Below are 57671 nucleotides of genomic sequence, written 5' to 3' on the forward strand. Positions count from 1 at the left end.
TTTAATGGCTCCTAGTCAAGCCGAAGAAACTGCAAAAATGCTTTTATACAAAAATGCGGAAGCTCTATATGATTCAAAAAAGAAAGCTTTAAGTAATATCCGATAAGAAATTTCTGAAAATGGCTGGTTTATGCTTGTTTAGATAAACCAGTCTTCACTAAAATAAAAATTCTCCAAATATTTTTACTAGTTTGCTATAAAAGTTCAATGATACGTATAAGAATCAAAACTAAAAAATTAAACATCTAGGGGGATAATTCATGTATAAAAGGAATCTTGGATTTTTTTTGATAATGTTAATTGTAAGTATTGCTCTTATTGGGTGTGCCGATAATACAGATAACTCCAACCAAGAAGAGGGAAATAATAATGATAATGAGGTTAAAGGAGGACAATTAGATTTTGCATATCATGTTCAACCAGCAACATTAGATCCTCATCTCACTGTAAATGATGCGACTAGGGATATTTCTGCACATATTTTTGAGGCGCTTCTGACGTTAGATACAAGCTTAGAAGTACAGCCAATGCTAGCGGAATCTTATGAATTAAGTGATGATCGAAAAATGATTACTTTCAATTTACGTCAAGGTGTTAAGTTTCATAATGGGGAAGAAATGACAGCTGATGATGTTATCGCATCCATGGAGAGATGGAAAACTTTATCCTCTCAAGCGGAAACATACCTAGAAGAAATGACATTTGAAAAGGAAGATGATTATACAGTAATTGCTCATATTCCAAATCCTACTATACAAGATCTATATATTTTAGCAGACACTGCACAATTTGCAGCAATAATGCCAGAGGAAATAATAGAGAATGCAAGTATTGAAGGCGTGGAAGACATGATTGGAACTGGCCCATATAAGTTCGTAGAATGGAAAACAGATAATTATATTCATGTTGAAAAATTCGATGATTATCAATCTCGTAGTGAAGAACCTAATGGCATGTCTGGACAGAAAAATGCTTATTTGGATGATATATATTTTCATTTAATTACTGATCCCTCTACTAGAATCGCAGGTTTGCAATCGGGTGATTATGACATTGCTAGTGATATTCCACCAGATAGTGCATTGAATTTCTTAAATGATGATAATTTCCAAACTGCTGTAGATTTTAGTTCATTTACACCTATTAACTTCAATAAAAAAGAAGGGGTGTTTAAGGATAAAAAGATTCGCCAAGCTGCTAACGCTGCTATAAATGTTGAAGATTTGCTAGAGGCAGCTTATGTTAATGAAGAATTTTATGAGCTAGACCACGCATTAGTAAAGAAAGAACAAACGGGCTGGTACAGTGATGTAGGTAGTGATGTATACAATACGTATGATCCTGAATTAGCAAAAGAGTTATTAGATGAAGCAGGATATGACGGTGAAGAAGTGGTTATTATTACTTCTCGTGAATATGCAAATTACTATAATATGTCTGTAGTTGTTAAAGAACAATTAGAAGCAGTAGGCATGAAGGTAAAGCTTGATGTAACTGATTGGGCAAGTGTTAGTCAGAAACGTGAAGACCCAGAGAAATTTGATATATTTTTTAATAGATTTATGATTAGGCCTTTACCTACTCAATATTTATTCATGAGTAATGAATGGTTTGGATGGACAGATAGTGAAGAGCTTGAAGAATTATCTGAGAAGATTTTATATGCTGATTCTCTTGAGGAAGCACAAAGCTATACAGATGAACTTCATGAAGTGTATTGGGATTACATTCCAATCCTTAAACCTGGAAATACTGCATTAATTACTACGTATACTAAAAATGTCAAAGGGTTTGATTATATGTCGAATCCTATTTTATGGAATGTGCAACTAGAGGAATAAGTACTGGCAAAACAAGTAACTTTTTCAAATTATATATTTAAGGTTAAGAATAGCGAAGAACAAACGTTTTTCGTTATTCTTGACGTTTACACGAGAAATTTTGTTGTTCGAGGTTCAGCTTTTTAAGTAGTCATATCGTGTATACTTAGGTTGTCTATAAATAAGATGATAATGGTATGTTTATGGCGTTTTACGGGAAGAAACTTTTGGCTAGTGACAACAATACGAGGAGTGCGGTGAATGAAAATATATACAATTGGACTTGTTTGTCCAGATGAAAAAACTAGATTCCATATCACTAATTTTTTGCAAATCGTTTTTAGAGGCTGGCTAAATGTTGAAGGAGTCAGTCTTCAGCATATTGATAACATAAGAAGAATTAATGCCAAAATAGTCTTATTTAGCGCCCCAGAATTAGTCAATCAAGCTAAAGAGTTTGGAATGATTAATCGAGATACAGAAGTAATTATTGCCAAACGCATGGTGCACCACCATTCTTTTGAGCAGCTACTAGAATTATATAAAATAAAGGATGGAACAAATATTTATGTTAGTAATATCAATTATGAAGCTGAGTTATCTTCTATTAAGCTATTAAAAAGCTTGAAGCTAAACCATTTAAATTACATTCCATATCATCAAGCAAATAAAGCCAAAGATAGTGAAGTTCATATATGCGTCACGTTTGGAAACCCAAACGCTCCAACGGATGTAGCAAGAATTCTTGACTTAGGTCCACGTCAAATTGAATATAGTACAATTGTAGAAATTGCACAAAGACTTGGAATTTCTGACTACAATATCCATGCCGCAAACAATTCCGCATACATTAAGTCAATTATGAAATCCTCGGACCTTGGTAATTTTGATGAGTTAATTGAACGAAGTAAATATCTTAATGCTATTTTAGGTTATTCACGAGATGGGATATTATTATTAGATAAGGATTTCAAGATTATTTGCTTGAATGAAGAAGCTGCAACGATTATAGCATCACAACAAAATTATGATATTTATGGAAAAGAACTGTCTAAATTGATTCCTACTATGGAAGTAATACTTTCTGAAAACAATACACAAAAAAATATCCAGTGGAAAAATATAAGAATAAATGGGAAGGTCTACGCTTGTTCAATTGAACATTGGAGAGGAAGAAATGATGAATACTTGTTAATTATTCACAGAAAAAAAGAAGAAATTCAACTAGATGAGAATAATGATAAAGGGTTCTATTCCCGATATGAATTTAGTGATATTATTACCCAAAATCAGAATATGAAAGAACTGAAGGAGTTTGCTTCTGCAGTAGCAAAAGGTAATTATAATATAGTTATTTATGGGGAAACAGGCACTGGTAAAGAATTATTTGCGCATTCTATTCACAATGCATCGCTCAGGAGAGGGCGTCCTTTTATTTTTACCAATGTTACAGCATTACCAGATAGTTTAATTGAGAGTGAACTGTTTGGATATGAAGAAGGGGCGTTTACGGGTGCAAAAAAGGGAGGAAAGCCAGGATTATTTGAGCTTGCTAATGGAGGAACCATATTTTTGGACGAAATTGGTGACCTTTCTCTTTCCTTACAAACAAAATTATTACGAGTAATACAAGAGCGTAGGGTGCAAAGAGTAGGGGGTACCCGGGTTATTTCGCTTGATGTGAGAATCATTGCTGCAACGAATCGTAATTTATTAGAAATGTGTGCAGAAGGTACCTTTCGAAAGGATTTATATTATCGACTTCATGTAGTACCAATACATATTCCGCCACTTCGAGAGCGGAAAGACGATATCCCTTTGCTGATGAATTACTTTTTAAGAGATAATGGTATTGATATAACACTTCTAACACCAAGACTGTTAAATTATTTGCATGAATATGAATGGGCTGGTAACACGAGGGAATTAGAAAACTTTTGTCAGTATATTACTAGCTTAGTAGATGTTTTTGGGGAAGATCCAGGAAAGATTGAGCATAAAGGTTTTGACTTCTTACAAGAACGACTAGAGAGCTTCAAAAGATTATTACCGCAGCCAAGTAATTTGGGAATACTTTATCAGCAGAACCAGGACTATGACCAAGATTTTATTAATATATTACAAATACTGAATCAGGCAGCAAACAACGGGGAAACTATGAGCAGGAATAAAGTGTACGAATCTTTAAAAAGTCATCATCCACTTTCCTTACAGCAAACCAGAGATAGATTACAGAAAATGGCAAACAAAGGACTTGTTGTTTCGGGTAAAACAAAGCAAGGTACCCATATTACAGAAAAAGGGAAAGACTATTTATTTGGGCGAAAATAATGATGGTAAAATAATTTAGTACCCTAGCGAAACATTCTAAGAACTATAAACTTGATTTACTGATGAATTTATCGGAGAATAATTTTAGTAGTGATTTTGGGGGTATACAAGTGAAAAAGATAATAATACTTTTATTTCTAGTATTGGCTGTTTTATTAACTGCTTGTAATAAGAAAAATACGGAAGAGGAATTGAATGGCTTTATTGAAGACTTTAATATAAATGTCCAGGAGACTGATTTTCCAGAAATACAAGAAGAACCTACACAAGAAAAAAAGCAGCAAGATGAACTTTATTGGCAGAGTATATACGAAGTAATTGAAGAAGATAGAGAATTTGAAATCAAAATAAAATATGATCGTAGGGACAGAATAGTAGGTTATAATGTTTCCATTTATGGGGATTCGGATTTCATCCATTTTGAAGATGAGAATATTAAAATGGGAACTATTGTTGCAAAAACATTGGGATTAGACACGGAATTATTTGAAGAAAACGCTCATTATTATGTTGGGAATTTTAACTTTGCTAGTATGGATTCACATGAATATGAAGAGAAGGATTATATTATCCAAATTACGGAAAACTCAGATAACCTAAGTGGTCAAGGTCATTTGATTATGGACTTTACAAAAGTAGAATAAATGCTTGTTATTGCAAATTAGCGAATAGGGTTGTAAAAAACTGATTTTAGTTAAAACTAAGATCAGTTTTTTTATGGAGTAAGAAAGTATAACAAATGCGCAAAATAATGCTTGCTCAAAGCTAGCGTTGTCTAGCTCCGAGCTCCAAAAACTAAGAGCTAACGCGAGCCACCCTACAATAAGTCAACATCGGTTCGTGACCTCACCGTGTTTCCTATATCTCGGTTGTGCCACTCCAATCTCTACATTTTTACGACGCACAGGATGTGCTAGTGCAGGACGTTGTGCTCGTGACGTCGCGTTCTTAGCCTGTAAGGGCGCTCTGCGCTTTTCGCTCTGTTTTCTTTTAAAAAATAAAACGTTTTAGTTGTATTTTCCTTATGCATATTTCTAGCAAATTTAGTAAAGGCTAACGGATAGTTCGATGTGGAAGAGGAGTATGGATATGAATCGTGAGACTATGCCAATTGTTCACTATATATTATTAGCAATGACAGCTATCGGTTTAAAAACGCATGTAACGATTCTGCCGCCATTGTTGCAGAATGTGGGGCGTGATGCTTGGATATCAGTTGTTATTGCGACTATCCTTATCATACCGTGGGGATTAATACTAATATATATTCACCAAGAATCTTATCCAAATGCGTTCCATCAATGGTTAAGAGAGACGAGATCGAATTTTATTTTTCATGCATTTCGTATAGTATTTCTCATTATTCTTTTGCTATTAGCTGCATTTACAATGCGTGAGACAATTCAATGGGTGAATTCTACTTTCTTGCCAGGCACACCAATCTTTATATTGATAATCATATACATCACACTTTGTATTTATTTGGCATCAACAAACTTAGAAACGATTATTATTGCAAATGCGATTGTTCTTTTTGCGGTAATTATTTTAGGCTTTTTTGTAGCATTTACGAATATGCAAGTGAAGGACTATACTCTGTTACGCCCTTTTTTCGAACATGGATTTGGACCAGTAATTAAAGGTGCAATTTATCCCGCATCAGGTGTAATAGAAATACTATTGTTTCTATTTATTCAGCATAAATTTAAAGCAAAAGTTCGTTTTTTTCATTATCTAATAGTTGTCGGAATATTAATGGGGCTTACCTTAGGGCCTTTAGTTGGATCAATAACAGAATTTGGCCCTGATGAAGCTGCAAATCAATTATATCCTGCATATGAGGAGTGGCGTTTAGCAAAAATCGGGCGCTTCATTGAACATCTTGATTTCTTTTCTATTTATCAATGGTTAACAGGAGCGTTTATTCGAGTAGGCTTGTTTCTATATATCATCACTATTCTGCTTGAATGGGATGGAAAAAGGAAGCGTATTTGGGGATTTTTGGCACCTAGCTTTTTACTCATTACTTCTCTTGTTTTTCTCATTGAAGAGAAGGCGTTTATATATCTGAAAGGGATGTATGTACTCAGTATTACATTTATTACCTTATTCATTATTTCCTTAATACTTGCCGTGTTTGCATTTATGACAAAGATGGCTTCAAGGAGGAAAAAGGCATGAACCAAAAACGAGGAACATCTGCAGAGCAATCAAGTGAATTAGAGACTTATGGTGCCGAAAAAGCTCAGCAAGAATGGTCTCGAGAAACACTTCAAGGGTTATTTGAAAAATCAGCAGATGTTATTTTTCAAGACTTTACTTTTGGAGAACAAAAGGTCTTATTTATCACTTGTGATGCAATGATTGACCAACAGATGCTTCATAGTGTTGTAGTAGAACGAATCAGTAAATTTATAGAGCAAATGAAAAATGATGATTGGGATAAAACAGATATTTTAGAGCAACTACATGTCCCAGGTTTAAAAGAAATATTAAATAAGCAACAATTAATCACAAGCGTGTATGAGGGTAGCGTGATTCTTTGGATGGAGGGGAAACAATCACTTTTTTCTGCCAATATTGCCCATAAGCCAAATCGTACCCCGGAAGAGACAAAAACAGAAATTACTGTGAAAGGCCCAAGAGATAATTTTATCGAGGATCTTGCAACGAATGTTGCTTTAATTCGTAAGCGATTACCTACTAATTCATTATGTGTGGAGAAATATCAGTTGGGGAGACGGACAAAAACTGAGGTATCTATAATGTATTTTGATGATATGGCTAATCCAAAAACTATCAATACGATTAGAGAAAAAATAGAAGCAATAGATGTTGATATTATTTTTAGCACCTCACTGCTTATGGAACATATTGATAAAACCTCGCGACTTTTTCCAAGACATGATTATACAGGAAGACCAGATTATGTTGTACAATCACTTGCTCGCGGAAGAATTGTTATTTTAATGGATGGTGTTTCTTATGCAGTTATTACGCCAGTAAATTTATTCCTATTATTTAAAACATCTGAGGATAATGAGTATCCAGTTATTTATGGTTCATTTGAAAGACTGCTTCGTTTGTCAGGTGTATTAATCGGTACATTATTTCCAGCTTTTTGGTTAGCACTTATGACATTCCACCAAGATCAGCTCCCTTTATTTTTATTAGCGACTATTGTTCAATCCAGTTTAGGTTTACCATTCCCAGCGTTGTTAGAAATGTTGTTAATGTTGCTTATGTTTGAGCTGTTTCGTGAGGCTGGTTTACGATTGCCAGAATCAATCGGTGGGACATTGAGTGTTGTAGGTGGATTAATTATTGGTGATGCGGCGATCCGTGCCGGGATCACAAGTCCAGCGATGATTGTTGTTATTGCCATTTCAACTATTGCTACCTTTACATTAGTTAACCAATCCTTAGTAACAGCAGTAAGTGTTGTCCGTTTCGGCTCCATTTTATTAACAGGTCTTTTAGGCTTATTTGGTTTTTTCATGTCCTTTTATTTCTTACTTGTTTATTTAGCAGGGTTCCGGATTTTTGGTGCTCCTTATTTAGAAGTAGCAGAACAAATAAATTGGACAAATATAAAGAAAACATTTTTACGCCCTTTACAGAAGGATTTTTACAAACGACCAGAGGAATTGCGGTCAGCAGATAAAATTCGGGCAAATAACACTCAGCAAAAAGAGGAAGGCCAATGAATAAACGAATTTTTATGTTACTTTTATTTGTAGGATTCTTATTTGGATGTGTGGATAAAAAAGAACCAGAACGAATGTTTTATGTGCATGGACTAGGTGTTGATTATCAAGATGGTGAACATATTGTATATGCACAAATAATTAATTTTGCTAATGTGGCAAAATCAGAACAACCACGAACAGATATTGAACAGTCTGAAGTTATGCAAGGTAGAGGAAAAACGATGGTTGATGCAATATATAACTTTTATCGATCTGTAGATGAGTATGTGTATTGGGGAAATTTAACATTTATCGTTTTCTCAGAAGAAGTACTAAAAAACGGGAAGATGAATATGGTTCTTGAGGCAATCACCAGATTTATTGAGACAAGATATCAGGTTTGGGTATACAGCACAAAAGAACCAGTTGAAGAAGTTTTATTAGTTACACCAATTAATTATTCTTCCATTATCTTATCTAAATTGAGTGATCCAGAAAACTCTTTTGAAGTAGATGCATATGTTCACCCAGTGAATATTCGGGAATTATTTATTGGTTTAAATGAACCAGGCCATGAGTTGCCTATTCCAGCAGTTGGTATCTGGGACAATAGACAAAATAGTAAAGGAACGAAAAAAGCAGTTGCATATGACGGAGTAGGGATTATTACAACTACAGGATTTAAAGGAACGATTACAGATGGATCGTTAGAGGGATTCAAATGGATGCATGGGAACACAACAATAGGTGAAGTCACCTTTTTATATGATACTGAGGATAAAGATACACCGACAGAAATATTAATTAATAAAGTTCGGGTAAAAACAAAGCCTAAAGTAGACGAAGGAGAAATTAAGTTTGATGTACAGGTAAAAGTCACTGCTACAGTAAACTCCATTTCTACTAATGCAGATGTAGATGAATTAAAAAAGCGAATTGAAGAAGAAATAAGACGTGAGATTCTAGTCACATACCATGCGGCTTTAGAAATTAATGCTGATATTTTCGGTTTTTCTGAACAAGCATATCGGAAAAGTTTTAAAGATTGGAAAAGAGTGGAGGAAGAGGGTAGAATCCCGTTGACGGAGGACACGTTGGATACAGTTGACGTAAAAGTAACGAAGCTTGTAGGTGGGAAAAAGTTCTTAAACCCATCCATTAAGAAATAATAAAGCGGACATACCGCTATTAGATATGGTCTGAAATCGTTTTATGAAGTAGAGAAGCAAATTTACTCTCATCTTCTTTAGTAAACGGTTTTGGACCTTTTGTGCGTTGTCCACTTTGACGTGCTTTTGCAGACAGATAACGTTGTTGCAAGAGCTGGTCTATATTGCCTTGATTATATCTAAACCCTTTATGATGTAGAACAATACAATTCTTAGCTAGAGCAAGGGAAGCAAGGCCAAAATCCTGTGTGATGATAATATCATTTGGCTGGACCAACTGCATAATTCGGAAATCAGCTGCATCTGCACCTTGGTCTACATAAATTGTTTCTACACCAGCTGCTTCTTTTTCGTGTGAAAAATGAGCATAGCTCTTCACAAGCACAACTGGGATTTTATATTCGCTTGCAATTGTAATAATTGTATTTTTTACAGGACAAGCATCAGCATCAATAAAAATCTTCATGTTTTTTCACCTTTTATCGAGTTAAGTTGCTTGAAATGATACTGTTATCTAGTGTTTTTGTCAAATTGTGGATAGCTGACTTTATATTTATTTACCTATTGCAAGGTGGTGAATTTTTGTATATACTACATTACAACACTAATGCGCCGAACTACTCTTTGGAGAAAGGGGGATTTTCAGTTGATCTTAGATACGGATAGTACAAAACCGATTTATATACAAATTGCGGAATGGATAGAAACAGAAATTATGAGAGGAAATTTAAAGGAGAATGAAAAAGTGTATTCCCAATATAAACTAGCAGAGATGTTTAATATTAATCCAGCAACTGCGGCAAAAGGGTTAAACTTATTAGCCGAGGAAAAGGTGCTTTATGATAAACGTGGTCTTGGAAAGTTTGTCGCCGATGATGCGATTACGTACATAAAGGAAAAGAGAAAAAGCGAGACATTAACAGGCTTAATTCAAGAGCTGGTAATAGAAGCTAATTATTTAAATATTAGTGAAGAAGAATTGATCGATATGGTTAGGATGATGAAAAGAGAAATGGGGGAGAAAGGAAAATGAGTGTGATCGAATGCAAAAATCTAACAAAAGTATACAAGGATTTTCGTGCATTAGATGAATTGAACTGTACGATAAATGAAAAGACAATTACCGGTTTGATAGGGCGTAATGGTGCAGGAAAGACGACGTTATTAAAAATTCTAGCAGGCTATTTGTCAGAAACCAGTGGAGAAGTACATGTTTTTTCAGAACGGCCATATAATAATTTGTTTGTTTCGGCAAATAGTATTTTAATTGATGATCAAGTTAAATTTTCCAATTCATTAACCTTGATGCAAATATTAGAAGAAGCTGAACGTTTTTATGAGCATTGGGACATGGAATTTGCGAAGCGATTATGTAATTACTTTTCTTTTCCAAAGAACCAACATCATCAATTTTTATCAAAAGGAAGAAAAAGCACATTTAATGCAATTATTGGTCTAGCATCTCGTTGCGAGCTTACGATGTTTGATGAGCCTATAACGGGAATGGATGCAGCGGTTCGTAAAGATTTTTATCGAGCATTATTAAAGGACTATTTAGAACATCCGCGTACGATTATACTTTCTAGTCACCATTTAGATGAAATTGAAGATTTGTTAGAGGATGTTTTACTAATCAAAAATGGGCAAGCATTTTTGCATCTACCAGTTGAAGACTTAAAAGAATACGCAGTAGGTCTAACAGGAAGAACGGAAGTTGTACAGCAATGGATGTATGACAAAGAAGTATTATATAAAAACCAGATTAGCCCAGATTACACATATGTAGTTGTGAAAAATAACTTTCCGATAGAGAAAGCTAAGCAATTAGGGATTGAAGTTTCCTCGGTAAGCCCTTCTGATGTGTGTATCTATCTGACGAATGAAACGAAGGGAGGAATTGATGATGTCTTTAGTAAAAACTAGCTTAATGGAAAATACATCTAAACAATATAAATATAAACTGCGATCTTTTATCTGGGTGCTTTCTTCCATGATGGTAATTCAATTAATTGGTATGGCTTTTTCATTTGGTTCAACGATGTCAACAGGGGGAGGAAATGGCATATACAGCATTAATGTAAGCTATTTTTCATCCAATGCAGTTATTATTTTTACTATTTTATGGGTATTTCTTATCTCCTTGCAAATCACATCCGTTACTTATCGAGAAAATGAGTTTATGTTTGTAAGAAATAAAACAAGTAATGTATTTTCTGATGTTCTTTTTCTAATGACAGCAAGCATAATTGGAACAGCTACGGCATTATTAAGTGAATATTTAGTTGCTAATATTCGTTATTATATTTTCGGTATGGTGAATCTGTTTGGTGAAGGGGTTACACCTACTTTGTTAGAAATTATTTATGGAGTAATTGCATTAGCATTAATACTATTTGCATTTAGCATGTTAGGTTATTTAATTGGGGTGCTTGTACAAATAAGTAAACTATTTATCCCAATTATTCCAGCAGTCATTATTGGCTCTATTTATTTAAGTGAACAAATGAACACCTATGGCGATAATCTTATGATTAAGTTGTTTCAGTTTTATTTCCTAGAATCTAATTTTCTCTTATTTGTACTAAAATTTATTGTGTCAGCATTGGCATTTATGTTTATTGCTTTAGGGTTATCGCAACGATTGGAGGTAAGGGAATAATGGGTATTCCAGCTATTTTACTGATTATAATTCTTATCGTAGGTGTTCTAATTGCTCGAGTTACATTACGAAATAAATTTGTTTTTGGAAAACAAATAAAAATATTATTTTGTAGTTATGTCGTAGTACTACTTATTTCTTTGATCGTCTCTCTTATCTTACCTAAACAAGTAGGAACATTACCTAAACCGATAGAAACAGATGGTATCCCTACTCTTTATACCTTTTTAGATGAAGAGGATCAGTGGGATATGGAAGGTTTGGAAAAATATAAGTTTGATGAAGCGGAATTTCCTTTTAATGAGGAAGAGCTGCATCTGTATGCTGATGGTTTTACTTATGTGATAGAAGAGCGTCAGGATACGGAAAATAAGCTTGATATTGCTCACTACCGTACATCAACATTTGTGAATGGGATTGATATTAGTCAAGAGATACCAGAGTTAATTTATGAAGTAAATGATCAAGGTTTATATATAAATCTTGATGAACAAGTTGATCTTGAAATTCGTCAGCAACCTTTCCCGTATCGACTATTTTCTGAGAAGCATTCCAATAATGAAAGCTATATGGATGTTCATTTTGGAGATGAGTTGTTCTATATTACGGTGCCTGAGCATGTAACGGTGATTTATGAAGAATATATGAATGTGTATTTCAATGAACAATAAAAGAGAAGAAAAGGATTCTTTTGAAAACTTGTGATGCAGGAATTTTCTGTTATCACAAGTTTTTTAGTTGAAAGGGTTGATGAAATCATTCATTGTGGATATACATACTAAAAAAGGATGTTTAAAAAGAAATAAGGAGGAATGATTGATGAATAAGGGAAATGCAATTCAACCTGGAGATATGATTGGAGTTGTTGCTCCAGCAAGTCCTGTGAAGGAAGAGGAAGTGTTAAAGGCAAAAGAAGCATTAGAAGCAGCAGGATACAAAGTGTTGCTAGGAGAAACATGTTTTACTACATATGGTGGCTATTTAGCTGGTGATGCGAAAATGCGTGCTCAGGAAATTCATGAGATGTTTATGAATGATGAAGTTGATGCCATTCTTTGTTTGCGTGGTGGGTACGGAACACCTCAATTATTAAATTTACTAGATTATGAAGTGATTGCGAGTAACCCTAAGTTATTTATTGGTTATAGTGATATTACAGCCCTGCATATTGCTTTTCGACAATATGCCAATCTTGCTACGGTTCATGGTCCAATGGCATCAGCATTTCCAACATTAGATTCCTATTCTCGAGAATGTTTATTGCATGTGATGACAACAACAGATCCTTTAGGCGAGATTAAAAATCCGCCACAAGAAGAAATTAAAGTGCTTGTAGAAGGAACAGCAACTGGAGAAATAGTTGGTGGAAATCTATCACTCATTGCAAATACATTAGGCACCCCTTATGAAATTGATACAAAGGATAAAATACTTTTTTTAGAAGATGTCCGTGAAGCTCCTTATAACGTAGATCGGATGTTGACACAACTTGCCTTAGCAGGGAAATTTTCAGAAGCAGCTGGTATTGTTTTAGGAACTTGGGAGGAATGCGTACCTAAGGATGAGGAGAAAAGCTTTTCGGTAGAAGATTTATTTAGGGAAATTATTGCACCGTTTGCTAAACCAACGATTTACAATTTACAGATAGGTCATAGTGATATTAATATAGCAATTCCATTTGGAGTTAAAGCTAATTTAGATGCAACAAATCAAAAATTAACGATCGTAGAAAATGTTGCAAAATAAGAAAATAGCAGTATCTTTTTTAAAAATCAGATACTGCTGTTCTCTTTTATTGCAGTGTAACTGGCTGACGTTGCCTGAGTAGATATAAAAATACGCTAATAATTACAAATACCCCACCAATGAGTTGCCAAGCTGTGAGCTTCTCACCAAGGAGAATTACTGCCAATATACTAGCACCAACTGGTTCACCTAACACACTCATAGATACTGTTGTGGTATTGATATAATTTAATAGCCAATTGAAAATGACATGTGCAACGGTTGGAAAAATAGCTAAAAGTAGGAAAATACCCCATTCTCTAGTGTTATAATGAAATAATGGCACACTTGTTAAGACATTATAAATAATTAAAAATAGCGCAGCAAAAGAAAAAACAGAAAAGCTATAAATCCAATGCGAAACATTTCTAACGATACTTTGTCCAATTAATAAATAACCAACCACTGCTACGACACTTAAAAAAGAAAGAATATCTCCAATAATAGCTTGTTTGCTAATTGCTAAATCTCCCCAGCCAATCATTACCGCTCCAATAATAGCGATACTAATGAACAGAAGAGAAGTTTTAGAAGTCCGCTCCTTATATAAAATAAATCCACCTATAAGAGCAACCACTGGCTGTAAGGTTAATATGATTGTCGAGCTAGCAACGGTTGTTAGCTTTAAAGAACCAAACCATAAGCCGAAGTGTAAGGCAAGAAAAAGTCCAGAAAAACATAGAAGTAGCCAATCTCTCATCACTAACTTTTTAAATTCCTTACGGTATATCCAGACAAATGGCAGTATTAAAATACTAGCAAACACCATACGATACATGCTAATAATGGTTGCTGGAGCATGAGACCATTTTACAAAGATAGCGGAAAAGGAAATACATATAATAGCGATAATAATAGGAAGCGCAATAGGCTTTTTCTTTTGTTCTATTTTGATCACCTTTTCTAGTGAGATAAGAAAGCATAAAAATTGCGCAAATGAGTGCTTATTCAGAGCTAGCGTTGTCTAGCACCGAGCGCCAAAAACTATGAGCTAACGCGAGCCACCCTACAATAAAGAAGACTTGACGATTGACAAGCCGTCAGGCACAGACAGAGTCATAGTCGCACTTTCATCGACTAAGTTCGATCACTTCACGTTTTTAGCCTGGCGCGACTTGCGCTTTTCGTTCATACTTTTTAAGCTTGTTTCGCCAACATTGTTTTTCGAGTAATTGAATAAACTGCGGTTGCTAATGCAATAAGTACAATCAATCCACCGATAGAAGCATTATGAACAACAGAAGATTGATCAATAACAAAGCCGCCAATAAAGGAGCCAAAAGCAATACCAAAATGTAAAGCGGAATTACATAAGCTTTGCTGAATAGCAGCTGTTTCTGGTGCAGCTTCAATTAAATAGCTTTGAATAGTTGGAGTGATCGTCCAGCTCAGCATTCCCCAGATAATGACAACCAGTAAGAAAACTGGAAGTGAGAATATCGTATAAGGAATGGTTAGCATTGCTAAAGCAAAACAAGTAATCACAGTTAGCATAATAGGACGAGAGCCATAACGATCTGTAAGCGTTCCTCCAATTCCTCCCCCAGAAATAGCAGCAATTCCATAAATGAAGTAAACAACACTCACCATAGTAGGACTTAAACTCATCGTTGTTTTTAAGAAAGGAGTAAAATAAGCGTAAAGTGTCGTACCTCCTGCTAAAAATAAAAACATAGTAAGATGCGCAAATAAAATTTTATTATTTTTAAGCGTTGCCAGCTGAGCTTTCAATGGAATGGAAGGTGCTGGTTTGATTTTTTCCATTGCAAAGAAGCTAATAATAATTAAGAAAAATGTTAAAACAGCAATAAATATAAAGGTCGCTCTCCAGCCAAAAGCATTACTAATCAATAAACCAATTGGTACCCCAAGCACAATAGATCCACTGATTCCCATGACAACAAGCCCAATAGCTCGACCAACATATTCTCTTTTCACAATGTTTGAAGCGATTGTTATACAAAGAACAGTTAATAATGAACCACTAGCAGCCGAAATAATTCGCGATAACATGAGAAGTGTAAAGGAAGTACTAGTAATCGCAATAATATTTCCGATCAAGAAAACAACTAAAGAAATTAAAGCTAATTTTTTTCTTTCTATATGTGAAGTGGCCACTAGCAGAATTGGTGCAGCTATAGCAAAGGTTAATGAGAAAATAGAAATAAGTAGTCCAGTTTTGCTTAAGCTGATCTGTAAATCGGTAGCAATTAAATCTAAAATTCCACCAATAATTAATTCAACCATTCCAACAATGAATGATATGGCAGTAAATAAGTAAACGCGTTTATCCATAAGAGGTGTTCCCTTCTTAAGTAGTTAATGTTCTAATGAATACTCATACACTAGCATGCTATCAAATTTATGTATAGAGGTGCAAGAAACAGATTCCGACTCTCAAAATAAAGGTCTATGTAGTAGATACACAAATAGTAATGTTCATCTATTGCTTGAGAACCTTTAGAGTTAAACAGGATATTTAGGTTTTATATCGAATTTAAAAAGTGGATACATTGCACTTCTGGATCATCATAATTGTCATTTTTTAGACAGAAAAAACATAGAATTTACTTGGTGGCTCATACTATATACAAGTATTTAGCACTTTTTTTTGATATACTAATTTTAAGTGGCACTTTCAAGGAGGAAAAAAGGTTGACTAGTGGGTTATCGTTAAAAAAAGATGCAATGCACATGCTGAAGAAGACAAGTAGAACATTTTATATACCGATCAGTTTATTAGGATCTACATTAAAAAATACCGTTGGATCTGCTTATTTATGCATGCGTGCAGTAGATGAGATTGAGGATCATGAAGAAATAGATTCGAAAGTAAAACAAGATTTGCTTTATGCGACAAGCGATTTATTGAAAAATGAATTTGATGAAGCAGCTTATTGTAAATTATTACAACCTTATAAATCCATCTTACCAGAAGTAACCTTGCGTTTAGGAGACTGGCTGAAAGTTTGCCCAGAAGGAATTGTAGACAAGGTGAAGGAATCTACAAGTACTATGGCTGCTGGAATGGCTGATTGGGCTGGAAAGAACTGGCAGATAGAAACGAAAGAAGATTTGGATGATTATACTTATTATGTGGCAGGTTTAGTTGGTGTCATGCTTTCTGATATTTGGGAATGGCATGATGGTACGACAACAGACCGCGAGCTAGCAATTGGTTATGGAAGAGGATTGCAAGCAGTAAATATATTACGTAACCAAGAGGAAGATTTAGAAGAACGTGGTGTTGGTTTCTTCCCTAAAGGCTGGAGTCGTGATGATATGTTTCATTATGCAGAAAATAATTTAAATGCGGCAGAACAATATATAAAAGATATAAAAGGCAGACGTACACTGTTATTCTGTAAGATTCCGCTTTCCCTTGCTGTTAAGACTTTAGACGCAATGCGAGTAGGTAAGGAAAAGATGAGTCGAGATGAAGTAAATGCTGCAGTTGATGAAATAATAAATAAATAGATTGACGTACAAAAGAGAATCAAAACTTTGCAAGCTTGAAGTGTAGATTCTCTTTTTTTCTTAAAATACATAAATAGATGAGGTTGGTAACGATGTCTATTATTGATAAATTAAAGTTATCGAAATATAAAAATTTGGTTGTTATAAATGAGCCTAAAGATTACCAAGTTTTCAAAGACTATTCCACTACTTTAGATGGATTGCATGATGCCATCTTTGTTTTTGTAGAAACATTAGAAGAAATGGTTGATCTTACACAAGAAATAATCCACCAGCAAAAGCTAGCTGAAAACGGGTATCTGTTTTTCGCATATCCCAAAAAAGGAAATAAACGATATCCTACTTTTATTCATCGTGATGAAATATTTCCAGCTATGAATGTAAACGAGGAAGGATTTGTTGGTAAAAGCGATTATAAATTTTCGCGTATGGTAAGTATGGATGAAGTATTTACGGTCATTGGTATAAAAAAAGATACAAAAAAACCAAAGAAGTCAACAGCAGCTAGCCAGCGAGTCGAGGACTATGTGAATAAAGTGGATGATATTAAAGCAATATTAGCAACACATCCAGAAGAACTCTCCTTTTATAAATCACTTACGCCAGGTTATCAAAAAGACTGGGCGCGTTATATATACTCTGCAAAACAAGAAGCTACACAGCAAAAGCGAATAAAGCAAATGATTGATATATTAGCACAAAAGTATAAGTCGATTTCACTATATCAACAGAAAAAATAACAACATGGGGAGAGTGAATCTTAATGAAGAAAAAGTCTCGTTGGAAAAAGATTGTTATTATTATTGCTATTTTCATCATAGGTATAGTTAGTTTTATTTTGTGGTTTGAAAGACACCAAGAGGTAATGGGAGTGAATTATGTAGTAGAAGATTTTATCAAGGATAATTTTGAAGGTATTGAACATGTTGAAATTAATGAACAGGATCATCCGCTGATATTACCAGACGTCTTTATCATTACTGGGTATGTAAATAATGATAAAGATATGTCCTTTGATTTAGAGGTTGAAAATAAAAAATATTTGGGTCCAATCTTATCTGTTAATACCTCGGAAAATTTTCCTGAAATGAAGGAAGAATGTAAAGTAGAGTTTTGTCAGTAAAAATTATATACATAGGCAATAAAAAATAGTGAAGGATATTGGATATATATTCCAGTAAACTTCACTATTTTTAAATCATGTAGGGTTTATGAGATTCTACATTGTTTCTAACTATTTAAAAGTACCTCTTGCATGTGAGTTCTGACGATATCCAGGTTGTTCCCTTTCTTCCATCTCACGAATTTTGTAATTCCTTCTCTTGCGGTACATGAAACCATTAACAAGGAACAGAATAATAATGAGGATGGTCATAATACCAATAAACTCCATATTGGTACCACCTTTACAGCGAGATTTTCCGTTCTTAGTTCTATATAATAATAATCTACTGAAGAATATTGCGTTTGCAAACTTTACATTATTCTTACAATTTAATATTGCCACGTTACGCCTGACGTGCTAATATATATCTTTCACAACATATTAAAACTATGAATATGACGATAGGAGTTATCTGCATGGATAGTAGACAACGATATCAAATACTTTTTAATACAATAAATCAATATAATTCTGGAGAGAAAGGGATTACAAGGATTGCTTATTCTAATGATGAGCAAACATGTACACATAACTTTATTCATTTATGTAGTACGGAAAATCTGAGTATTCGTTTAGATGAATGTGGGAATGTCATTGCGCGTAGAGAAGGGAAAATTCCTGGATTACCTCCTGTGATGATTGGTTCACATTTAGATACGGTTTATCAAGGTGGAAAATACGACGGGGTTGTAGGTGTTACTGCAGCGCTGGAAGTTATTAGACGCTTGAATGAAAAAGAAATTGAAACAGATCATCCGATTGAAATTATCTCCTTTGCTTGTGAAGAATCCTCTCGCTTTGGTGTGTCTACAGTAGGAAGTAAAGCAATGGCAGGAATGATTGATAAGGAAAAATACCGTAATTTAACAGATCGCGATGGAGTGACAATGGAAAGAGCGTTCACTCTTTGTGCATTGGACTTCGATGTAGTTGATGAAGCAAGTCGTGTTGATGAAGATATTAAGGCGTTCTTTGAACTGCATGTGGAGCAGGGACCTATTCTAATTAATGATGACTTGAAAATTGGTATTGTTACAGGAATTGCAGCACCTGCACGCTATGCGATTAAAGTGGAAGGAACGGCTTCCCATTCAGGTACAACGCCAATGAGTATGCGTAAAGATGCTTTCTTAGGTGCTTCTGAAATTGCTTTACAACTAGAGGAAAAAGCAAAAGAAGAGAAAGAGCATGGAACAGTGGCAACAGTAGGTGTTGTAGATATTGAAGCAGGAGCAATGAATGTTGTGCCAGGAACTGTAGATATGAAGGTAGATATTCGCTCTACTTCTGTTGAATCAAGACAACGTGTGGTTAATGCATTATATGAAATGGTAAGTCAAATTGAATCAAAACGTAATTTGCATATTACAATAGAGGAAATTAGTGGAGAAGAGCCTGTTCTTTTATCAGAGGAAATTAATCAGACATTAGAAGAAATTTGTCGTGAAAAGCAACTGCCTTATACTTTCATGCCGAGTGGGGCTGGACATGATGCGATGAATATGACTCGTTTATGTCCAACTGCATTAATTTTCATACCATCTGTTGATGGGCTAAGTCACCATCCTGATGAGTATACAGAGTTAGATGATATTATGAATGGGATTGACGTATTAGAAGAAGCAATTATTCGTTTTGCAAGCTCAGACCATCCTATAGAGGGATTAGTAGAAGCGTAATTATTGCTAGGAGAGAATATGTATGAAGACCTTGGAAGATGTTCTCACAAAAATAAAAGATGAGCGGCAGCGTGAGGTAATGACAGAAGTACTTTCTTGGGTAAGAGAGACATATCAACAGCTTGTCCCTGCTGTAAAATGGAGCGAGCGAGCCGATGTTCACAAATAACGGTACATTTATCATTGGCTTTAATGCCGCTAAAAAACATTTTGCAGTTGCTCCAGAACCAGCAACAATAAAACATTTCATGGATGAGATAGTGGCTAATGAATACTCATATACCACAAGTTTAGTACGTTTTCCTTGGGATCAGCCTGTTAATTATCATCTAATAAGTCAATTCATTGAATTTAATATAAAAGATAAAGCGACAAACAAAACCTTTTGGAGATATAGTAAATAATCTATTAAATTAAAAATTACTAGAGAAGGAGATGTCAATTTCGACATCTCCTTCTATTTGTTGTTACAATAGTATATGTTAAAAGAGGAAAGTATTAGGAGTGTAAATCATTGAATAAAAAAGACATCGCAAATTTTCGCAAACAATTAAAAATAAATAATGATTTATTGCGAATAAAAGAACTTTATTATGTTTACGTTATGAAAGAATCGAAAGAGGTTTATCATCATCAAAGTGTTCCTTTTGAAATGCTGGAGAAGGAACAACAGGAGTTATTTATCGCGAATTATAAAAAATTATTATCTGGCCATATCGATGAAAAATTATTTGCTTTAAAATTCAAGCGGGAAGAAGAAAATAGCCAGCAATTACTTCATCAAGGATTGAATAGTAAAACAACGGAAGAATGGACAGAATATATGCTTGAGCTTGTTGAGAAAATATTAGCAGGAAAGCAGTTCGAAATGGATACAGTTATTACCTTTATTCGTGGGGATTATATGAAGCCGGTAAAACCTACAAGTGAAGAATATGAAGAAAGTGACCGAGATCAGGTCTACTCTAATTCCTTTATCCTATGTAGTATTAATAAGACACAGGAGCCGAAAAAAGAATTATTATTTGATTATATTGAGAAGGAATTTAAATACAATATTATTGTAGATCCAATTATTAATTTAAAGGCACCATTATCAGGTTTTCTTTATCCATGTTTTATGGATAACGCAGCAGATGTAAATCATGTGCTTTATGGAACAGGGAAAAAATATGAGCTAGATTATCATTTTATTGAGGAAGTATTGAATGTAGAGGAGGCTACAACGGCAGAAGATGATAAAATTGTTTTTGAAGAAGTAGTAAAACATGTGACAGATGATCCGTTAAATACAACTACATTATCGAGTATGTATGAAGAAATTTATCGAGTGGTAGAAGAAAATGAAGAAGAGGAACAGGAAGCAAGATTAGATTATCGAGATGTTGAAAAGGTGTTAAAAAATAGTGGAATTACAAATATAGATGTGGAGGCTGTAGAAACTGCCTTTAAAACAGTTGTGGATGACTCCAGATATGAATTGAAAGCATCAAATGTCGTTCCAAAAGCGACCAGCAAATCGATAAAAATAAAAACGAAAGTTGCAGATTTATCGATTAGTCCTCAAGAATTAAACCATGTACGTCAAGTAGAGTTTGGTGGTAAGTTATATTTGATGATTGAGCTTGAAGAAAATACTACTATAGAAGGTTTTGAAATGGCTCCAGAATCATTATTCCGTAAAGGGGAGAATGAGTTGGATCATTAAATAAAGCAAATGGTATATTATTATGAGAATTAAATAATTTAAAGTTCCAGTGAAGAAGGGATTCGAACATGAGTGAAACAAAGAAATATGAATATTTAGCTGATAATCCAAATGTCAAAGTACTACCAATTATGCTCTCATTAATCATTGGAGCCTTTTTTGCGATATTAAATGAAACACTACTTAATATTGCTTTAACAACTTTAATGCATGAATTTGATGTTCCTATGACAACGGTTCAGTGGATGGCTACAGGATTTATGCTGGTTATGGGGATTGTTATTCCCGGTTCTGCACTGTTATTACAATGGTTTACAACCCGACAGTTATTTATAGGAACCATGATTGTCTTTACAGTTGGAACAACGATATGTGCATTAGCACCAACATTTTCTATTTTAATTGTTGGGCGCTTGTTACAGGCTTTTGGAACAGGAATGCTTGTACCAATTATATTCAATACATTTTTATTAATCTTTCCACCTCAACGCCGTGGAGCAGTGATGGGAATTGTAGGGCTTGTTATGATGTTTGCTCCTGCAATTGGACCAACATTATCAGGAGTGATTGTTGAATATTTAGGTTGGAGATATTTGTTTATTTCTGTTATTCCATTTGCTCTCTTTTCTATTGCTTTTGCATGGAAATATTTAAGAAATGTTGGAGAAGTCACGAAGCCGCGCATTGATATTATTTCACTTGTGTTTTCAACAATTGGATTCGGTGGAATTGTGTATGGATTTAGTATGGCAGGAGATCCAGAGATCGGATTTTCACATGCATCTGCTTTTGTACCACTTATTGCAGGAGTAGTAGCTATTGTTTTCTTCTGCTTGCGTCAATTTAAACTGGATGAACCAGTATTAGATTTACGTGTGTTTAAATATCCAATGTACACATTAGGAGTAGGGATGTTTGTTATTATTATTATGGCAATGTTTGCATCGGAAATTATACTTCCCTTTTTCATGCAAGGTCCGTTAGCATTGTCAGCAGCTGCAGCAGGATTAGTATTATTACCAGGAAGTATTTTAAATGGTATACTTGCACCGTTTATGGGACATTTATTTGATAAATATGGACCGAAAGTATTAATGATTCCATCTTCAATTGTATTAAGTGTTACTATTTTCATGCTGACGAGATTGAATATGGATACACCGATATGGATGATTGTAGTTATTTATATATTGCTGATGATCTCCATTTCTGCTATGATGATGCCTGCAGAAACAAATGGATTAAACCAATTGCCGAAGAAATTATATCCACATGGGACAGCTGTTATGACTACTTTACAGCCTGTAGCTGGAGCAATTGGAGTATCTGTATTTGTCAGTATCATGAATGCAAGACAAACACATATTTTAAGCCAAGCAGAAAATCCTTTAGATGAACAAACGATAAATCTTGCAATGACATCCGGTTTAAAGCTTGTTTATATCATTGCTCTGATAATGTCACTTTTCACAGTTATTATGGCTTTCTTTGTTTACCGAGCAACACCCCCGCAGGAAGAAATGCCAGCTACTGAGGGTGAAGTCGAGTAGAAATAGCTAAATTTACAAAGCAATCCCCTTTATCTATAAAAATGATAAAGGGGATTTTTGATGAATGAATCTCAGTAATTTCTAATGTTTGTCTAAGTTTGCTTTAAGAAAAAGCGGGTAGAGTAGTAGTTAGAAATTAAGATATGGAGGAATAATCATGAAAAAAATTACTGCAATATTAATAGGAATGCTTTTATTCGTTAGTGCTTGTGGTGCTGGTGCAGATGGTCGGGAACAAGAAGAGACATTAGCACCTTCAAACACGGAGAAAGAAAATATGGATTCAGAAGAAAGTGAAGTAGCAGAGAATCTAGAAGAAAAAGAAGAGGATACCACTCAACTTCCAGAATACAGTACTTTAACGGAGCAGGTAGCCATCGAAGACTTTCAATTACGTATTGTAGAAGATAATCAAGGAAAAAGAGTAATGCTAATTGAAGATGACCAAGGTCAAGAAAAGTATAAATCTATTTTTACAAAGAAAAATAATCGTTTGAAAATCATTGAATTTAATAAGGGACAAATTTTTAACGAAGTAATTTAATGCAGACTTCAGACTAGGATAAGGATTTGGATAGAATAGAGAAACATTCTTTTCGTTCGAATTTTTTCCTAGTTTTATTTTGTGAAATTAGCTAAAGTCCGTCATGACCTTGCATCAGAAATTGCTCAAGATAAAATTGATAATTGGTACATTTGGTTAAATACAATGGGAAATTATTATTCTTTAGAAGTATTTGCAGGACTTGGTGAAATGTATGTGGCGGATGAACGGTTTACCAAAAATATTGATCAATTTGGTGAAGGGCTCTCATTGTTCAAGAAAGAGGCAATGGCTATTTATGTTAAAAACCAAATTAGATAAAAGCTCCTTTCCCTTTTTGAACAAAGAGTGGCAATTTACAGCTTTTTAGATGTTTTTTGAGTAAAATGGCTTATAATGTAAAGGAAAGGGGGAGGATCGAACGTGAAACAAATGTATCAAAATATATTAGTAGCAGTGGACGGATCTGAAGAATCGGAATATGCATTACAAAGAGCAATAGAACTAGCCAAAAAACATGAATCAGTAATTCATCTCATCCATGTCCTAGAGAATTATAGGTATCCTGGTGATACTGGTTCGTTGCGCAAAGAGAAAGAAACATTCGGAAAACAATTATTGCAAAAGCTTCAAAAGCAAGCAGAAGAGCAAGGAGCAAAGAAGGTAGAAACAATTTTTGACTTTGGACACCCTCGTTCTATCATTTCTAAAAAGTATGCAAAACAAGTAGAAGCAGATTTGATTGTTTGTGGAGCTACAGGAGCAAATGCAGTACAAAGATTAATTGGTAGTGTATCGGAATATATTGTTCGAACAGCTAGATGTGATGTGTTAATTGCTCGTATGCCAGAAGATAAGGTATTATGAGAAACAATTCATAACTAAATAGCTTCATGTGGCTAATGATGAAGCTATTTAGTTGATTGGGCTATTATATTTTTATACTAATTTTACTTATTTTAAGGTGATTTCATCTAAACGAACAAACTCAAAACCTTGTTCAAGTAGCTTAGGGACAGCGTTGATAACACCTTCTGCTGTTCCGCTTTGTGGTTGATTCATATGAAGTAAGGCAATGGATCCAGCTTCTGCTTGAAGGAGCGCGTTTTCCACTTGAGTACTTGTAAATGTGGCGCCTGCATCTCCTAAGATATCATAATTGACAACTTGATAACCTAATGCATTTGCTAATTCCACGGCAACTTCATCATAGTAGGCAGTGCCTGAACGGAAATATTTCATTTCTTTACCAATTAACTCTCTTACTGTTTCATGGTTCCCCATAATTTCTTCATATGCTGCTTCAGCGCTTGTTGTGGCGGGAATGCCCCAAGCTTCCCCACCATTTACAGATAAAGGTAAATGATCTGTACCATGATTTTCAATTTGGAATAAGGGTTCCTCTGCTAATGTTAGAAAAAGTGCTTCATTTGCTAAAATCCATTGTTCATTTACAAATAAAGTAGCAGGAATTTTCTCTTCTATTAAAAATGAGATAAGCTCTTCATCGTATTGGCTACCATTTGGTCCGCCACAGGCGTCAAAGGTTAGAGCAATCTGTTGCTTATTTGTTTGAAAACGATGTTTAACTCCAGTAACATTTTCACCCCATTCGCTCGTGTTACGTTGGAAATCTTCTATTTGTATAGTTGTTTCTGGTGGATTAGGAAGCTGTTTTATAACATGTTCAGTTTTCTTTAGAGTTGCAAACTTCGCTTCATTAAGAGTTTCGTTGTTACAACCGATTAGAACAAGCAAAAAAATAGAGATAATTAAAAGCTTTTTTGGCATTGGAGTCACTCCTTTGTATAATAAAGGAAAAGGATATTATTTATGATATTAACAGGTAATGATTTTTTCAGCCAGTGAACACACCATCTACATAGATAATTAAACGACTTGTAAGGAGGAAAAATAGACGTGCAAGTAATCATTTCTCATGTAAATACAGATTTCGATGCATTAGCTTCTATGATTGCAGCGAAAAAGCTTTATCCAGAAGCACAAATTGTTATTACAGATAAACAAAATGATGCAGTTACTCAATTTTTAAATATATATCGTGATACTTTGCCAATGATGCAAGATCGTTTGGTTGATTGGGATCAGGTAGAAGAGCTTATTATTGTTGATGTAGCAGCCTTGGAAAGAACAGGTGATTACAGTAAACAGCTGAATCGTGAAAATTTGACGATTACTATATACGATCATCACCCCAGTAAAGATGGCGATATTACTCCAGAGCATGGAAGAATAGAGCCCTTGGGAGCTGCGGTGACATTATTAATTGAAGAAATTCGTAAGCAGCAAATTCCTATTTCTTCTTTTGAAGCAACTATTTTTGGCTTGGGGATTTATACAGATACAGGTTCGTTTACTTATGCCGGAACGACTGCTAGGGATTTACAGGCAGCAAGCTATTTAATGGAACAAGGGATGAACTTAGAAATTATTCAACGCTTTGCTGATCAAATGCTATTGCCAGAGCAACAAGAATTATTCAATCAATTATTTTTAAATACTACAGAATATAAAGTGGATGGTTTAAACATTCTTGTTGCCGCCCATGAGCAGCAGAAGTTCCAAGGTGGCTTATCAACACTAACTAGGAAATTATTAGAAATGACAGATGCAGATGCCGTCTTAGTAGTTGTTGAAATGCAGAAACGAGTATATATCATTGGACGTGCCAGCTCGAATCGAATTAATTTCTTACCTTTATTGAAGCTATGGAAGGGTGGGGGACATGAGCAGGCAGGATCTGCAACAATTAAAAATGGGATAATGGCTGAAGTACTCCCAGCTGTTGTAGAGAATATGGAGATTATTTTGAAGCCGGCTATTACAGCTAGAGATATTATGACAACACCAGTAAAAACATTAGGGCCCAAAATGACGATTGAAGCAGCTGGAAAACTAATGTATCGCTATGGTCATTCTGGTTTTCCAATTGTGGAGGATGGTAAGCTATTAGGAATTATTTCTCGTCGAGATCTTGATAAAGCCAACCATCATGGTTTAGGTCATGCACCTGTAAAAGGTTATATGAGTTCGAAAATTGTAACCATTCATCCAGAAACATCGATTGAGGAAATACAAAAAATAATGATTGAACATAATGTTGGACGCTTGCCAGTAGTAGAGAATGGGAAGCTAATAGGAATTCTATCTCGGACAAATATTATTGAAGTTCTACATCATAAAAATATAGAAACAAATGCAGTGAAAACGGAAAAATATGAGCACCAATTAGCTAAAAGAATGGAAGAGCAATTACCACAGGATATTTATGCCCTACTTCAAAAGATTAGTAAAACAGCATCTGATGGAAACCTTTCTGTATATTTAATTGGTGGAATTGTGCGTGATATTATCCTAGGTAAACCTAATGATGATGTAGATATTGTTGTAGAAGGTGACGGCATTGCTTTTGCACAGCAATTAAAAGAAGGATATGGCGGCGATGTATTAGTACATGAGAGCTTTGGTACAGCTACATGGGAGCATCCTTCTGGAGTGAAAATTGATGTGACTTCCTCACGTTTAGAATATTATGAGCGTCCAGCTGCATTGCCAGATGTTGAAAAATCAACGTTAAGAGAAGATTTAGAACGAAGAGATTTTACAATTAATGCGATGGCTATTTATTTGACAGGAGAAAAATTTGGCGAGATTGTTGATCCTTATTTAGGAGCAAGGGATATAAAGCAAAAGACTATTAAAGTCTTGCATAATTTAAGCTTTGTTGAAGATCCAACACGTATTTTTAGGGCAGTTCGATTTGAAACACGCTTTGGATTTAAAATGGATAATCAAACAGAAAGTTTAGCAGTACAAGCAATGCCAGGAATTAAGGAATTATCTGCGAATCGAATTTTGTACGAAATGGAGAAGATGTTTAATGAAATAGCTCCAGAGCGTACGATTCAGCGTTTATTTGAATTAGGTTTTTGGCAGCAATATGACATTAGTAAGCAAGCAGCAGCAAGCAGTTGTATACATGTAAAGCGCTTAAAAAGTATATATGAAACACACTCAAATCTTGGAGATAAAAATCATTGGTTTTCTTATTTTCTTATTCCCTTTTATAAAGCAGGCCAGTTGAAACAGGCAAAACAGTTTGCATTAACAAAGAAGGAAGGGAAATTACTTCAAGAAATTACAGAGCTAACGTCATATGTAGAGTGGAGAAATAGTAGCACGATTGCCGAGCTACATCAACAATTAAAAATATATTCGAATGATGCTATTCTATTTATGCTAGCAGATGAGACACAAGATTTTCAGCAATTTGTTCTTTCCTATTTGGAAAAGGCACAGAACCTCCCAGTATATTTAACAGGAGCAGACCTTATTAAAAAAGGCTTGAAGCCGAGTGCTGCTTTTTCAAAGATTCTTTTTGATCTAGAAGTAGCAATACTGAATAATGAAGTGGCCTCAAAAGAGATGGCTGAACAATGGCTGGAAGAATATTTGGTATAGAAAAGCTTGGAGGAAATTTTTCCTCCAAGCTCTTTTAGTTATTTGCTTCTATAAACTTTCCTGCTAGAATATCACCAACAACCCCATTTTTCATAATTGTTGTTCCATTAACAATGGTTGCAACAGGAGCAGCGTTTAATTGAAATCCGTCATAAGCAGTTACTTTACTCTTACTATGTAATTTCTCACGCTCAATGGTTGCTTGTTTATCCATATCCACAATGGTGAAGTCAGCATCTGCTCCAACTTGAAGAGCGCCCTTCTGTGGATAAACACCAAATTGCTTCGCTGGATTTTCAGAAAGCAAAGCTGCTACATGCTGTAAGGTAATTTTCTCTTCGGCAGCAGCATGAATCATTAATGGTGCCAGGGTCTCTACACCACACATGCCTGAAGGTGTGTTCCATAAATCACCATCTTTTTCTTCTGGAGTATGTGGTGCATGGTCTGAGCAAACGATTGATATGGTACCATCAAGTATGCCTTTCCATAATGCATCCTGATCTTCTTGACGCTTAATTAACGGATATACTTTCATAGATGTACCGACTTTATCAAAGTCCTCATTCGTTAAAAATAAGTAATGTGGACATGTTTCTCCAGTAATAGGATAGCCTTCTGCTTGAGCTTGGCGAATAAGCTCGACCCCTTCAGCAGTACTAATATGAAGTACATGTAATCTTGCACCAGTAGCTTTTGCGAATTCGATTCCTGTTTGAATCGTAGTTGATTCGGCAATGTTTGGACGTGATTGTAGGACCGTCTCATAGTCAGCTTTGCCAGTACGCTTCATTTTCTTCGTTAAATAATTGATTAGGTCACTGTTTTCTGCATGGATGGATATTGTTTTGCCAGTCTTTGCTACTTCTTCAAAAATTTGATATACTTCTCCATCATTACATGGTGGAATAACATTTTCCATTCCATCCTCGTAATTATAAATAAGTGCAAAGGTATTTTTATCAATCGCATAACCCCAGAAATATTTATAGCCAATAACACCTAATTCATCTAATTCCTTAAGGTTTTCCATATTTAAATCACCTAAGCAAATGCCCCAAACACCAAAATTAACATGTGCCTTACTTTGGAAATTTTTCACTTGTTTATGGAAGTTTTCTTTATTATTAATTGGTGGATTTGAATTTGGCATTTCAAAAATCGTAGTAATTCCGCCAGCCGCTGCAGCGCGAGTAGAATGGAAGAAATCTTCTTTATGTGTTGCGCCACCATCACGGGAGTGGACATGTGTATCTATTAATCCAGGTAAAACATATAATCCGGAAGCATCTGTGATTTCTTTTGCTTCTCCATTAAATGCTTCTTTAGAAATACGAGAGATTTTCCCGTCTTTAATGTAAATGTTTGCTTGATAGATTTCATTAGGTGTAACAATCTCACCATTTAAAATGACATGGTCCCAAGTCAATGCTAACACTCCTTATCTATTGCTTATTTGTACGATCCATTGTTTCTTTAGTATAATTTTTTTGATTGGGCAAATCTAAGTCTTTATGTACTTAAAGTAAGTCTAAAGAGACTTTTTAATTCGTTTTTTGTTTTGATAATATTAATTCAATGAAATTTCTTAAAATTAAAAAGACGACAGTTTACACTTCTCAAAAGATATTAATAATTGCCCAATCTATCATATGGTCGTCTAAGTTTTCATTGGGAAATGTTAATAGAAGAAAGGTGTGAACATTTATGAAACAAGATATTTTTAATAAGCACTTTTTTAAAGAGATTTTAGATCATGCCACTTATGAAGTGTTTGTTACAGATTCTGATGGAGTAGTTTTGTATATCAACAATCTTTGCCAAGAGTTTTATGGAGTGGGTCCTGAAGAAATCATTGGAAAAAACGTAAGAGATCTCGAAGACGATTTATTTTATCCTTCTGCAACTTTACAAGTATTAAAATCGCATCAACATATTGAACTCATGCAAAAAACTGCAAAAGGAAAAAGGCTGTTTGTACAAGCAAAGCCGATATTTGCAGAAAATGGCGATCTCCTCCAGGTGATTAATTATACAAGAGAGCTTATTAATACGATGAAGCTTACAAAACAAATTAATTTACTTGAAGGACAGCTGAAGGAAAAGAGTAAGCCGCAACAAGATCCAAGCTTTTATAAATTGATTGCAAAAAATGAAGTAATGAAAAACACAGTTGAATTAATGATGCGCTCAGCACGTACAGAAAAGCCAATTTTAATTCGTGGAGAAACAGGGGTAGGGAAGAGTTTAATGGCTCAACGAATTCATTATTTAAGTCACCGTAACCGTAGTCCATTTCGACAAATTAATTGCGCGAATTATTCAGAGACAGTCTTAGATAATGGAGAAGAGCTAGTTCAATTAATGAATGGTGGTACGCTCTATCTAGATAACATCGATGAAATGACAATGGAAATGCAATCCAAACTTCTGCATTTCATTGAAAACAAACGAAACATCCCATTAGATGGCGGGCAAATCAACGCAGATATCCGCTTTGTATCCTCGACAAAGAAGGATCTTTTAGCTCTAGTTCGTGAAGGAAAGTTTCGCGAAGATCTCTACTACCGTTTAAATATTATACCCATAGAAATACCACCCTTACGTCAGCGCCAAGAGGATATCTACCCCTTAACAATGGAGTTTTTATCAAAGTTCAATGAAGAATATAGTCGTTCTGTAAGTATTTCTGCTTATGTAAGAAATGCATTTTATGAATATGAATGGCCTGGAAATATTCGTGAATTAGAAAATCTAATTGAAAGACTTGTGATTGTGACAGAGGGGTCTGAAGTAAAGTTAAGTCAATTACCATCTAGTGTGAAATTAGGCTCTATCTCAAAGGCAAAAACATTGCCAGAGAAAATGGCGCAGCTAGAGCAATCATTAATATTAGAAGCATACGATATTTACCACTCTAGCTATAAAGTGGCAGAAAGTTTAGGAATTAGCCAATCAGCAGCAACAAGAAAAATAAAAAAATACGTTAAATGGAACGAAAAAACACATTTTGAGGAATAAAAATAACTTATTTACTTATAGTGTGTGTTCAAAAAGGTCATTTTTGTTGGACTTTTCGAACATCCTCTTATATGAACATACGATTAATCTTAATATTAGTCAGGAATCATATCCGACTAATGGAAAATATGCCATTTTTACAAGGAGGAATTAGCTTGAATGTTGATACGTTAATTATCAATGCAGATTTATTTACGATGCAAGGAGAAGGGGTAGGCTATGTTGACTGTGGTGCAGTAGCGATTGATAAAGGAAGAATTATCGAAGTTGGATCAACAGAAGCATTACAAAAAGAGTTTAATGCCGAAGAAACGATTGATGCGACAAATATGATGGTTTTACCAGGTTTTGTCGATGCACATATGCATACATACTGGGCGATTCTACGCGGTGTGGCACAGGATACACATAACTGGATGCTAAGAGGAGTAGAGCCGTTTCGACCATATTTAACCGATGAAAATATGACTGCTGGAGCAAAAATGAATGTTTTGGAAGGATTAGCTACTGGAACAACTACATTTTGTGATTACACATTCCCGGCATTAGATTCGGCGAAATTCTTCCATGAAATTGGTGTTAGAGCTTGTGTTACTGGATTTGTTCGTGAAGTTCCAAAGGTATTAGATAAATTAGAAGTTGGTGAGCTATATCCTTTTGATCCTAGCTTTGGAGAATATACATTAAACCGAAATCTAGAGCTTATTGAAAAGTGGCATGGTAAAGATAATAACCGAATTCAAGCATTACTTGGACCTCAGGGGCCAGACTTTATGAGTGCTGAATTTATGAAAAAGGTTAAGAATCTAGCAACAGAAAAAGATGTAAAAATACATATGCATGTAGCACAATCCACTCGTGAAACAGAACAGATTCTGAAGCGATATAATAAGCGTTCGATTGCTTTACTTGATGAATTAGGATTCTTAGATGAATCATTAATTGCTGTCCATTTGACAGATGCAACAGAAGAAGAAGTGAAATTACTTGTAGATCGTAATGTCTCCATGGTTGTTTGTTCTGGTTCTATTGGAGTTATTGCAGGTAGAGTACCACCAGCCTATTCCTTTATTAAAGCAGGTGGAAATGTTGGTTTAGGTTCTGACCAAGCATCTGGTAATAACTGTAACCAAGTAATTAATGAAATGAAGTTAACAGCATTATTTAATAAAGTGAAATATACGGATCCTGAAGTAATCCCTGCTTGGAAGGCTTTAAGAATGGGAACGATTGAAGGTGCTCGTGCAGTAGGACTTGGGGATGAAGTTGGATCACTAGAAAGAGGTAAGAAAGCAGATATTATCTTTGTTGATCTAGGTACAAGAACGATGCAGCCTGTGATTAAAAAACCAATGCGAAATCATGTACCGAATCTAGTATATTCAGCTAGAGGAGACGAGATTAGAAGAGTCATGGTAGATGGAAAAACATTATTCTTAAATGATGAGTATTTAACGGTGAATGAAGCGGAAATCATGAGTGATGCCCAAAAGTTTGCTACAGAATTAACAGACCAAGTTCGAGAAGAAGATTTTAAGAATACTAAGAGCTATGAACTAATGCAAAATGGAAAATTATAAATAGACCTTTGATGTTACTAAAACATCTATCAAGGTTCTCTACTATAGGCGAGAGCGATCCCTTGTTCTAAGTAAGAGCATAGAACTGACAATCTATCTATCAAAAATTCTTTGATGGATATGATAGAAGGAAAAAATGATAATAGTCTAAGAAATAACGGAGGGAAAAGATATATGAGTATGAATCAGAAAGGTTTTGAAATTTTTGCTAATACGTTTTCAGTGGCGGGGATTTGTGAGAAAACAGGAGCTGTAGGAGCAATTGTTACTACAAGTGCACCTGCAGTAGGGGCCCGTGTACCAAAATGCAAAAAAGGTAAAGGTGTAGTTTTATCACAGAACATGACAGATCCAAGATTAGCAAGTGCTGGAATGGCGATGTTAGATCTCGGATATGATGCAGAGTCAGCTGTTAATGCGATGAAAGCGGTAACACCATATCCGGAGTATCGTCAGCTTGCTGCAGTAGATATGTCAGGTAAATCTTCTGCTTATACAGGAGAGAAAGCATTTGGACCTTATCAAGGGCAATTTTGTGGTGAGTATGTAGCTTCTATTGGAAACTATTTATGTACTCCAGAAATTCCCGAAGCAATGGGTAAACATTTTCTAGAAAAGGCAGATTTACCACTTGCAGAGCGCCTTATCTCTTCTATTGAGGTAGGTTTTGAACTAGGTGGAGAAATCGGCCCAGAACATTCTATCGCATTAGTTGTTTACACAGATTACGAGTTCCCATTAATTGATCTAAGAGCAGATTATTGTGATGATCCTTTAGCAGAGTTAAAGAGATTATGGGGAGTTTGGAAAGAGGAAGCAAAAATATATGAAACAAATGCAGTAGAACCACCTAAACGTTACAAAGAAAGAGAAGAATACTACGAATCTTTACACGCAATGCGTAAGGAGAAAGAATAAATATTCCAATCTCCATTTTTAATGATGTTAGATAGTATCCAGAAAGCCTAATTAGGGGTTTTCTGGATAGCTTATCATAAATCTTTTTTATAAAAAGAAAGGGGAGGACATAATGAAAAAGCAATATTTATTATTGTTAGCTACTATTTTTGCCTTGTTTTTAATAGTAGCAGGTTGTAGCTCTGAATCAGAGGATGATAAAGATTCAACGACTGATGATTCAGGAGAAACAGCTGAAAATGAGGATGAGCAAGAAGAAGCAAAGGGAGGAGAATTACGAGTTGCATTATCTGCCCAACCTGCTAACCTCGATCAACCTATGTCAACAAATACATCAACTAGAGATGTATCTCGACTGATTTTTGAGACCCTACTTACTACTAACTCCAAATTCGAACCAGTACCAATGCTTGCAGAATCATATGATATCAGTGAGGATGGATTAGTTTATACATTCAAATTAAGAGAGGGCATTAAATTCCATAATGGAGAAGAAATGGATTCTGAAGATGTAGTTGCTTCAATGGAACGGTGGTTAGAGGTATCTACCATCACAGGTTCTATTTTTGAAAACTCAAAATTTGAAGCAACAGATAAATATGTAGTGGAATTAACATTGCAACGGCCTTATGGGCTAGCAGCTGAAACATTAGCTTCTACAAAAATGGCCCCTGCAATTATGCCAAAAGAAATAATTGAAAATGTATCTGATGCAGGTGTAACAGAATATATCGGTACAGGTCCATTTAAGATGGAAGAATGGAGAACAGATCAATATATTCATTTAACAAAATTTGAAGATTATCAGGCTTTAGATGAAGAGCCAGACGGTTTGGCAGGGAAGAAGGAAGCGCTAGTAGATGATATTTACTTCGAATTTGTTTCGGATGCAGCAACACGTTTAGCAGGATTACAAACAGGAGAATATGATGTTGGTTATGCATTTCCATTTGATAATTATGAAATGCTAGATGCTGATGAAGAAACAGAGTCTATATTAGAAGGAGCTGGAGAGCTTGTCCTAATTTATAACAAATCAGAAGGTTTAGCCTCTAATTTTAAAATGAGACAAGCAATTAATGCAGCTTTAGATATTGAAAAGATTTTACTAACGGCATTTACGAATGAAGATTTATATGTAATGAGTTCAAGCTATATGAATCGTTATATTGAGAAATGGGTTAGCGAAGCTGGATCAGAATTCTGGAATATTAATGATCCGGAATTAGCGAAAGAATTGCTAGAAGAAGCGGGATATGATGGGGAAGAGTTTATCCTAATGACAACAAGAGATTATCCGCATATTTATAATGCGGCAGTAGTTGTTCAAGAGCAATTATCAAACATTGGAATGAATGTAAGTTTAGAAGTGTATGATTGGCCGACATTAGCGGATAAACAAAATAAGCCAGGGGAGTGGGATGCATTTGTTAATGGATTAACACCTGTAACTACCCCTCCTCAGTTAAACCATATTAATCCAACCTATTCACGCGGGGTTCAAAGTGATGAAATTCTAGATATGATGAAACAGTTAGAAGAAGCACCAACTTTCGAAGAATCGAGAGAAATTTGGGATGAAATACAGGGATACGCTTGGGAGCATCATTTACCTGTTACCAACTTTGGTGGTTATCATTCCCTTTATGGGGCTAGAACAAATGTATCTGGATTCCATACATTCCATGGCGGAGTATTTTGGAATGTATCTGTTGATAAGTAACTCGTTTTTTAATAAAATAAAATGATTTTAATAGCAAGCAAGGGATTTCTGTATCCTTGCTTGTTCTCCTTAAATCATATATGTAATTCTTTACAAACAAGATAAAACACAAAGAGAGTGGGAAAAATTTTGAAAATGAAATCAAAGTTTTTACAAGTATTGATGTTGTTATTAGTTCTTACCTTAGTTGCATGTAACTCTGATTCTTCTAAAAATGAAGAATCAAATACAGAAAATGAAAATGTTGATTTAGACGGTGAAATTAGAATCGCGTGGAATGGTCAGCCTCCAGTGCTCGATCCACATATTAGTATTTCTGATATTATTGCAAACACAATGCGTCATGTATATGATACTTTATTGACAATCGACTCTGAGTATAATGTGAAACCATCCTTAGCAGACTCTTGGGAGGTTAGTGAGGACGGTAAAACATATACCTTTAAATTAAGAGAAGGTGTAACATTCCATAATGGGAAGGAATTAACCTCTGAAGATGCTGTAGCTTCAATGAACCGCTGGAAGGATTCATTGGGAAGTAGAGGAGTATTTGCAGATGCAATTTTTGAAGAAGTTGATAAATATACGCTAGAATTACGTTTACCTGAACCATTATCAGTTGCATTAACTGTTTTAGCCTATTCTAATGGTGGATTTGCTGCGATTATGCCTAAGGAAGTTATTGAAAATGCACCAGAAGAAGGTATCAATGAGCATATTGGTACAGGACCCTTCCAATTTGTAGAATGGAAACAAGATCAATATATTCATTTAACAAGATATGATGATTATGTGCCAAGAGAAGAACCTGCAGATGGTTTATTTGGTAAGAAAGAAGCTTTAGTGAAGGATCTTCGTTACTTCTTTGTTCCAGATGCTTCTACACGTGAAGCTGGTATTCTATCTGGAGAATATGATTTTGCTCATGCTATTCCATATGATAGTGCAGAAAGATTGGAAGAATCTGATGGTGTTGTTAACTATACATATCCAGGAGCATTCCTAAGCCTTCATTTCAATAAAAAGCAAGGAATTTTCCAGGAGAAAGAAGCTCGTCAAGGAGTAGCAAAAATGCTTGAGTTAGAAAGTATTTTAAAAGCAGGATATGTTGATCCTAAATACTATATTCTAAATCATAATACGATGATGGAATATCAACATACACAATGGTATAGTGATGCTGGTAAAGACAAGTATAATATTAATGATCCAGAACAAGGTGTGGAGCTATTAAAAGAAGCGGGTTACGATGGAGAGGAATTAACTCTATTAACCACTCGTGATTATGATGACCAATATTATGGTGCAGTTGTAATCAAGGAACAATTAGAACAAGCAGGTGTTAAAGTCAATTTGGAAATCTATGATTGGCCAACACTACTTGGAAAAGTTTATGAAGAAGATGCCTATGACATGTTCTTAATGGCAAATTCCATTGTTGCCGAACCATCCTCAAGCCCATACTTTAATCCAGATTATTCTGGTTGGCCAAATGATCCAGAAATGGACGAGCTAAGAATGGAATTTAGAGGAAAGATGACAAAAGAAGAAGCAATGCCAGTTTATGATGAATTACAAGAATGGCTCTATGATTATGTACCTGCAGTAAAAATTGGTGATTATAACCGTGTATCTTCAGCACGAGATACGATAGAGAATTTCCAGTATTTAGATGGTGTTATTTTCTGGAATGTAACAAAGAGTGAATAGAAAGCATATGAAAGAGGCATCGCAGGGAAATTTGACATTTTCCTGTGATGCTTCTTTGTTATATATTTATATTACAGTAGCCCTTCCTTAACCATTTTTAAAATATCACTATCCGCTTTTAAAATATCGTCTGTCGATAATTTAACAACTTTCTCAGCAGCGGCTTGAGCCTCTGTTAGTGCCGTTTTCTCACAAACAGTTAGAACTTCTCGATCATTCATAATGATTTTCCCATCAATCATCACAAGATCTACTTCACTACCATTCGCAGAGTAAACGAGGTTTGGTACAATATTTCGAATCGGATAATTTAAGACTGGGAAAAATGCCGGTGTATCTAAATTTACTAAAATAATATCTGCTTTCTTTCCATCCTCTAGTGAACCAATTTCATTTTCCATTCCTAATACTTTAGCAGATTCAATTGTTGCCATTCGTAGTGCCTGTGTTGCATTAAAAATTCTTGGATCTTGATATTTCACTTTGTTTAAAATGGCAGCAAACTTCATTTCATTAAACATATTATTACAGTTGTTTCCAGCGGCTTGATCTGAGCCAAGGCAAGCTGTACCACCAGCATCAATAAATGTTTGCACTGGAGTTACAATACCATCAATAATCCCAATACTTCCAGCACAGTAAGTCATTTTCGCTCCACTTTTTGCGATTTTTATCGTTTCTTCTTCTGTAGCTTCTGTTAGGTGGACTGCAATTAATCGTTCATTTAACATACCCAGCTCTTCTAAAAATGGAATGGAGCGTTTTTGATAACGTTTTTCCATTTGTAATGTTTCCCTATCACCTTGAGCTACGTGCATATGTATTAATGTATCTAATTTCTCTGCTTGGTTTTGGACCTCCTTTAGCAGTTCGATGCTTAGCATATCTGGACCTTGAGGACCCAGCATTACATTAATACGACCATCATCTTTCAGGTGCCATTCATGATAAAGTTTTAAAGCTCTTTCATATTTTTCCTGACCGAGTGCAGGATCAAATGTATACAGATCAGTAACAGGATTATCACCTAGATTATTTGGTAGCTCATTCACTGTTTCAGCTACTTTTGCTCGGGCACCGATTTTCGAATAGTTTTCAACAAGCTCATTCATGTGGAGATCATAATCACCAAAAGTTGTTGTACCAGCCTTAATTCCTTCAATGATATTTACTAAAGACCCTTTTTTCGTTTCTTTCACATCGATGTGCTTTTTAAATGGCCATAAACCCTTTTGCATCCAGTGTGACATATCTTGTGCAACACCTCTGAACATAGCGAGTCCAGTGTGGATATGAGCATCAATAAGCCCAGGCATTATTAATTTATTGCCAGCATCAATAAGTGTCTCTGCCTGATAAGCTGCAAGTATTTCATCTTTTATGCCGACTTTAATAATTTTATTTCCCTGTACTGCGACTGCGCCATTCTGAACGTATCCAACACCTTTTCCTTTCATTGTTAACATATGATTACTACTAATGATGTAATCTACCTTCAATGTTTTCTACCCCTTTATCATTTAATTGGCTATATAATTTTATCTTTCTTAATTATCGCACAAATTGGTTTTGATTTGCAGTGTTTGTTAGACTTCTGTTTTTTAATAGAATAAAAGATTAAGAATTAATATAAAAATAAAATTGGCTGGTTTAAGCCCAGTACAATACTGAACTCAAACCAGCCAAATAGCTCCATCATAAACCTCTAATACTATGCTTTTTTAGTGGCTTTCTGTAGGTTAAACGTATTATCAATAAATATTACTCTTTCTTCTCAAAATTCCTTTGTACTTTCTCTAAAGTGTTTTTGGCAAATTCACGACCACCAAGGCCAAATGAAACTGCAAAAGCAACCATTAAACCACCAAGAATGAGTAAGAAAGCTTTATTTACAATACTTGTTGCGAAATGAAGCTGATCTAACGTCATAAAGATCGCAAATGCAATAATTACACTTTTGATTAAAATAGCGGAAAGCGGACTATTTGTATTATTTTTAATCCAATTGCCAACTAAGTTTGCTAGGAATAATCCGACACCTAAAATTAATAATGCGCTTAGTAAGAATGGTAGATATTGAATAACCGCATGACCAATCGTGTTCAATACTTCTAAATTAATAATATGTAGTGCTTCCACCGTAAAGAATAAAACAATGAAGATTTGTACAAGTGTACCTAGGGCTTTTGCTAAATCAAATTTAGGTTCAGTAGTATTTCCAAAACCTAAAGATTTAAAGATTTGGCTAATCCCTACACCCTGTAATAGATTTGTTAGTAAGTTACCCAAGAATTTCCCGATGTAATAACCAACAACGATTAATACAGTAGCAACAAAAATATTTGGAATTGCTGTTAGGACATCACTTAAAACAGATTGAATTGGATTTGAGATACTAGCAATATTCAATGCTTCTAATCCAATAGTAACGAAAGGAATTAAAACAAAAATATAAATAATATTAGACAGCACAGTAGATAAAGTAGTTTGTGCTTTTTGTTCTTCTCCTACTTGATTAGGGTTTACTTTCCTAAATAATTTATCAAGTTTTACCGTATTGAAAAATTGCTTAAACAGCTCTTTTACTAACTTGGCAACAAACACACCAATGATAATAATAATAGCTGCAGCTAGGATGTTCGGAATATAATTTAGAAATTGACTCATCATATTCGAGATTGGGGCTGACACTTCTGTCATATTTAATGCATTAAATACGGAAGGTAAGAAGAGGACAAAAACTAAAATATAAACCAGCTTTCCTATTTGATTTAATAAGTTCTCTGCTTCTGGCTCGTCTTTAAATAAATTGGTTTTAGTTAATGCTTTCCCAACACCAATTTTAACAAATGCTTTTTGAATAATAGCCTTAGCAACTACAGCAATACCCCAGGCTAGTAACAACAATAAGATTGCTTTAATAACATTGGGCAGCTCCATTAATAAGCTGTCAAACATACTTTCGAAACTAAATGTTAAATCATCAAACATTTTATTTCCTCCTTATTTTTTTATTTAGTAACTAACACTACTATTAAACGACAAATTTTTCAATTCAAATCATTCTAAATATTTCCTTTTATGGATAATTCGACAAAAAACTCCAATGATTGAGGGTTAGCAAGAGACCCTTTGTTGACTGCTTTTTCGATAGATGCACCCATCAAGATTTTTTTCACAGGTATTTCCAATTTTTTTCCATTTAGAGTCATGGGTATTTCCTTCACTTCATAAATTTCAGAAGGAACATGACGTGATGAATATTCTGTCCGGATAGTGTTTTTGATTTTTTCTTTCATATCGATTGTTAATTTCGTTCCCTCTTGCATAACGACGAATAAGGGGACAAATGATCCACCGTTTTCAGTGGGAAGATCGACAATCAGGCTATCCTTGATTTCTGGAATAAGGTCAACAGCACGATAAATTTCACTTGTTCCAATACGGACTCCGCCACGATTGATAGTGGCATCGGAGCGGCCATAAATGACACATGTATGGCGATTAGTGATTTTTAGATAGTCGCCATGTGACCAAACACCTGGACATTGTGTGAAATAACTATCAAGTAAGCGAACGCTGTCTGGATCATTCCAAAAATAAATCGGCATACATGGTATTGGCTCTGTAATGACAAGCTCGCCAATCGCATCCGTCTGTGGTTCATTTTCATCGGAAAAACTTTCGATCTTAGCTCCAAGCCCGCGGCATTGTAATTCACCAGCATAGACTGGTAGGGTAGGAGACCCAAGAATAAATGCGGTACAAACATCCGTTCCACCACTAATGGAAGCAAGCCAAAGATCCTTCTTGATATGCTTATAACACCAAGCAAATCCTTCAGGAGGAAGTGGAGAACCTGTTGAACTAATGCATTTTAATGCCTGAAGGTCATATTTTTCCTTAGGGTGACTTTCGTCTTTCATACAGTTCATTAAAAAGCCGGCACTTGTACCAAAGGTGGTCATCTTTGTCTTTTCTGCGAATTCCCATAGGAAATCAGGTTTTGGATATGTTGGGTTTCCATCGTATAAAATAATGGTAGATTTTGTAAGAAGTGCTCCAACTAGGAAATTCCACATCATCCAGCCTGTTGTTGTATACCAGAAAAATCTGTCTCCCTTTTTTAGATCCATATGAAATGTATTTGCTTTAAAATGCTCTAATAAAATCCCCCCTTGACTATGGACAATTGGTTTTGGCTTTCCAGTTGTTCCAGAAGAGAATAAAATCCATAAAGGAGCATTAAAGGGAACATGATGATAAGTTAATTGTTCGACAGATTTTTCTTTTAAAACCTCTTCCCATAGGATTCCGTTTTTAAACATATTTTTATTTACTTGTTTATTTAAATAAGGAATAGCAATTGTTGCTTCAAGTGAAGGTAAGGCTGCTTGGATATCCTGAATGACTTGAGCGCGATCAAAGGGCTTCCCACCATAGATATACCCATCTACAGTAATCATTATTTTTGGTTGAATTTGTTGAAAACGTTCGATCACACTTTGTTTACCAAATTCAGGCGGTGCACTTGACCAGATTGCACCAACACTTGCTGTTGCTAAAAATGCGACAACTGCTTCATAAATATTTGGTAAATATGCAGCAACACGATCTCCCTCTTTTACTCCTAATTGATGGAAGGTTTGTTGCATGGCAATCGTATCTTGATAAAGCTGTCCCCATGTTACCTCTGTTGTTTCTTTAGTTTCAGATGCATGAATTATTGCAATATCGTCCCAATCAGCATCTTGAAAGATATGCTCGGTATAATTTAATGTAGCCTCTGGAAACCATTTCGCATCAGGCATTTTTCGTGTAGTTAAGATAGTTTCGTAAGGATGTTTTGCTTGAATGTTAAAATATTGCCAAATAGACTCCCAAAAAGCTTCGATGTCTGAAGTAGACCATTTCCACAGGGAATGATAATCATTAAAGTTAAGTTGTTTATGTTCATGAAGCCAATTCATATAAGGCTTAAGATTAGCTTGTTGTATCCATTGCTGATTTGGCTCCCATAATAATGTTCCTTCTTTTATTTGAACCATATTTATCCCTCCAGAAAATGATAGATTAATCTTTATTATAGGAAAGCGTATTTTTCATGTAAAGCTGATGTTTGTTATAATGATAGAAAAGACTGAAAATTATTGCAAAGGGGTTAAGCTGATGCTGGAGGAATTAACGAGGAAGTTCACTACTTTTGCAGAAAAGGAGTGTAAGGGAACAAGTGATTTATATGAACGGTTAGCTTTAGAGGTGGCAGAGGATGTAGAGTTATTAAAACTAAGCGCTCATGCGCAAGCATCTCAGCCTGTTCCTAATATGTTATTTGGTGCTGTACACCATTTATTATTGCAAGGTACAAAGCATGAATTAGCTGAATATTATCCCAGTATAACTGAAGCACCACATAGTGCTTCCAGTGCATTTTATGAATTTCAAGATTTTTGTAAGAAATACAGACATGAAATAATAGAAATATTAGCAACAAAAAGTGTCCAAACAAATGAAGTGGGTCGATGTGCATATTTATATCCAATCTTCTCTTTTATTTTTGAGCAGGTTCAAACACCGCTTGCATGTATAGAAATTGGAACAAGTGCAGGCTTGCAGTTACTATGGGATCAATACCGTTATGATTATGGAACTGGATCTTATTTTGGAAATAAAACGTCTGATGTGACGATTTCAGCAGAAATAAAAGCAGCGAAATTGCCTGCTTTATATGAACAGATTCCAGTCGAAGAGCGGATTGGGATTGATTTAAATATTAATGATTTAACAGTAGAAGAAGATTTGCAGTGGTTACTTGCTTTAATTTGGCCAGAACATCATAGCAGGAGAAATATATTCCAGCATGCTGCTAAGTATGTTCAAAAAGCTTCTCTGACATTAGTCGAAGGAGATGGGGTAGATTTATTACCAGAGCTAGCTGAACGTATAGCAGAAAATGCAACAATTTGCGTTTTTCATACACATGTAGCAAATCAAATCCCTGAAGAGAAGAAACATATGTTAATGGAGAGGGTTTGGGAAATTGGTCTGAGCCGTAATATTTTTCATATTTATAATAATATGTGGGATCGGGACTTGCATGTTGATGCTATTATTGACGGGGAATTAAGCGAGCAGCTTGCTTGTAAAACAGATGGTCATGGGCGTTGGTTTACTTGGGAAAAGAAACAAAATGGATAGAGCGAGGCATAAGCCTGTCTATCCATTTTACCTGTGTTCTTATTTATCAAGATGTTTAATATATTCTTTCATATATGCTGGCATGTCTGCTGGGCTACGACTGGAAATGAAATTATCATCTACACAGCACAGTTGATTCACCCAATTCGCACCAGCATTTTTCATATCATCTTTAATGGCGGGGGTACTAGTAACGGTTCTTCCTTTAAGCACATCAGCTGACACAAGCACCCAGCCGGCGTGGCAAATAGAACCAATTGTTTTCCCTGCTGCATCTAGCTTTTGTACAAGCTCTTTTACCTCAGGATAACGTCTTAATTTATCAGGTGCCCAACCACCTGGAATTAAAATACCATCATAATCTTCTGCTTTTACATCAGCATAGCCATAATCTGTTTTAGCAACTACACCATACTGGCCAGTGTATTCTTTACCAGCTTCTTCGCCAACAATATGGACAGTTACTTCATCTTCTTGAAGTCGATAAATCGGATACCATAGCTCTAAATCATTATAATTATTGTCTACAATCGTAATTACTTTTTTGTCTTTTAAGCTCATTCTATCTATCTCCTCCTATGATTTTATAGTGCATGTTCAAAAAGGTTATTTTGTTGGACTTTTTGAACAACCTCTATAATAAAGATTATAACGATTGTACCAAAAAAGGCTTTAGACCTGTAATTAAAACGCTTAGATGTCTTAAGAGGGGATGGGAATTCTAGTTAATAGTATGCTAAGTAGTGATTAAATTAGAGAATATTCTGGTCTTAATTTTTCTAATTCTGTTCGTTGCGCTGGAAAATAAAAAAAGGTAGTATAAAAGAAAAGTTTTAAATGTGATGGATAAATAAATTGGAGGTAATAAAATGACAGATAAAATTCGTATTGGAATTGTTGGTTATGGGAATCTAGGAAAAGGTGCGGAACACGCAATTAAACAACAAGCAGATATGGAATTAGTGGCAGTATTCTCTCGTAGAGATCCATCATCTGTCGGTGTTAAGGATCCGAATGTGAAGGTGTTACCTCTTGATGAAGCTGAGAAATATCAGGATGAAATTGATGTAATGATATTATGTGGTGGTTCGGCAACTGATTTACCAGAACAAACACCGATGCTTGCAAAGCTGTTTAATACAGTAGATAGCTATGATACACATGCGAAAATTCCGGAATTCTTTGCTTCTGTGGATGAAGCTGCTAAGCCTAATGGAAAAACAAGTATTATTTCTGTTGGATGGGATCCAGGCGTATTTTCTATCAATCGTGTGATGGCTGAGGCAATTCTAGCAGATGGTGGAACATATACTTTCTGGGGTAAAGGTTTAAGCCAAGGTCATTCTGATGCGATCCGTCGTGTTGATGGGGTAAAAGCAGGTGTTCAGTATACCATTCCTTCTGAGACAGCAGTAGACAGAGTTAGAAATGGTGAGAATCCAGAATTATCAACTGGAGACCGTCATACACGTGAATGCTTTGTTGTTGCCGAGGAAGGTGCAGATCAGGAAAAAATTGAACAAGAAATCAAGACAATGCCAAATTATTTCGATGAGTATGACACAACGGTTCATTTTATTACAGAAGAAGAGCTAGCACGTGATCATGCTGAGATGCCACATGGTGGATTTGTTATTCGTAGTGGAAATACTGGTGAAGGAAATAATCAGATTTTCGAACTCCGCTTACAATTAAGCAGTAATCCAGAGTTCACATCTAGTGTACTTGTTGCTTATGCACGAGCAGCATATCGATTAAATAAAGAGGGTCAAACAGGAGCGAAGACAGTGTTCGATATCGCACCGAATTATATTTCACCAAAATCACCAGCAGATTTACGTCGTGATTATTTATAAAAGGTGGCAATTGAAATGGAAGCTGCTGTTTTATTAGAAAAAATAGATGAACAACAAAATATTTATCAGTTAACATTCAATCGCCCGTATCAGCTTCATGCGATAGACAGTGAGATTTTAAAGGAATTACAAAATCATTTACAAACATTAGCTGAAAAAGAAGTTCAGGCATTAATTATTTCAAGCAATACAGAAAAAGCTTTTTGTGCAGGAATTAATGTGAAGCATATACAAGCATTTTCCAATGAAGCGGCAGCAGATTTTTTTAGTGAACTGGCAACAACATTAGAAATATTAGCAGAGACGCATTTCCCGACAATTGCTTGTATATCTGGATATGCTTTTGGAGCAGGTGCAGATATTGCTCTAGCTTGCGATTTACGAATCGCAGCACCATCTGCTAGCTTTCGTTTCCCAGGTCCACAATTTGGACTTGTACTAGGGACAGAGCGATTAGTAAATGAAATTGGTGCAGCAAAAGCCAGAGAACTTGTATTAACGAATAAACGAATTTTCGTAGAGGAAGCAAAAGAAATAGGCCTAGTTCATGATATTCTTTCAGAAGAATTACTGGCTTCTAGCTTAAAAATAGCTCGTGATTTGAACAATGTACCTAAGCATACTTACCAGATGTTAAAAGAAGTTTGTAGTCAACAATCAGGAGAAAAGTCGGCTGCGAGCTTAGCTAGGGATTCGGTTTTAATAGGAGATTTTCAACAAAGATTCACTAAATATTTGGATCAGATGAAACAGAAAAAATAAGGTGTAATGAGGTGAAAGTTTTGTCTAGTGAAATGATGAGTCCAGCATTAGAAAAATTTGTCCAAGGGATTGAGCAAATTATTCAAGCGGAAACAGATGAGCATATCATTACGAAACAGGTTGCAACACTGACGGAAAGCTTTCTACAGGATAAATCAGCTATTCCCGAAAATATGAAGCAACCGAACCCAAATAAATATACTTTATATCCATTATATATTGATCCCGAAAATCGATTTTCTATCGCTTCTGCCGTATGGGATGTAGGGCAAGCAACTCCAATTCATGATCATCAGACCTGGGGAGTTATTGGAATTGTTCAAGGAGCAGAGAATGAAGTACATTTTTCCATTCCAGCTGTAGGTAAGCAACCAGAGCAATTGGAGAAACGAGTACTTAAAACAGGGGATGTTGCCATCTGTTGTACGACAGATCAGGATATTCACCAAGTTTCCTGCGCATCATCTGTTCCTTGTGTAGGTCTTCATGTGTATGGTGCTAATATAGGGGAAATTAAAAGGTATATGTATGATGCAAAAACAGGTGAACGAAAAGAAGCTGTTACTGCATGGGATCCAATACCTCAATAAAAAATGGCTAGGATTAGACATTAGTTTGTCTTCTCCTGGCCGTTTTTTCTATTATTCTGTTGATTTTGTCGCACCCAGCATCTGACTCCAAATCGAGCCTTTTGCAGCTTCTCCACCTTTAATTCGCTCTAAAGCCATTCTTATTTGGAGGCGTACTTCAAATTCGGGATCATTTATTGCTTCTTCAAGAGCTGGAACTGCGGATTCATCGCCTACTTCATATAAATACATAGCTGCGCGCCAACGAACAATTCTGTTTTCATCTTTCAATGTTTCAATCATTTCAGGCATTGCTTCAGGAAAACCAAGGTCTGATAAACAATCACCAGCAGTACGTCTTACATTTGCTGCTTTATCTTTTAATGCTTTATATAGATAAGGTAGAACTTCCTTTTCTTCAATCATTCCTAAATATGCTGTTGCCAATCGGCGAATAGAAGACTTTGTGTCATCTAAAGCTTTATTTAACACTGGGATATCTGCAAGTGTTGGATCACCTAATCGATCTAATGCAGCATATCGAACACGCCAATCGGGATCTTCTAAGGTTTGTAAAGTGACTTGTTGTTTTTCCTCGACTACATCTTTTTCAGCAAGTGCATGTTCAACTAATTTTTCTAACCGTTCTTCATCATAGCTGGCTTTTAGTTCTTCTAATACTTCTATACCAATTTCATCTAATGTTCCGTAACGTACACTTTGCTCTACCCATTTTCGTTCAAAGATGATATTGGTTGTTGGGGTTGTCGCACGTAAAACTGCGTCTGCAAATGCTGGAGGTAAACCAACTCGCTTCTCTGTTTCCCCATCTTCTAATTTAATTTGCATAGGTATTTGACGGAACATTTGCAGGAATACACGGACTTCTCCAAAAGCATTATCATTTTCTTCTATAATATTTGTAGGTTGTTGATCAATATCGGCATCTTTAGTAACGCCGAGTGTTTCTTGAACAGCAGGCAAAATAGCCTCCCAAGCTGTTTTTGGATTTCGAGCAATAGTGATGAAGTCAACTACTCTATAAATAGAGATGATTCCATCAATTTGCAAAAGATTTTTCGCGTAGTCTGGTGCATTTGTTAAATCATCTGTTCTTTTATATTGAAAATAGCTACCATCTGCTAGCATTTCATTAACATTTATTTTCATTGAATGTGGACTTGGGGTTGGTTCAATAGATACAATTTTCATAAGAAAAACCTCCTCCGAATATCTCTTAGCGTACTGTTATTATCTTAACAAAGATATCAATAACGTTCCAACGCCGAAAATATTAGAGGAGATTTTATTTTTTTATTAAATATAAGTTTTCAATAATATGGTGAAATAAGAATATATACGAGCACACCGGTTAAACTAACATATAACCAAATAGGCATCGTCCATCTTGAAACCTTTCGATGCTTTACAACACTATTCTTTAAACCTAAAACAAGGGAGAATAATGCTAGAACCACAACTACTGGTGCCAAAGTAATATGTGTGATTAATACAAAATAATAAATAGAACGTATTATTCCTTCACCGCCAAAAGAAGTGCTTGCAGCTAAGGAGTGATAGGTTAGATAAGAAATAAGGAATAAAGCTGTTGAAATAAATGCTGCAAAAATAAAATTTCGATGTGTTTTAATATTTTTCTTCAGAATAAAATAAAGAGCGGCTAATAAAAATACAAATGTAAAAGAGTTGAGTATTGCATTTAGCCTAGGTAATAATGTTAAATCAAATGGAATGTTATGATCTTGTTCTGGAAGAAAAAATAAAACAGCTACAATCACATTTACTAATATTGCTGTAAAAATAATAAGTGGTGTAAAGTTTTTATCTTTAAATGCTTTTTTGTTTGTCATAGTTCTCCTCACTTTAATTAAAGAATTTCATACCTTACTAAGTATAACAATACTTTTAGTTTTAAAGAAATTTTCAAGTGGTTTTTTGAAAAGTTGTCGAAAAGATTAGAAATGTAGATTCTTTGAAAACCGATAACTAGACAATGTAAGCGAATACAAGTTAAAACCTTGTTATACCAGGAAGAAAGTTAAAAATAACTGTTGACGTTGTTATAAAAACAATGTATGATAGTTAGCAATATAAAGAAAATAAGTCATCAATGATTTTTAACTATTGAATTTTCTAAAAAATTTCACAATATATAATTCGATGACGGGAGCAAAGGAATAAGGTTTTTGTATTTACAGAGATCTAGGGTTGCTGGAAGCCTAGAAATACAGCTTATTCTGACATCGTCCCTGAGTGCTGGGTTGAACGGATTTTCCTAATAGGCTCAGTCAGGTGCTATATGGCACCTGTTATCAAAGGTTGCTATACATTTAGGATAGCAACACAAGGTAGTGTTTCGTAAGGAATACTACAAAACTGGGTGGTACCGTGAAAAGTTAGGCTCTTTTCACCCCTAAAATCTGTAAGTATGCATATTTTGCATAGATATTAGGGGTAGAAAAGAGCCTATTTTTATTTTAACAAAGAATTATTGTCAAAAATCATGAAGGAGGAACGAAAAGTGAATATGGAGGTAGTTAGTGAGATGAACGACACAAAGAAGTCGATGACAGGTGCTGATTTATTAATTCAATCACTTGTCGATAATGATGTGGATACAATTTTTGGATATCCAGGTGGCGCTGTACTACCAATTTATGATGCAATTTATCGCAGCGAAGCCGAATTTCAACATATACTCTCACGTCACGAGCAAGGTTCTATATTTGCAGCTGAAGGCTATGCACGTGTGACTGGGAGACCAGGGGTAGTCTTAGCTACTTCAGGTCCAGGGGCTACAAACCTAATTACTGGAATTACAGACGCGATGATCGATTCTCTTCCGTTAGTTATATTCACAGGGCAGGTAGCAAGTCAAGTCATTGGAACTGATGCTTTTCAGGAATCCGATGTGATGGGCATAACAACACCAATTACAAAATATAACTATCAGATAGATGATATAAGACATTTACCACGTGTCGTAAAAGAAGCATTTCATATTGCTACAACTGGAAGACCAGGTCCAGTATTAATTGATGTTCCGAAGAATATTTCGGAGGAGATTTCTTTTAAAGAAGCATTTGGTACTGATTTTTATTTACAAGGGTATCAGCCGACTACGAAGCCAAATCCATTACAAATTAAAAAATTGGCTAAAGCACTTGGTAAGGCGAAAAAGCCTGTTATTTTAGCAGGTGCTGGAGTCCAGTTTGCTAATGCAAGTGCAGAGTTGAAGGAATTTGCTGAGAAGTTCCAGTTACCAGTAGCAAATACGCTTTTAGGTTTAGGAACATTCCCAGGAACAAATGGTTTATCTGTTGGTATGGCTGGGATGCATGGGACATATGCAGCGAATATTGCAATTCATGAAAGTGATTTATTGATTAACATTGGAGCGCGCTTTGATGACCGCTTAACTGGGAATTTAAAACATTTTGCTCCAAATGCAAAAGTAGCTCATATTGATATTGATCCTGCTGAAATTGGCAAAAATGTTTCGACAGAAATTCCGATTGTAGCAGATGCGAAAAAAGCATTAGAAGCGCTTCTGAAAATAAATATTGAGCAGCCAGAACATAAAGAATGGTTGGAACGTGTTCAAAAGAATAAGCAAGAGTTCCCGCTTTGGTATGATCGTTCTGAAGATTTAATTTCTCCACAGTGGTTATTAGAGCAAGTTTATAAGTTAACTAAAGGAGAAGCTATTGTAACTACGGATGTTGGTCAGCATCAAATGTGGGCAGCACAGTATTACACATTAGATCAGCCTAATAGATGGGTCACATCTGGTGGATTAGGATCAATGGGCTTTGGGTTCCCAGCAGCAATAGGGGCTCAGATTGCTTCACCGAAGGATATGGTTATTTCCATTGTAGGAGATGGAGGATTCCAGATGAACCTTCAAGAGCTTGCTGTAGTCAAGAAGCATAACCTTCCAGTAAAAGTAATTATTGTGAATAATGAAGCACTAGGAATGGTAAGACAATGGCAGCATAGCTTCTATGAAGATAGATATTCAGAATCTATTCTAGATCAAAATCCAGATTTCGTTAAATTAGCAGAAAGCTACGGTGTTCGTGGTGAGCGAGTAACGAAGGAAGAAGATGTTGTAAAAGTATTAGAAGATGTCTTTGCTTACGATGGTCCAGCAGTTGTTGACTGCCGTGTTATCAAGCTAGAAAATGTTTACCCAATGGTTGCTCCAGGTAAAGGATCTCATGAAATGTTAGGGGTGACGAGATGAAAAGAATTATAACTGCTACTGTACAAAATAGAAGTGGAGTTTTAAATCGAATTACAGGAATGCTTCAACGTAGACAATTTAACATCGAAAGTATTTCTGTAGGGAAGTCAGAAGTCCCAGGGATTTCCAAAATGACATTAGTTGTTGAAGTAAGTGATCAGCTTAAAGTAGAACAGCTTACGAAACAATTAAATAAACAAATTGATGTGATTAAAGTAACTGATATTACAGATAAAGCAATGGTTGCTCGTGAATTAGCATTAATTAAAGTATCGAGTAATCCGCAATTAAGTGCTGAAATTCAAGGTATTATTACACCGTTTCGAGCGATTGTAATTGATATCAGCAAGGATAGCATTACTATCCAGGTTACAGGTAAACCAGGGAAGATTGATGCATTAATTACACTGCTTCGCCCATATGGTATTAAAGAAATCGCGAAAACAGGACTCACTGCATTTTTGAGAGGACATCAACCAGAAGTTGCAGAACTTGATTCTTTTACAGTGTAAATTTTATATTCGTATATAAGGAAGAACTTACAATATAAGTTTCTCTAACCTGCAGAAAAGCAGGTTGGGGAAACGATATAATAGTCATAACATTGCGAGTTTTTCTGAAAATATAATTAAGAACAAACTATAAAAATAATAAGCAAAGCAGAAGAGGAGAATTTTAAAATGGCAAAAGTTTTATATGAAAATGATATTCAAGTAGAAGGATTAAGAGGGAAGAAAATCGCGATTATTGGATATGGTTCACAAGGTCATGCACATGCATTGAATTTACGTGATAGTGGTTTTGATGTAGTAATTGGTTTAAGAAAAGGTAAATCAAGTGAAAAAGCAGAAGAGGATGGCTTTACTGTTCTAGAAGTTGCAGAAGCAGTTAGTCAAGCGGATGTAGTAATGGTACTACTTCCAGATGAAACACAAGCAAAAGTATACAAAGATAGCATTGAGCCAAACTTAAAAGAAGGAGCATCACTAGCATTTGCTCATGGATTCAATATCCACTACAGCCAAATTGTTCCACCATCAAATGTTGATGTATTCCTAGTTGCACCAAAAGGCCCTGGTCATTTAGTAAGAAGAACGTATGAAGATGGTGCTGGTGTTCCTGGACTTTACGGAATCCAGCAAGATGTAACTGGAAGAGCTCGTGAAATTGCATTAGCATATTCAGCTGGAATTGGAGCTGCACGTGCTGGAGTTATTGAAACAACTTTCCAAGAAGAAACAGAAACAGATTTATTTGGTGAGCAAGCAGTATTATGTGGAGGTTTAACAAGTCTAGTTAAAGCAGGATTTGAAACATTAACAGAAGCTGGTTACCAACCAGAAGTTGCTTATTTCGAGTGTCTACATGAAATCAAATTAATCGTTGACCTTATGTATGAGGGCGGCTTAGAAAACATGCGTTATTCTATCTCTGATACAGCTAAGTGGGGAGATTTTGTATCTGGACCACGTGTTATTACAGAAGATACTAAAGCACGCATGAAGGAAGTATTAAAAGATGTTCAAACTGGTGAATTCGCAAAAGAATGGATTCTAGAAAACCAAGCAAACAGACCACGCTTTAATGCAATTGATGCTAGAGAGAATCAACATCCACTTGAAGTTGTTGGTCGTGAGCTTCGTGAGTTAATGCCGTTTGTTAAAAACCCTTTAAAATAAAACAGTAGGGTTTCCTGTTTGAGAGACTGTTAGATTAGAGGGAGATTAAAACTCCCTCTAACCCATTAAAGGAGTAAGTGAATAGAAAAGAATGAAGCGCTTTGGAGTAAAGGTAAATATAGAGTATAACTAAAATCATTTCATTATAGATACAATTCCTAGTGGATAAAGTGACTGCTAATATTTTTCCGATGTTAAAGGAAAAGATATTGCATACAATGTCCTTATGGAAAGATGAATGATAGTTGTACTTATTTTCTTCCAAAGTGCTTATCTATTCATTAAAGGATTTTAAACATAGTAGATATTAAGTAAGTTGGACATAAAAGGAGAAAATTGTATGCAAAAAGAAATTGTACTCCTTCCAGGCGACGGAATTGGTAGAGAGATAATGAATTCAGCAAAGGTAGTCTTAGATAAAGTGGCTACTCTTTATAATCATCAGTTTACTTTTCACTCACATGCTATCGGTGGAGCTGCTTTAGATGAGCATGGTGTACCTCTTCCAGAAGAGGCCGTGCAAGCATGTAAGACAGCAGATGGTATTTTACTAGGAGCTGTTGGTGGTAAAAAATGGGAAAGTCTCCCGCCGCATTTAAGACCAGAAAAAGGTTTATTAGAGATTAGAAGTACATTAGGATTGTTTGCAAATTTACGACCAATTAAAGGTTTCTCTTCTTTACTCCATGCTTCTCCTTTGAAAGAAGAAGTCATAAAAGGAAGCGACATTTTAATCGTTCGTGAATTAACAGGTGGTCTGTACTTTGGAAAACCGAGTGAGCGTCGTGAAGACGGAGACGCTGCTATAGATACACTGTATTATCATCGCAGTGAGATTGAAAGAGTAGTAGATCATGCATTTAAAAGCGCAATGATTCGTGATAAGCATCTTACTTCTGTAGATAAAGCAAATGTGCTTGAATCAAGTCGACTATGGAGAGAAATAGTGGAAGAGAAGAGCAAAGAATATCCAGAAGTAACTGTAGAGCATGTGCTAGTAGATGCAGCAGCAATGAAGCTGATTACAAATCCAAATAGCTTTGATGTAATGGTAACAGAAAATTTATTTGGTGATATTTTAAGTGATGAAGCATCTGTATTAACTGGATCCATTGGTTTATTACCTTCTGCTAGTTTAAATGAAGATGGTGTTGGCTTATATGAACCAATCCATGGTTCTGCCCCTGATATCGCAGGTAAGGGAATTGCTAATCCGTTAGGTATGATTCTTTCTGCAGCATTAATGCTACGTCATTCCTTTGAATTAGAGGAAGAAGCAAAAGCAATAGAAGATGCTGTACAAGAAGCATTAGAACAAGGATATCATACAGCAGATCTTCATATACAAAATGATGGTAAACAAGTAGGTACAGAAGAAATGACACAGGTGGTTTTAAATATTTTATCCAAGAAATAACGAGATTTAGGGATAGATGGAGGTGTATCGAATGACAAAAGCAAAGACAATTATTGAAAAAATTTGGGAGAAGCATGTTGTTCATCGAGAAGCAGGTAAACCAGATTTATTATATATTGATTTACATTTAATCCATGAAGTTACTTCACCACAAGCTTTTGAAGGATTACGTTTAAATAATCGTAAGGTACGTCGCCCAGATTTAACTTACGCAACCATGGATCATAATGTTCCTACGAAAAACCGTGAAGTAATTGAAGATGATATTGCAAGAATTCAATTAGAAGTATTGCAGAAAAACTGTGAGGAACATGGTATTGAACTATCGGATATGTTCCACCCCGATCAAGGGATTGTTCACGTAATTGGACCAGAGCTTGGTTTAACACAGCCTGGTAAAACAATTGTTTGTGGAGATAGCCATACATCGACACATGGAGCCTTTGGAGCATTGGCGTTTGGGATTGGTACAAGTGAAGTTGAGCATGTATTTGCAACACAGACATTATGGCAACAACGCCCGAAAACTTTAAAAGTGCAAGTAGATGGAAAGCTAGGACCAGGAGTAACTGCAAAAGACTTAATTTTAGCTATTATCGCTAAGTATGGAGTTAAAGTGGGTACTGGGTATGTTATGGAATATACTGGAGAAGCTATTCGTGACTTCACAATGGAAGAACGAATGACAGTATGTAATATGTCTATTGAAGCAGGAGCTCGTGCTGGTTTAATTAGTCCAGATGAGAAGACAGTGGAATTTTTACGTGGTAGAAGAGAGGTTCCAAAAGGTGAGGCATTTGATCAACTTGCTGAGGAATGGTTAGCTTTAGCTACAGATGAAGATGCGACATATGATCATACAATTACTATTGATGCAACAGAGGTTGAACCACAAGTTACTTGGGGTACAAACCCAGGAATGGGGGCGCCAGTTAGTGGTTCTACGCCAAGCTTAGATTCGGTTGAAAATAAAGAAGGTCTTAGCCGTGCATTAGAGTATATGGGATTAAAAGAAAATCAACCAATTACTTCTATTGAAATTGACCATGTATTTATCGGATCTTGCACAAATTCTCGCTTAAGTGATTTAAAGAAAGCGGCAGAGATTGTAAGAGGTAAGAAAGTAAAAGATAGTGTAAAAGCAATTGTAGTTCCAGGATCCTTCTTAGTAAAAATGCAAGCAGAAGAAGAAGGTATTGATAAAATCTTTAAAGAGGCTGGATTTGAGTGGCGTGATGCAGGTTGTAGTATGTGCCTAGGTATGAATGATGATATTATTCCTCCAGGTGGTCGCTGTGCATCTACTTCAAACCGAAACTTTGAAGGGCGTCAAGGTAACGGAGCACGTACACATTTAGTTAGTCCAGAAATGGCAGCGGCAGCGGCAATCGAAGGACATTTCGTTGATGTACGTTATTATGCAGGAATTCTTCAATAGGAGGTGGCTTAGATGGAAGCAATTAAAGAACATGTTGGGCTTGTATGTCCATTAAACCGTGAAAATATTGATACAGACCAAATCATACCGAAACAATTTTTGAAACGAATTGAAAGAAGTGGATTCGGACAATTTTTATTCTATCATTGGCGTTTTGATGATGATGGGAATAAGCGTCCTGAGTTTCCATTGAACAATCCTAAATATGAGAATGCAACAATATTACTATCTGGAGATAACTTTGGATGTGGTTCTTCCCGTGAACATGCCCCGTGGTCATTATTAGATTATGGGTTTAGAGTAATTATCGCACCAAGTTTTGCAGATATTTTCTACAATAATTCTCTGAAAAATGGTATTATTTTAATTAAGGTAGATGAAGAACAAGTAAGTAAGTGGATGGAGCAAGCTGAAAAAGGTGAGCTTGAGCTGAAAGTAAATTTAGAAACGTTAACAGTAGAAGATGGAAAGAACACAATTTCATTCGATTTCCCAGAATACCATCAACAGAATATTCTTAATGGCTGGGATGAAATTGCATTAACGCTAAAACAGGAAGATAAGATTACGGAATATGAGAAAACAGCACAATAATAATTTGTTATTAACCAAGGAGTGTGGATCAATTGGGGATTATCAGTTAACAGGTGAAAGAGTATATCAAGCGGTAGAGAAGCTCAAACCCATCGTTCACCGTACACCGCTAATCACGTCGGAAACAACGAATAAAATAGTAGGAAAGCACGTCTATTTTAAAATGGAAAACCAACAGAAAACAGGTGCATTCAAATTTAGGGGAGCAACATTTAAATTAATGCAGCTGTCGAAAAACCAGTTGAAAAAAGGAGTTATTACAGCTTCTGCTGGTAACCATGCGCAAGGAGTTGCTTATGCTGCTTCAAAAATTGGTGTGCAGGCAACGATTTTCATGCCAGAGCAAACACCAACAGCTAAAGTAGAAGCAACGAAAACATATGGAGCAGAGGTAGTGCTAACAGGTGCTTCCTTCCAAGAAGCGTACGAAGCATCAATGAAGACTCAGCTTCAAACTGGTGCTGTATATGTTCATCCATTTGATGATTACGATATTATGGCAGGTCAAGGTACCATTGCGATGGAAATGCTTAAACAAGAAGATCGCATTGATACATTTATTGTGCCAATTGGTGGCGGTGGATTAATTAGTGGTATTGCTGTAGCAGCAAAACATGTCAATAAGAATATTCGTATCATTGGTGTACAATCACAAAATTCTAGAGCGATGTACAATCTCTATCACAACGAAACACCAAAAGACTATGTGCCAACACGTACAATTGCAGAAGGAATAGATGTGAAAGAGCCTGGTAAGCTAACTTCGCAAGTTATTCGTGAGTATGTGGATGAAGTCGTAACTGTTACAGACGAGGAAATCGCAGCTTCTGTTTTATATATGTTGGAACGAAATAAAACACTCATGGAAGGTGCTGGAGCTGCAGCTTTAGCTGCATTGTTTGCATACACGGATCAAATTAAATCAAGATATTGTGGAGTTATAGTTAGTGGAGGAAATATTGATATTAGTTCTATTCCTCATATTCAAAGGTTGGCTGATAATCGTCAACAAGCGCCGAGGATGGAACCACCAAATTTTAATTCAACAGTCTCTTTATAAGGTATGAGTAGAAAGCGTTAGAATTATTGACGCTTTCTTTTTTTGTAAATAAAAAGATGCCCCTCACTCTTATCCCCTGAATTGACATTCTCTTTTCGTCACCACCGTATAATGATGCTCCTCATGAATCTTTAAAAGCTTCATTACTTGCATAACATTAGGATATTTAGGCACTGGATCTGGATATCTTATCCAGTAGCATTGCTCTTTTGTAAGCGAACTTACACAAGCTTTCATCTTTTCTGTCTCTTCCTCCAGCAAATCCCTCAGTTCCTTAAGTGTATATTCCTTCTTCATTTTTGGTTTTAAAATAAAGGGCGCCTTCATTGTCTTTTTACGATAAATATTCTCCATATCATCTATATACCGTTTCACTTTTGGCCGGCGGAACTTCATATAAAAACATGCTATTGGCAAATAATAGGCTGAGGTAATCCGTGTCAGCTTCAGCAATAAATAACAATGGTAGATTGATTCTGCAACACTCCATTTATCAGGAACTATCCTTGTATGAATCGATGATTTAAAAAGTTCTGTGTTAAAATATTTATTTCTCATTGTCTGGATTTCTTCAAAAAGCGGCCAAAGATCTTGATGCATGATAATCACAGAACTAAGTCGCATTCCTCTCACTTCTTTAGATGTGAGAGGAATGCGATAGTTCCTTGCTCCTTTCATATCCGAATCCATCAAATCGTTGCAATAAAGTGAAATGTTTATCATTTCCACCTTGCACCATTCTTCTTCCTTCTCGGTTTTTAATATCAAAACTTCCTGTTGCTCTACAAGCAACGGTAAATAAAGCTATTTAAGTGGGTGTT

The 57671-nt window shown here is 35.5% G+C and carries 52 protein-coding genes and 1 pseudogene (1 of these 53 cut by a window edge); 40 read left to right on the forward strand and 13 right to left on the reverse strand.

The genetic code is table 11. From position 1 onward, the window contains the following. From AB4Y30_RS02080 to AB4Y30_RS02110, 7 genes are all read left to right on the forward strand, one after another. Positions 1-106 carry the end of an amidohydrolase family protein gene (locus AB4Y30_RS02080; RefSeq protein ID WP_368653861.1) on the forward strand. Its footprint begins 1109 nt before the window's first position, so the window shows 106 of its 1215 coding nt (coding positions 1110-1215); its start codon lies beyond the left edge, outside the window; its stop codon occupies positions 104-106. 154 nt (positions 107-260) lie between these two features. Beyond that, the gene (locus tag AB4Y30_RS02085; RefSeq protein WP_368653862.1) at positions 261-1841 is read left to right on the forward strand and encodes an ABC transporter substrate-binding protein; all 1581 of its coding nucleotides are present in this window, start codon (positions 261-263) and stop codon (positions 1839-1841) included. 240 nt (positions 1842-2081) lie between these two features. After that, on the forward strand, positions 2082-4151 hold the full coding sequence (locus tag AB4Y30_RS02090) for a sigma-54 interaction domain-containing protein (protein WP_368653863.1): 2070 nt from the start codon (positions 2082-2084) through the stop codon (positions 4149-4151). 110 nt (positions 4152-4261) lie between these two features. After that, on the forward strand, positions 4262-4795 hold the full coding sequence (locus tag AB4Y30_RS02095; protein ID WP_368653864.1) for a hypothetical protein: 534 nt from the start codon (positions 4262-4264) through the stop codon (positions 4793-4795). 445 nt (positions 4796-5240) lie between these two features. Then, positions 5241-6332: an endospore germination permease gene (locus tag AB4Y30_RS02100; protein ID WP_368653865.1), complete on the forward strand. Its 1092-nt coding sequence runs from the start codon at positions 5241-5243 to the stop codon at positions 6330-6332. Then, the gene (locus AB4Y30_RS02105; protein WP_368653866.1) at positions 6329-7858 is read left to right on the forward strand and encodes a spore germination protein; all 1530 of its coding nucleotides are present in this window, start codon (positions 6329-6331) and stop codon (positions 7856-7858) included. Before AB4Y30_RS02100 ends, AB4Y30_RS02105 begins: the two co-directional genes overlap by 4 nt. Further along, complete coding sequence (locus AB4Y30_RS02110) at positions 7855-9009, forward strand: Ger(x)C family spore germination protein (RefSeq protein WP_368653867.1); 1155 nt, start codon at positions 7855-7857, stop codon at positions 9007-9009. Before AB4Y30_RS02105 ends, AB4Y30_RS02110 begins: the two co-directional genes overlap by 4 nt. Before the next feature lie 19 nt (positions 9010-9028). On the opposite strand, the gene AB4Y30_RS02115 is transcribed toward AB4Y30_RS02110, so the two are convergent. Beyond that, entirely contained in the window at positions 9029-9475 is a 447-nt protein-coding gene (locus tag AB4Y30_RS02115) for a YaiI/YqxD family protein (protein ID WP_368653868.1), read from the reverse strand. A 180-nt stretch (positions 9476-9655) separates the two neighbouring features. Between AB4Y30_RS02115 and AB4Y30_RS02120 the strand changes: the two genes are divergently transcribed. From AB4Y30_RS02120 to AB4Y30_RS02140, 5 genes are all read left to right on the forward strand, one after another. Then, positions 9656-10042, forward strand: coding sequence for a GntR family transcriptional regulator (locus AB4Y30_RS02120; RefSeq protein ID WP_368653869.1), 387 nt, complete (start codon positions 9656-9658; stop codon positions 10040-10042). Then, positions 10039-10932 (forward strand): ATP-binding cassette domain-containing protein, encoded by an 894-nt coding sequence (locus AB4Y30_RS02125; protein WP_368653870.1) that lies wholly within the window; start codon positions 10039-10041, stop codon positions 10930-10932. The genes AB4Y30_RS02120 and AB4Y30_RS02125 overlap by 4 nt, the downstream gene beginning before the upstream one ends. Beyond that, entirely contained in the window at positions 10913-11668 is a 756-nt protein-coding gene (locus AB4Y30_RS02130; RefSeq protein ID WP_368653871.1) for a hypothetical protein, read from the forward strand. The genes AB4Y30_RS02125 and AB4Y30_RS02130 overlap by 20 nt, the downstream gene beginning before the upstream one ends. Then, the gene (locus AB4Y30_RS02135; protein ID WP_368653872.1) at positions 11668-12339 is read left to right on the forward strand and encodes a hypothetical protein; all 672 of its coding nucleotides are present in this window, start codon (positions 11668-11670) and stop codon (positions 12337-12339) included. The genes AB4Y30_RS02130 and AB4Y30_RS02135 overlap by 1 nt, the downstream gene beginning before the upstream one ends. Before the next feature lie 148 nt (positions 12340-12487). Continuing rightward, positions 12488-13414, forward strand: coding sequence for an LD-carboxypeptidase (locus AB4Y30_RS02140; protein ID WP_368653873.1), 927 nt, complete (start codon positions 12488-12490; stop codon positions 13412-13414). Between the two features lie 46 nt (positions 13415-13460). Here AB4Y30_RS02140 and AB4Y30_RS02145 read toward each other — a convergent pair whose 3' ends face one another. After that, a complete protein-coding gene (locus AB4Y30_RS02145; protein WP_368655150.1) occupies positions 13461-14342 on the reverse strand; it encodes a DMT family transporter in 882 nt (293 codons plus the stop codon). A 248-nt stretch (positions 14343-14590) separates the two neighbouring features. After that, positions 14591-15748: an MFS transporter gene (locus AB4Y30_RS02150; protein ID WP_368653874.1), complete on the reverse strand. Its 1158-nt coding sequence runs from the start codon at positions 15746-15748 to the stop codon at positions 14591-14593. Between the two features lie 360 nt (positions 15749-16108). Between AB4Y30_RS02150 and AB4Y30_RS02155 the strand changes: the two genes are divergently transcribed. From AB4Y30_RS02155 to AB4Y30_RS02165, 3 genes are all read left to right on the forward strand, one after another. Beyond that, positions 16109-16930 (forward strand): squalene/phytoene synthase family protein, encoded by an 822-nt coding sequence (locus AB4Y30_RS02155; RefSeq protein WP_368653875.1) that lies wholly within the window; start codon positions 16109-16111, stop codon positions 16928-16930. A gap of 92 nt (positions 16931-17022) precedes the next feature. Further along, positions 17023-17670 carry a YdeI/OmpD-associated family protein gene (locus tag AB4Y30_RS02160; protein ID WP_368653876.1) on the forward strand — a complete coding sequence of 216 codons (648 nt, stop codon included), beginning with the start codon at positions 17023-17025 and terminating at the stop codon, positions 17668-17670. A gap of 23 nt (positions 17671-17693) precedes the next feature. Then, on the forward strand, positions 17694-18053 hold the full coding sequence (locus AB4Y30_RS02165; protein ID WP_368653877.1) for a hypothetical protein: 360 nt from the start codon (positions 17694-17696) through the stop codon (positions 18051-18053). A gap of 111 nt (positions 18054-18164) precedes the next feature. Here the strand turns inward: AB4Y30_RS02165 and AB4Y30_RS02170 are convergent, their stop codons facing one another. Next, entirely contained in the window at positions 18165-18323 is a 159-nt protein-coding gene (locus AB4Y30_RS02170; RefSeq protein WP_368653878.1) for a hypothetical protein, read from the reverse strand. Positions 18324-18511: 188 nt separating this feature from the next. Here AB4Y30_RS02170 and AB4Y30_RS02175 point away from each other — a divergent pair, with 188 nt between their 5' ends. The 8 genes and pseudogenes from AB4Y30_RS02175 (at position 18512) to AB4Y30_RS02210 (ending at position 24443) form a co-directional block, all read left to right on the forward strand. Continuing rightward, complete coding sequence (locus tag AB4Y30_RS02175; RefSeq protein ID WP_368653879.1) at positions 18512-19774, forward strand: Zn-dependent hydrolase; 1263 nt, start codon at positions 18512-18514, stop codon at positions 19772-19774. A 22-nt stretch (positions 19775-19796) separates the two neighbouring features. Next, positions 19797-19943, forward strand: coding sequence for a hypothetical protein (locus AB4Y30_RS02180; protein ID WP_368653880.1), 147 nt, complete (start codon positions 19797-19799; stop codon positions 19941-19943). Then, positions 19930-20178, forward strand: coding sequence for an iron chaperone (locus AB4Y30_RS02185; protein WP_368653881.1), 249 nt, complete (start codon positions 19930-19932; stop codon positions 20176-20178). The genes AB4Y30_RS02180 and AB4Y30_RS02185 overlap by 14 nt, the downstream gene beginning before the upstream one ends. Before the next feature lie 110 nt (positions 20179-20288). Beyond that, entirely contained in the window at positions 20289-21482 is a 1194-nt protein-coding gene (locus tag AB4Y30_RS02190) for a DUF4317 domain-containing protein (protein WP_368653882.1), read from the forward strand. Positions 21483-21550: 68 nt separating this feature from the next. Further along, the gene (locus AB4Y30_RS02195) at positions 21551-23032 is read left to right on the forward strand and encodes an MDR family MFS transporter (protein ID WP_368653883.1); all 1482 of its coding nucleotides are present in this window, start codon (positions 21551-21553) and stop codon (positions 23030-23032) included. 157 nt (positions 23033-23189) lie between these two features. Then, positions 23190-23576 carry a hypothetical protein gene (locus AB4Y30_RS02200; RefSeq protein ID WP_368653884.1) on the forward strand — a complete coding sequence of 129 codons (387 nt, stop codon included), beginning with the start codon at positions 23190-23192 and terminating at the stop codon, positions 23574-23576. A gap of 87 nt (positions 23577-23663) precedes the next feature. Next, positions 23664-23897: pseudogene (locus AB4Y30_RS02205) on the forward strand (TipAS antibiotic-recognition domain-containing protein); the annotation flags it as partial. Positions 23898-24008: 111 nt separating this feature from the next. Further along, positions 24009-24443, forward strand: a complete 435-nt coding sequence (locus tag AB4Y30_RS02210) for a universal stress protein (RefSeq protein ID WP_368655151.1) — start codon at positions 24009-24011, stop codon at positions 24441-24443. 87 nt (positions 24444-24530) lie between these two features. On the opposite strand, the gene AB4Y30_RS02215 is transcribed toward AB4Y30_RS02210, so the two are convergent. Further along, positions 24531-25367 (reverse strand): polysaccharide deacetylase family protein, encoded by an 837-nt coding sequence (locus tag AB4Y30_RS02215; RefSeq protein WP_368653885.1) that lies wholly within the window; start codon positions 25365-25367, stop codon positions 24531-24533. Between the two features lie 129 nt (positions 25368-25496). On the opposite strand from AB4Y30_RS02215, the gene AB4Y30_RS02220 reads away from it, so the two are divergent. After that, positions 25497-28058, forward strand: coding sequence for a CBS domain-containing protein (locus AB4Y30_RS02220; RefSeq protein ID WP_368653886.1), 2562 nt, complete (start codon positions 25497-25499; stop codon positions 28056-28058). Between the two features lie 34 nt (positions 28059-28092). Here AB4Y30_RS02220 and allB read toward each other — a convergent pair whose 3' ends face one another. Further along, positions 28093-29487 (reverse strand): allantoinase AllB, encoded by a 1395-nt coding sequence (gene allB, locus AB4Y30_RS02225; protein WP_368653887.1) that lies wholly within the window; start codon positions 29485-29487, stop codon positions 28093-28095. A 278-nt stretch (positions 29488-29765) separates the two neighbouring features. Here allB and AB4Y30_RS02230 point away from each other — a divergent pair, with 278 nt between their 5' ends. From AB4Y30_RS02230 to AB4Y30_RS02250, 5 genes are all read left to right on the forward strand, one after another. Then, entirely contained in the window at positions 29766-31079 is a 1314-nt protein-coding gene (locus AB4Y30_RS02230; protein WP_368653888.1) for a sigma-54 interaction domain-containing protein, read from the forward strand. 155 nt (positions 31080-31234) lie between these two features. Further along, the gene (locus tag AB4Y30_RS02235) at positions 31235-32659 is read left to right on the forward strand and encodes an amidohydrolase family protein (protein ID WP_368653889.1); all 1425 of its coding nucleotides are present in this window, start codon (positions 31235-31237) and stop codon (positions 32657-32659) included. 174 nt (positions 32660-32833) lie between these two features. Next, positions 32834-33577, forward strand: a complete 744-nt coding sequence (locus AB4Y30_RS02240; RefSeq protein WP_368653890.1) for a DUF1028 domain-containing protein — start codon at positions 32834-32836, stop codon at positions 33575-33577. 112 nt (positions 33578-33689) lie between these two features. Then, a complete protein-coding gene (locus AB4Y30_RS02245; RefSeq protein ID WP_368653891.1) occupies positions 33690-35300 on the forward strand; it encodes an ABC transporter substrate-binding protein in 1611 nt (536 codons plus the stop codon). A gap of 135 nt (positions 35301-35435) precedes the next feature. Continuing rightward, the gene (locus AB4Y30_RS02250; RefSeq protein ID WP_368653892.1) at positions 35436-37010 is read left to right on the forward strand and encodes an ABC transporter substrate-binding protein; all 1575 of its coding nucleotides are present in this window, start codon (positions 35436-35438) and stop codon (positions 37008-37010) included. A gap of 71 nt (positions 37011-37081) precedes the next feature. On the opposite strand, the gene AB4Y30_RS02255 is transcribed toward AB4Y30_RS02250, so the two are convergent. From AB4Y30_RS02255 to AB4Y30_RS02265, 3 genes are all read right to left on the reverse strand, one after another. Further along, positions 37082-38509 (reverse strand): amidohydrolase family protein, encoded by a 1428-nt coding sequence (locus AB4Y30_RS02255; RefSeq protein WP_368653893.1) that lies wholly within the window; start codon positions 38507-38509, stop codon positions 37082-37084. 262 nt (positions 38510-38771) lie between these two features. Then, on the reverse strand, positions 38772-40001 hold the full coding sequence (locus AB4Y30_RS02260) for a mechanosensitive ion channel (RefSeq protein WP_368653894.1): 1230 nt from the start codon (positions 39999-40001) through the stop codon (positions 38772-38774). A 74-nt stretch (positions 40002-40075) separates the two neighbouring features. Next, positions 40076-42058 (reverse strand): acetoacetate--CoA ligase, encoded by a 1983-nt coding sequence (locus tag AB4Y30_RS02265; RefSeq protein ID WP_368653895.1) that lies wholly within the window; start codon positions 42056-42058, stop codon positions 40076-40078. A 121-nt stretch (positions 42059-42179) separates the two neighbouring features. On the opposite strand from AB4Y30_RS02265, the gene AB4Y30_RS02270 reads away from it, so the two are divergent. Further along, complete coding sequence (locus tag AB4Y30_RS02270; RefSeq protein WP_368653896.1) at positions 42180-43208, forward strand: DUF2332 domain-containing protein; 1029 nt, start codon at positions 42180-42182, stop codon at positions 43206-43208. 39 nt (positions 43209-43247) lie between these two features. Here the strand turns inward: AB4Y30_RS02270 and AB4Y30_RS02275 are convergent, their stop codons facing one another. Beyond that, positions 43248-43769, reverse strand: a complete 522-nt coding sequence (locus AB4Y30_RS02275) for a type 1 glutamine amidotransferase domain-containing protein (protein WP_368653897.1) — start codon at positions 43767-43769, stop codon at positions 43248-43250. A 308-nt stretch (positions 43770-44077) separates the two neighbouring features. On the opposite strand from AB4Y30_RS02275, the gene AB4Y30_RS02280 reads away from it, so the two are divergent. Genes AB4Y30_RS02280 through AB4Y30_RS02290 form a run of 3 tightly spaced genes read left to right on the forward strand, consistent with a single transcriptional unit; the run spans position 44078 to position 46416 of the window. Then, on the forward strand, positions 44078-45064 hold the full coding sequence (locus AB4Y30_RS02280) for a diaminopimelate dehydrogenase (protein WP_368653898.1): 987 nt from the start codon (positions 44078-44080) through the stop codon (positions 45062-45064). Positions 45065-45079: 15 nt separating this feature from the next. Continuing rightward, positions 45080-45826 carry an enoyl-CoA hydratase/isomerase family protein gene (locus tag AB4Y30_RS02285; protein WP_368653899.1) on the forward strand — a complete coding sequence of 249 codons (747 nt, stop codon included), beginning with the start codon at positions 45080-45082 and terminating at the stop codon, positions 45824-45826. Between the two features lie 20 nt (positions 45827-45846). Beyond that, positions 45847-46416 (forward strand): hypothetical protein, encoded by a 570-nt coding sequence (locus AB4Y30_RS02290; RefSeq protein WP_368653900.1) that lies wholly within the window; start codon positions 45847-45849, stop codon positions 46414-46416. Positions 46417-46467: 51 nt separating this feature from the next. Here AB4Y30_RS02290 and AB4Y30_RS02295 read toward each other — a convergent pair whose 3' ends face one another. Both AB4Y30_RS02295 and AB4Y30_RS02300 read right to left on the reverse strand, forming a co-directional pair. Then, positions 46468-47607 carry a conserved virulence factor C family protein gene (locus AB4Y30_RS02295; protein WP_368653901.1) on the reverse strand — a complete coding sequence of 380 codons (1140 nt, stop codon included), beginning with the start codon at positions 47605-47607 and terminating at the stop codon, positions 46468-46470. A gap of 119 nt (positions 47608-47726) precedes the next feature. After that, complete coding sequence (locus AB4Y30_RS02300) at positions 47727-48266, reverse strand: DUF420 domain-containing protein (RefSeq protein WP_368653902.1); 540 nt, start codon at positions 48264-48266, stop codon at positions 47727-47729. A 677-nt stretch (positions 48267-48943) separates the two neighbouring features. Here AB4Y30_RS02300 and ilvB point away from each other — a divergent pair. The 7 genes from ilvB (at position 48944) to ilvA (ending at position 56850) form a co-directional block, all read left to right on the forward strand. Further along, the gene (ilvB, locus tag AB4Y30_RS02305; RefSeq protein ID WP_368655152.1) at positions 48944-50662 is read left to right on the forward strand and encodes a biosynthetic-type acetolactate synthase large subunit; all 1719 of its coding nucleotides are present in this window, start codon (positions 48944-48946) and stop codon (positions 50660-50662) included. After that, the gene (ilvN, locus tag AB4Y30_RS02310; RefSeq protein ID WP_368653903.1) at positions 50659-51174 is read left to right on the forward strand and encodes an acetolactate synthase small subunit; all 516 of its coding nucleotides are present in this window, start codon (positions 50659-50661) and stop codon (positions 51172-51174) included. Before ilvB ends, ilvN begins: the two co-directional genes overlap by 4 nt. 168 nt (positions 51175-51342) lie before the next feature. Beyond that, on the forward strand, positions 51343-52341 hold the full coding sequence (gene ilvC, locus AB4Y30_RS02315; protein ID WP_368653904.1) for a ketol-acid reductoisomerase: 999 nt from the start codon (positions 51343-51345) through the stop codon (positions 52339-52341). A 340-nt stretch (positions 52342-52681) separates the two neighbouring features. Next, positions 52682-53758 carry a 3-isopropylmalate dehydrogenase gene (gene leuB, locus AB4Y30_RS02320; RefSeq protein WP_368653905.1) on the forward strand — a complete coding sequence of 359 codons (1077 nt, stop codon included), beginning with the start codon at positions 52682-52684 and terminating at the stop codon, positions 53756-53758. 31 nt (positions 53759-53789) lie between these two features. Continuing rightward, on the forward strand, positions 53790-55196 hold the full coding sequence (gene leuC, locus AB4Y30_RS02325) for a 3-isopropylmalate dehydratase large subunit (protein ID WP_368653906.1): 1407 nt from the start codon (positions 53790-53792) through the stop codon (positions 55194-55196). 12 nt (positions 55197-55208) lie between these two features. Beyond that, entirely contained in the window at positions 55209-55790 is a 582-nt protein-coding gene (gene leuD / locus AB4Y30_RS02330; RefSeq protein WP_368653907.1) for a 3-isopropylmalate dehydratase small subunit, read from the forward strand. Continuing rightward, positions 55771-56850, forward strand: coding sequence for a threonine ammonia-lyase (ilvA, locus tag AB4Y30_RS02335; RefSeq protein WP_368653908.1), 1080 nt, complete (start codon positions 55771-55773; stop codon positions 56848-56850). The genes leuD and ilvA overlap by 20 nt, the downstream gene beginning before the upstream one ends. Before the next feature lie 69 nt (positions 56851-56919). Here ilvA and AB4Y30_RS02340 read toward each other — a convergent pair whose 3' ends face one another. Further along, positions 56920-57642: a DinB family protein gene (locus AB4Y30_RS02340; protein ID WP_368653909.1), complete on the reverse strand. Its 723-nt coding sequence runs from the start codon at positions 57640-57642 to the stop codon at positions 56920-56922. Positions 57643-57671 lie beyond the last annotated feature (29 nt).

It is taken from the genome of Ornithinibacillus sp. 4-3 (assembly GCF_040958695.1).
GTDB lineage: Bacteria > Bacillota > Bacilli > Bacillales > Amphibacillaceae > CALAMD01.

Bases quoted from the DNA above. Each gene is read 5' to 3' on its own strand.
- AB4Y30_RS02085 (WP_368653862.1), top strand. From the start codon at position 261: ATGTATAAAAGGAATCTTGGATTTTTTTTGATAATGTTAATTGTAAGT.
- AB4Y30_RS02090 (WP_368653863.1), top strand. From the start codon at position 2,082: ATGAAAATATATACAATTGGACTTGTTTGTCCAGATGAAAAAACTAGA.
- AB4Y30_RS02100 (WP_368653865.1), top strand. From the start codon at position 5,241: ATGAATCGTGAGACTATGCCAATTGTTCACTATATATTATTAGCAATG.
- AB4Y30_RS02105 (WP_368653866.1), top strand. From the start codon at position 6,329: ATGAACCAAAAACGAGGAACATCTGCAGAGCAATCAAGTGAATTAGAG.
- AB4Y30_RS02110 (WP_368653867.1), top strand. From the start codon at position 7,855: ATGAATAAACGAATTTTTATGTTACTTTTATTTGTAGGATTCTTATTT.
- AB4Y30_RS02115 (WP_368653868.1), bottom strand. From the start codon at position 9,475: ATGAAGATTTTTATTGATGCTGATGCTTGTCCTGTAAAAAATACAATT.
- AB4Y30_RS02125 (WP_368653870.1), top strand. From the start codon at position 10,039: ATGAGTGTGATCGAATGCAAAAATCTAACAAAAGTATACAAGGATTTT.
- AB4Y30_RS02130 (WP_368653871.1), top strand. From the start codon at position 10,913: ATGTCTTTAGTAAAAACTAGCTTAATGGAAAATACATCTAAACAATAT.
- AB4Y30_RS02135 (WP_368653872.1), top strand. From the start codon at position 11,668: ATGGGTATTCCAGCTATTTTACTGATTATAATTCTTATCGTAGGTGTT.
- AB4Y30_RS02140 (WP_368653873.1), top strand. From the start codon at position 12,488: ATGAATAAGGGAAATGCAATTCAACCTGGAGATATGATTGGAGTTGTT.
- AB4Y30_RS02150 (WP_368653874.1), bottom strand. From the start codon at position 15,748: ATGGATAAACGCGTTTACTTATTTACTGCCATATCATTCATTGTTGGA.
- AB4Y30_RS02160 (WP_368653876.1), top strand. From the start codon at position 17,023: ATGTCTATTATTGATAAATTAAAGTTATCGAAATATAAAAATTTGGTT.
- AB4Y30_RS02165 (WP_368653877.1), top strand. From the start codon at position 17,694: ATGAAGAAAAAGTCTCGTTGGAAAAAGATTGTTATTATTATTGCTATT.
- AB4Y30_RS02170 (WP_368653878.1), bottom strand. From the start codon at position 18,323: ATGGAGTTTATTGGTATTATGACCATCCTCATTATTATTCTGTTCCTT.
- AB4Y30_RS02175 (WP_368653879.1), top strand. From the start codon at position 18,512: ATGGATAGTAGACAACGATATCAAATACTTTTTAATACAATAAATCAA.
- AB4Y30_RS02180 (WP_368653880.1), top strand. From the start codon at position 19,797: ATGAAGACCTTGGAAGATGTTCTCACAAAAATAAAAGATGAGCGGCAG.
- AB4Y30_RS02185 (WP_368653881.1), top strand. From the start codon at position 19,930: ATGTTCACAAATAACGGTACATTTATCATTGGCTTTAATGCCGCTAAA.
- AB4Y30_RS02195 (WP_368653883.1), top strand. From the start codon at position 21,551: ATGAGTGAAACAAAGAAATATGAATATTTAGCTGATAATCCAAATGTC.
- AB4Y30_RS02200 (WP_368653884.1), top strand. From the start codon at position 23,190: ATGAAAAAAATTACTGCAATATTAATAGGAATGCTTTTATTCGTTAGT.
- AB4Y30_RS02210 (WP_368655151.1), top strand. From the start codon at position 24,009: ATGTATCAAAATATATTAGTAGCAGTGGACGGATCTGAAGAATCGGAA.
- AB4Y30_RS02215 (WP_368653885.1), bottom strand. From the start codon at position 25,367: ATGCCAAAAAAGCTTTTAATTATCTCTATTTTTTTGCTTGTTCTAATC.
- AB4Y30_RS02230 (WP_368653888.1), top strand. From the start codon at position 29,766: ATGAAACAAGATATTTTTAATAAGCACTTTTTTAAAGAGATTTTAGAT.
- AB4Y30_RS02240 (WP_368653890.1), top strand. From the start codon at position 32,834: ATGAGTATGAATCAGAAAGGTTTTGAAATTTTTGCTAATACGTTTTCA.
- AB4Y30_RS02245 (WP_368653891.1), top strand. From the start codon at position 33,690: ATGAAAAAGCAATATTTATTATTGTTAGCTACTATTTTTGCCTTGTTT.
- AB4Y30_RS02250 (WP_368653892.1), top strand. From the start codon at position 35,436: ATGAAATCAAAGTTTTTACAAGTATTGATGTTGTTATTAGTTCTTACC.
- AB4Y30_RS02260 (WP_368653894.1), bottom strand. From the start codon at position 40,001: ATGTTTGATGATTTAACATTTAGTTTCGAAAGTATGTTTGACAGCTTA.
- AB4Y30_RS02265 (WP_368653895.1), bottom strand. From the start codon at position 42,058: ATGGTTCAAATAAAAGAAGGAACATTATTATGGGAGCCAAATCAGCAA.
- AB4Y30_RS02270 (WP_368653896.1), top strand. From the start codon at position 42,180: ATGCTGGAGGAATTAACGAGGAAGTTCACTACTTTTGCAGAAAAGGAG.
- AB4Y30_RS02275 (WP_368653897.1), bottom strand. From the start codon at position 43,769: ATGAGCTTAAAAGACAAAAAAGTAATTACGATTGTAGACAATAATTAT.
- AB4Y30_RS02280 (WP_368653898.1), top strand. From the start codon at position 44,078: ATGACAGATAAAATTCGTATTGGAATTGTTGGTTATGGGAATCTAGGA.
- AB4Y30_RS02285 (WP_368653899.1), top strand. From the start codon at position 45,080: ATGGAAGCTGCTGTTTTATTAGAAAAAATAGATGAACAACAAAATATT.
- AB4Y30_RS02295 (WP_368653901.1), bottom strand. From the start codon at position 47,607: ATGAAAATTGTATCTATTGAACCAACCCCAAGTCCACATTCAATGAAA.
- AB4Y30_RS02300 (WP_368653902.1), bottom strand. From the start codon at position 48,266: ATGACAAACAAAAAAGCATTTAAAGATAAAAACTTTACACCACTTATT.
- ilvB (WP_368655152.1), top strand. From the start codon at position 48,944: ATGGAGGTAGTTAGTGAGATGAACGACACAAAGAAGTCGATGACAGGT.
- ilvN (WP_368653903.1), top strand. From the start codon at position 50,659: ATGAAAAGAATTATAACTGCTACTGTACAAAATAGAAGTGGAGTTTTA.
- ilvC (WP_368653904.1), top strand. From the start codon at position 51,343: ATGGCAAAAGTTTTATATGAAAATGATATTCAAGTAGAAGGATTAAGA.
- leuB (WP_368653905.1), top strand. From the start codon at position 52,682: ATGCAAAAAGAAATTGTACTCCTTCCAGGCGACGGAATTGGTAGAGAG.
- leuC (WP_368653906.1), top strand. From the start codon at position 53,790: ATGACAAAAGCAAAGACAATTATTGAAAAAATTTGGGAGAAGCATGTT.
- leuD (WP_368653907.1), top strand. From the start codon at position 55,209: ATGGAAGCAATTAAAGAACATGTTGGGCTTGTATGTCCATTAAACCGT.
- ilvA (WP_368653908.1), top strand. From the start codon at position 55,771: ATGAGAAAACAGCACAATAATAATTTGTTATTAACCAAGGAGTGTGGA.